At 42.1% G+C, this 55938-nt stretch carries 66 protein-coding genes and 2 tRNA genes (2 of these 68 running past the window's edge); 36 read left to right on the forward strand and 32 right to left on the reverse strand.

Annotation, left to right across the window (positions count from 1 at the left end):
* The 3 genes in view from HM003_04990 to HM003_05000 are tightly spaced (at most 12 nt apart) and all read right to left on the reverse strand, a layout consistent with a single transcriptional unit that may run on beyond the window.
* Positions 1-45 carry the 5' portion of a hypothetical protein gene (locus HM003_04990; protein MBX5328693.1) on the reverse strand. It extends 465 nt beyond the left edge of the window, so only the first 45 of its 510 coding nucleotides appear in the window; it begins with the start codon at positions 43-45; the stop codon falls past the left edge of the window.
* Positions 42-512, reverse strand: a complete 471-nt coding sequence (locus HM003_04995; GenBank protein ID MBX5328694.1) for a hypothetical protein — start codon at positions 510-512, stop codon at positions 42-44. The genes HM003_04990 and HM003_04995 overlap by 4 nt, the downstream gene beginning before the upstream one ends.
* A 12-nt stretch (positions 513-524) precedes the next feature.
* Positions 525-995: a hypothetical protein gene (locus HM003_05000; GenBank protein ID MBX5328695.1), complete on the reverse strand. Its 471-nt coding sequence runs from the start codon at positions 993-995 to the stop codon at positions 525-527.
* A 157-nt stretch (positions 996-1152) separates the two neighbouring features.
* Between HM003_05000 and HM003_05005 the strand changes: the two genes are divergently transcribed.
* Entirely contained in the window at positions 1153-1782 is a 630-nt protein-coding gene (locus HM003_05005; protein MBX5328696.1) for a zinc-ribbon domain-containing protein, read from the forward strand.
* 9 nt (positions 1783-1791) lie between these two features.
* Here HM003_05005 and gatE read toward each other — a convergent pair whose 3' ends face one another.
* The 3 genes from gatE to HM003_05020 all read right to left on the reverse strand — a co-directional run bounded on the left by gatE (position 1792) and on the right by HM003_05020 (position 5344).
* Positions 1792-3693: a Glu-tRNA(Gln) amidotransferase subunit GatE gene (gene gatE / locus HM003_05010; GenBank protein ID MBX5328697.1), complete on the reverse strand. Its 1902-nt coding sequence runs from the start codon at positions 3691-3693 to the stop codon at positions 1792-1794.
* Positions 3694-3707: 14 nt separating this feature from the next.
* The gene (gene gatD, locus HM003_05015; protein ID MBX5328698.1) at positions 3708-5048 is read right to left on the reverse strand and encodes a Glu-tRNA(Gln) amidotransferase subunit GatD; all 1341 of its coding nucleotides are present in this window, start codon (positions 5046-5048) and stop codon (positions 3708-3710) included.
* A 98-nt stretch (positions 5049-5146) separates the two neighbouring features.
* Complete coding sequence (locus HM003_05020; protein ID MBX5328699.1) at positions 5147-5344, reverse strand: hypothetical protein; 198 nt, start codon at positions 5342-5344, stop codon at positions 5147-5149.
* A 481-nt stretch (positions 5345-5825) separates the two neighbouring features.
* Here HM003_05020 and HM003_05025 point away from each other — a divergent pair, with 481 nt between their 5' ends.
* Complete coding sequence (locus HM003_05025; GenBank protein ID MBX5328700.1) at positions 5826-6272, forward strand: EVE domain-containing protein; 447 nt, start codon at positions 5826-5828, stop codon at positions 6270-6272.
* Between the two features lie 38 nt (positions 6273-6310).
* On the opposite strand, the gene HM003_05030 is transcribed toward HM003_05025, so the two are convergent.
* The 4 genes from HM003_05030 to HM003_05045 all read right to left on the reverse strand — a co-directional run bounded on the left by HM003_05030 (position 6311) and on the right by HM003_05045 (position 10344).
* A complete protein-coding gene (locus tag HM003_05030) occupies positions 6311-6655 on the reverse strand; it encodes a hypothetical protein (protein ID MBX5328701.1) in 345 nt (114 codons plus the stop codon).
* A gap of 148 nt (positions 6656-6803) precedes the next feature.
* Positions 6804-8423, reverse strand: a complete 1620-nt coding sequence (locus HM003_05035; protein MBX5328702.1) for a tRNA uridine(34) 5-carboxymethylaminomethyl modification radical SAM/GNAT enzyme Elp3 — start codon at positions 8421-8423, stop codon at positions 6804-6806.
* A gap of 21 nt (positions 8424-8444) precedes the next feature.
* A complete protein-coding gene (locus tag HM003_05040; protein MBX5328703.1) occupies positions 8445-9980 on the reverse strand; it encodes an amidohydrolase in 1536 nt (511 codons plus the stop codon).
* A 202-nt stretch (positions 9981-10182) separates the two neighbouring features.
* Positions 10183-10344 carry a 30S ribosomal protein S30e gene (locus HM003_05045; protein MBX5328704.1) on the reverse strand — a complete coding sequence of 54 codons (162 nt, stop codon included), beginning with the start codon at positions 10342-10344 and terminating at the stop codon, positions 10183-10185.
* A 71-nt stretch (positions 10345-10415) separates the two neighbouring features.
* Between HM003_05045 and HM003_05050 the strand changes: the two genes are divergently transcribed.
* The 10 genes from HM003_05050 to HM003_05095 all read left to right on the forward strand — a co-directional run bounded on the left by HM003_05050 (position 10416) and on the right by HM003_05095 (position 18098).
* A tRNA-Leu gene (locus HM003_05050) sits at positions 10416-10500 on the forward strand.
* Between the two features lie 309 nt (positions 10501-10809).
* Positions 10810-12579 carry a hypothetical protein gene (locus HM003_05055; protein ID MBX5328705.1) on the forward strand — a complete coding sequence of 590 codons (1770 nt, stop codon included), beginning with the start codon at positions 10810-10812 and terminating at the stop codon, positions 12577-12579.
* A 15-nt stretch (positions 12580-12594) separates the two neighbouring features.
* Positions 12595-12984: a hypothetical protein gene (locus tag HM003_05060; protein ID MBX5328706.1), complete on the forward strand. Its 390-nt coding sequence runs from the start codon at positions 12595-12597 to the stop codon at positions 12982-12984.
* Positions 12985-13026: 42 nt separating this feature from the next.
* Positions 13027-13266, forward strand: coding sequence for a hypothetical protein (locus HM003_05065; protein MBX5328707.1), 240 nt, complete (start codon positions 13027-13029; stop codon positions 13264-13266).
* A 233-nt stretch (positions 13267-13499) separates the two neighbouring features.
* The gene (locus HM003_05070; GenBank protein MBX5328708.1) at positions 13500-14027 is read left to right on the forward strand and encodes an HNH endonuclease; all 528 of its coding nucleotides are present in this window, start codon (positions 13500-13502) and stop codon (positions 14025-14027) included.
* 368 nt (positions 14028-14395) lie between these two features.
* On the forward strand, positions 14396-15799 hold the full coding sequence (locus HM003_05075; protein MBX5328709.1) for a rhodanese-like domain-containing protein: 1404 nt from the start codon (positions 14396-14398) through the stop codon (positions 15797-15799).
* 47 nt (positions 15800-15846) lie between these two features.
* Positions 15847-16359 (forward strand): hypothetical protein, encoded by a 513-nt coding sequence (locus tag HM003_05080; protein ID MBX5328710.1) that lies wholly within the window; start codon positions 15847-15849, stop codon positions 16357-16359.
* The gene (locus HM003_05085) at positions 16325-16570 is read left to right on the forward strand and encodes a hypothetical protein (GenBank protein MBX5328711.1); all 246 of its coding nucleotides are present in this window, start codon (positions 16325-16327) and stop codon (positions 16568-16570) included. Before HM003_05080 ends, HM003_05085 begins: the two co-directional genes overlap by 35 nt.
* A 670-nt stretch (positions 16571-17240) precedes the next feature.
* Positions 17241-17708 carry a hypothetical protein gene (locus HM003_05090; protein ID MBX5328712.1) on the forward strand — a complete coding sequence of 156 codons (468 nt, stop codon included), beginning with the start codon at positions 17241-17243 and terminating at the stop codon, positions 17706-17708.
* A 6-nt stretch (positions 17709-17714) separates the two neighbouring features.
* Positions 17715-18098: a hypothetical protein gene (locus tag HM003_05095; protein MBX5328713.1), complete on the forward strand. Its 384-nt coding sequence runs from the start codon at positions 17715-17717 to the stop codon at positions 18096-18098.
* 74 nt (positions 18099-18172) lie between these two features.
* Here HM003_05095 and HM003_05100 read toward each other — a convergent pair whose 3' ends face one another.
* Complete coding sequence (locus tag HM003_05100) at positions 18173-18715, reverse strand: hypothetical protein (GenBank protein MBX5328714.1); 543 nt, start codon at positions 18713-18715, stop codon at positions 18173-18175.
* Between the two features lie 169 nt (positions 18716-18884).
* Here HM003_05100 and HM003_05105 point away from each other — a divergent pair, with 169 nt between their 5' ends.
* Positions 18885-19301, forward strand: coding sequence for a hypothetical protein (locus tag HM003_05105; protein ID MBX5328715.1), 417 nt, complete (start codon positions 18885-18887; stop codon positions 19299-19301).
* A gap of 91 nt (positions 19302-19392) precedes the next feature.
* Here the strand turns inward: HM003_05105 and HM003_05110 are convergent, their stop codons facing one another.
* Positions 19393-19584, reverse strand: a complete 192-nt coding sequence (locus HM003_05110; GenBank protein ID MBX5328716.1) for a hypothetical protein — start codon at positions 19582-19584, stop codon at positions 19393-19395.
* Between the two features lie 130 nt (positions 19585-19714).
* Here HM003_05110 and HM003_05115 point away from each other — a divergent pair, with 130 nt between their 5' ends.
* Together HM003_05115 and HM003_05120 are read left to right on the forward strand one after the other, a co-directional pair.
* Positions 19715-19831 carry a desulfoferrodoxin FeS4 iron-binding domain-containing protein gene (locus HM003_05115; protein MBX5328717.1) on the forward strand — a complete coding sequence of 39 codons (117 nt, stop codon included), beginning with the start codon at positions 19715-19717 and terminating at the stop codon, positions 19829-19831.
* Positions 19832-19865: 34 nt separating this feature from the next.
* Positions 19866-20138 carry a hypothetical protein gene (locus HM003_05120; protein ID MBX5328718.1) on the forward strand — a complete coding sequence of 91 codons (273 nt, stop codon included), beginning with the start codon at positions 19866-19868 and terminating at the stop codon, positions 20136-20138.
* A 103-nt stretch (positions 20139-20241) separates the two neighbouring features.
* Here the strand turns inward: HM003_05120 and HM003_05125 are convergent.
* A tRNA-Ala gene (locus HM003_05125) sits at positions 20242-20333 on the reverse strand.
* 39 nt (positions 20334-20372) lie between these two features.
* The gene (locus HM003_05130) at positions 20373-21794 is read right to left on the reverse strand and encodes a glutamine synthetase (protein ID MBX5328719.1); all 1422 of its coding nucleotides are present in this window, start codon (positions 21792-21794) and stop codon (positions 20373-20375) included.
* Positions 21795-22101: 307 nt separating this feature from the next.
* Here HM003_05130 and HM003_05135 point away from each other — a divergent pair, with 307 nt between their 5' ends.
* The 4 genes from HM003_05135 to HM003_05150 all read left to right on the forward strand — a co-directional run bounded on the left by HM003_05135 (position 22102) and on the right by HM003_05150 (position 26337).
* Complete coding sequence (locus tag HM003_05135; GenBank protein ID MBX5328720.1) at positions 22102-23580, forward strand: hypothetical protein; 1479 nt, start codon at positions 22102-22104, stop codon at positions 23578-23580.
* 333 nt (positions 23581-23913) lie between these two features.
* Positions 23914-24468 (forward strand): hypothetical protein, encoded by a 555-nt coding sequence (locus tag HM003_05140; protein ID MBX5328721.1) that lies wholly within the window; start codon positions 23914-23916, stop codon positions 24466-24468.
* A gap of 239 nt (positions 24469-24707) precedes the next feature.
* On the forward strand, positions 24708-24854 hold the full coding sequence (locus HM003_05145) for a hypothetical protein (protein ID MBX5328722.1): 147 nt from the start codon (positions 24708-24710) through the stop codon (positions 24852-24854).
* 58 nt (positions 24855-24912) lie between these two features.
* Positions 24913-26337 carry a cysteine--tRNA ligase gene (locus tag HM003_05150; protein ID MBX5328723.1) on the forward strand — a complete coding sequence of 475 codons (1425 nt, stop codon included), beginning with the start codon at positions 24913-24915 and terminating at the stop codon, positions 26335-26337.
* Positions 26338-26359: 22 nt separating this feature from the next.
* Here HM003_05150 and HM003_05155 read toward each other — a convergent pair whose 3' ends face one another.
* Entirely contained in the window at positions 26360-27151 is a 792-nt protein-coding gene (locus HM003_05155; protein MBX5328724.1) for a lipoate--protein ligase family protein, read from the reverse strand.
* Positions 27152-27333: 182 nt separating this feature from the next.
* Here HM003_05155 and HM003_05160 point away from each other — a divergent pair, with 182 nt between their 5' ends.
* Together HM003_05160 and HM003_05165 are read left to right on the forward strand one after the other, a co-directional pair.
* Positions 27334-27774, forward strand: a complete 441-nt coding sequence (locus tag HM003_05160; GenBank protein ID MBX5328725.1) for a 30S ribosomal protein S12 — start codon at positions 27334-27336, stop codon at positions 27772-27774.
* Positions 27774-28367, forward strand: a complete 594-nt coding sequence (locus tag HM003_05165; protein MBX5328726.1) for a 30S ribosomal protein S7 — start codon at positions 27774-27776, stop codon at positions 28365-28367. Before HM003_05160 ends, HM003_05165 begins: the two co-directional genes overlap by 1 nt.
* Before the next feature lie 18 nt (positions 28368-28385).
* Here the strand turns inward: HM003_05165 and HM003_05170 are convergent, their stop codons facing one another.
* The gene (locus tag HM003_05170; protein MBX5328727.1) at positions 28386-29561 is read right to left on the reverse strand and encodes a TGS domain-containing protein; all 1176 of its coding nucleotides are present in this window, start codon (positions 29559-29561) and stop codon (positions 28386-28388) included.
* A 173-nt stretch (positions 29562-29734) separates the two neighbouring features.
* On the opposite strand from HM003_05170, the gene tuf reads away from it, so the two are divergent.
* The 3 genes from tuf to HM003_05185 all read left to right on the forward strand — a co-directional run bounded on the left by tuf (position 29735) and on the right by HM003_05185 (position 32226).
* Positions 29735-31039: a translation elongation factor EF-1 subunit alpha gene (gene tuf / locus HM003_05175; GenBank protein ID MBX5328728.1), complete on the forward strand. Its 1305-nt coding sequence runs from the start codon at positions 29735-29737 to the stop codon at positions 31037-31039.
* 125 nt (positions 31040-31164) lie between these two features.
* On the forward strand, positions 31165-31875 hold the full coding sequence (locus HM003_05180; protein ID MBX5328729.1) for a hypothetical protein: 711 nt from the start codon (positions 31165-31167) through the stop codon (positions 31873-31875).
* 9 nt (positions 31876-31884) lie between these two features.
* On the forward strand, positions 31885-32226 hold the full coding sequence (locus HM003_05185) for a hypothetical protein (GenBank protein MBX5328730.1): 342 nt from the start codon (positions 31885-31887) through the stop codon (positions 32224-32226).
* Between the two features lie 15 nt (positions 32227-32241).
* Here HM003_05185 and iorB read toward each other — a convergent pair whose 3' ends face one another.
* Positions 32242-32850 (reverse strand): indolepyruvate ferredoxin oxidoreductase subunit beta, encoded by a 609-nt coding sequence (gene iorB / locus HM003_05190; protein ID MBX5328731.1) that lies wholly within the window; start codon positions 32848-32850, stop codon positions 32242-32244.
* A 13-nt stretch (positions 32851-32863) separates the two neighbouring features.
* Positions 32864-34747, reverse strand: coding sequence for an indolepyruvate ferredoxin oxidoreductase subunit alpha (gene iorA, locus HM003_05195; protein MBX5328732.1), 1884 nt, complete (start codon positions 34745-34747; stop codon positions 32864-32866).
* Between the two features lie 149 nt (positions 34748-34896).
* Here iorA and HM003_05200 point away from each other — a divergent pair, with 149 nt between their 5' ends.
* Positions 34897-36342, forward strand: a complete 1446-nt coding sequence (locus HM003_05200; GenBank protein ID MBX5328733.1) for a tryptophanase — start codon at positions 34897-34899, stop codon at positions 36340-36342.
* Between the two features lie 69 nt (positions 36343-36411).
* Here the strand turns inward: HM003_05200 and HM003_05205 are convergent, their stop codons facing one another.
* The gene (locus HM003_05205) at positions 36412-37194 is read right to left on the reverse strand and encodes a crotonase (protein MBX5328734.1); all 783 of its coding nucleotides are present in this window, start codon (positions 37192-37194) and stop codon (positions 36412-36414) included.
* Positions 37195-37207: 13 nt separating this feature from the next.
* Positions 37208-38068 (reverse strand): 3-hydroxyacyl-CoA dehydrogenase family protein, encoded by an 861-nt coding sequence (locus HM003_05210; GenBank protein ID MBX5328735.1) that lies wholly within the window; start codon positions 38066-38068, stop codon positions 37208-37210.
* 195 nt (positions 38069-38263) lie between these two features.
* On the opposite strand from HM003_05210, the gene HM003_05215 reads away from it, so the two are divergent.
* Entirely contained in the window at positions 38264-39127 is an 864-nt protein-coding gene (locus tag HM003_05215) for a DUF362 domain-containing protein (GenBank protein ID MBX5328736.1), read from the forward strand.
* A gap of 7 nt (positions 39128-39134) precedes the next feature.
* On the opposite strand, the gene HM003_05220 is transcribed toward HM003_05215, so the two are convergent.
* Positions 39135-39689 (reverse strand): HDIG domain-containing protein, encoded by a 555-nt coding sequence (locus HM003_05220; protein ID MBX5328737.1) that lies wholly within the window; start codon positions 39687-39689, stop codon positions 39135-39137.
* Positions 39690-39836: 147 nt separating this feature from the next.
* Here HM003_05220 and HM003_05225 point away from each other — a divergent pair, with 147 nt between their 5' ends.
* Entirely contained in the window at positions 39837-40199 is a 363-nt protein-coding gene (locus HM003_05225) for a hypothetical protein (GenBank protein MBX5328738.1), read from the forward strand.
* Between the two features lie 56 nt (positions 40200-40255).
* Here the strand turns inward: HM003_05225 and HM003_05230 are convergent, their stop codons facing one another.
* Positions 40256-41161, reverse strand: a complete 906-nt coding sequence (locus tag HM003_05230) for a radical SAM protein (GenBank protein MBX5328739.1) — start codon at positions 41159-41161, stop codon at positions 40256-40258.
* A gap of 136 nt (positions 41162-41297) precedes the next feature.
* Between HM003_05230 and HM003_05235 the strand changes: the two genes are divergently transcribed.
* A complete protein-coding gene (locus HM003_05235; protein ID MBX5328740.1) occupies positions 41298-42353 on the forward strand; it encodes a flippase-like domain-containing protein in 1056 nt (351 codons plus the stop codon).
* The gene (gene rimI, locus HM003_05240; GenBank protein MBX5328741.1) at positions 42354-42806 is read left to right on the forward strand and encodes a ribosomal protein S18-alanine N-acetyltransferase; all 453 of its coding nucleotides are present in this window, start codon (positions 42354-42356) and stop codon (positions 42804-42806) included. It abuts the gene before it with no gap.
* Here rimI and HM003_05245 read toward each other — a convergent pair.
* Positions 42798-43223, reverse strand: coding sequence for a DUF296 domain-containing protein (locus HM003_05245; GenBank protein MBX5328742.1), 426 nt, complete (start codon positions 43221-43223; stop codon positions 42798-42800). The two genes, rimI and HM003_05245, sit on opposite strands and share 9 nt — an antisense overlap.
* Before the next feature lie 92 nt (positions 43224-43315).
* Between HM003_05245 and HM003_05250 the strand changes: the two genes are divergently transcribed.
* A complete protein-coding gene (locus tag HM003_05250) occupies positions 43316-43609 on the forward strand; it encodes a hypothetical protein (protein MBX5328743.1) in 294 nt (97 codons plus the stop codon).
* A 38-nt stretch (positions 43610-43647) separates the two neighbouring features.
* Here HM003_05250 and HM003_05255 read toward each other — a convergent pair whose 3' ends face one another.
* Positions 43648-44100: a hypothetical protein gene (locus tag HM003_05255; protein MBX5328744.1), complete on the reverse strand. Its 453-nt coding sequence runs from the start codon at positions 44098-44100 to the stop codon at positions 43648-43650.
* A gap of 116 nt (positions 44101-44216) precedes the next feature.
* Positions 44217-45602: an NADP-dependent malic enzyme gene (locus HM003_05260; protein ID MBX5328745.1), complete on the reverse strand. Its 1386-nt coding sequence runs from the start codon at positions 45600-45602 to the stop codon at positions 44217-44219.
* Positions 45603-45823: 221 nt separating this feature from the next.
* On the opposite strand from HM003_05260, the gene HM003_05265 reads away from it, so the two are divergent.
* Positions 45824-46576, forward strand: coding sequence for a hypothetical protein (locus HM003_05265; protein MBX5328746.1), 753 nt, complete (start codon positions 45824-45826; stop codon positions 46574-46576).
* Between the two features lie 11 nt (positions 46577-46587).
* Entirely contained in the window at positions 46588-46983 is a 396-nt protein-coding gene (locus tag HM003_05270; GenBank protein MBX5328747.1) for a hypothetical protein, read from the forward strand.
* Here the strand turns inward: HM003_05270 and HM003_05275 are convergent.
* Together HM003_05275 and HM003_05280 are read right to left on the reverse strand one after the other, a co-directional pair.
* Entirely contained in the window at positions 46964-47755 is a 792-nt protein-coding gene (locus HM003_05275) for a GNAT family N-acetyltransferase (protein ID MBX5328748.1), read from the reverse strand. The two genes, HM003_05270 and HM003_05275, sit on opposite strands and share 20 nt — an antisense overlap.
* 85 nt (positions 47756-47840) lie before the next feature.
* Positions 47841-48275, reverse strand: a complete 435-nt coding sequence (locus tag HM003_05280; GenBank protein MBX5328749.1) for a hypothetical protein — start codon at positions 48273-48275, stop codon at positions 47841-47843.
* A gap of 216 nt (positions 48276-48491) precedes the next feature.
* Between HM003_05280 and HM003_05285 the strand changes: the two genes are divergently transcribed.
* The gene (locus tag HM003_05285; GenBank protein ID MBX5328750.1) at positions 48492-48731 is read left to right on the forward strand and encodes a hypothetical protein; all 240 of its coding nucleotides are present in this window, start codon (positions 48492-48494) and stop codon (positions 48729-48731) included.
* Positions 48732-48858: 127 nt separating this feature from the next.
* On the forward strand, positions 48859-49551 hold the full coding sequence (locus tag HM003_05290) for a hypothetical protein (GenBank protein MBX5328751.1): 693 nt from the start codon (positions 48859-48861) through the stop codon (positions 49549-49551).
* Between the two features lie 19 nt (positions 49552-49570).
* Here the strand turns inward: HM003_05290 and HM003_05295 are convergent, their stop codons facing one another.
* On the reverse strand, positions 49571-50845 hold the full coding sequence (locus HM003_05295) for a hypothetical protein (GenBank protein ID MBX5328752.1): 1275 nt from the start codon (positions 50843-50845) through the stop codon (positions 49571-49573).
* A gap of 68 nt (positions 50846-50913) precedes the next feature.
* Positions 50914-51807: a hypothetical protein gene (locus HM003_05300; GenBank protein ID MBX5328753.1), complete on the reverse strand. Its 894-nt coding sequence runs from the start codon at positions 51805-51807 to the stop codon at positions 50914-50916.
* A gap of 161 nt (positions 51808-51968) precedes the next feature.
* Here HM003_05300 and dapA point away from each other — a divergent pair, with 161 nt between their 5' ends.
* Both dapA and HM003_05310 read left to right on the forward strand, forming a co-directional pair.
* On the forward strand, positions 51969-53447 hold the full coding sequence (gene dapA, locus HM003_05305; GenBank protein MBX5328754.1) for a 4-hydroxy-tetrahydrodipicolinate synthase: 1479 nt from the start codon (positions 51969-51971) through the stop codon (positions 53445-53447).
* 9 nt (positions 53448-53456) lie between these two features.
* Positions 53457-54257, forward strand: coding sequence for a tRNA (adenine-N1)-methyltransferase (locus tag HM003_05310; GenBank protein ID MBX5328755.1), 801 nt, complete (start codon positions 53457-53459; stop codon positions 54255-54257).
* Positions 54258-54336: 79 nt separating this feature from the next.
* On the opposite strand, the gene HM003_05315 is transcribed toward HM003_05310, so the two are convergent.
* From HM003_05315 to HM003_05325, 3 genes are all read right to left on the reverse strand, one after another.
* Positions 54337-55056 (reverse strand): hypothetical protein, encoded by a 720-nt coding sequence (locus HM003_05315; protein ID MBX5328756.1) that lies wholly within the window; start codon positions 55054-55056, stop codon positions 54337-54339.
* A gap of 71 nt (positions 55057-55127) precedes the next feature.
* Positions 55128-55418 carry a hypothetical protein gene (locus HM003_05320; protein ID MBX5328757.1) on the reverse strand — a complete coding sequence of 97 codons (291 nt, stop codon included), beginning with the start codon at positions 55416-55418 and terminating at the stop codon, positions 55128-55130.
* 73 nt (positions 55419-55491) lie between these two features.
* On the reverse strand, positions 55492-55938 hold the 3' portion of the coding sequence (locus tag HM003_05325) for a hypothetical protein (protein MBX5328758.1). It continues 12 nt past the right edge of the window; the window shows 447 of its 459 coding nt (coding positions 13-459); the start codon falls outside the window, past its right edge; it ends in the stop codon at positions 55492-55494.

The following is a 55938-nucleotide window of genomic DNA, read 5'->3' on the forward strand; positions in this document are numbered from 1 at the left end:
ATCGCCATAACGCACATGAACTGTAATCTGCCTAACTCCACTCACGTCATCTTACCTCGAAGCCTAGCCAAAACCTCATCCTCAACCCAACGCTCGCCCTGCACAGTCAACTTAAACTCAGGCTTACTTGGGTCTGGCTTAAACACTTGCCCACGCTTAGTCATCTCATTCAACCTTGCAGGAACCATACATTTTATTCCACTCGACTCCAAAAGTTTCTGAATCTGCGCTGCAGTGTTCTTCTTCTCTTCAGAAGCATACAAAGTCAACCCAATAGCCTTGTAATGCGTAAGATTCTCACGAGCAATAATCACAGGACCCTCTGTAGTAAACTCCACCACACCCTTCAACTGAACACCCGAAGGAACAAGCCTGTTCGAAACAAAATCCGACACTTTCTCCACAAAATCCTGTGGAAAACTCTCCAACAAACCCAAAACTTCTTGCGCATTTTCGCCTTCAATTACAATCTCGCCGAAAGGCGTCTTAATTCGGGCTTCAACCTTTCTCACGCTGCCCACCTCCTAACCCAAAGTCTCCTTCTCAGCTAAAATATAAACGTGACCAGCATCAGTCTTCCACCGTCTAACCCTACCTTGCTTAACAAGTCCCATGAGAACTCCTGCTAAGACTCGCCCAGAAAAATCTAACTCATTAGCTTTTAACGCCTCTCTTAACTCATCCATAGTTCTTGGTCGCCATTTTCCCCAATCAGTTTCAAGAACTCGTAAAATGGCTTCGCCGCAATTGTCTGTGCGCATAATTTTTGGGTATTTCTGTGCTGGAGCTCCTGCCTCTTCTTTAGGCGTTTCCTTCTTAATCGTAAGCGTCGCCACCGTTTTAGGCTTAACTGCTTCAAAGGCTCGCTGTATGTTTACTATTAAACTCGGCAAATCCTCAACTGTTTTCAAAACTTCTTCGCGTGTTCCGTTAATTTCTACTTCATACTCTCCAATTTTCACGCGAAAACCAAAACATTCACGTTTTTCTTCCATTTTCTCCCTCACCATTCAAATGCAAATGTCATACGGATACTTAAATGGCATACTCCTTTTAGAACTTACGATTGTCGATATATGTCGGTTTCAGAAATAGCGTATTAAATATTAAGATGCACTATACTACATGTTGAACCCAAACCGGGGAATCTACGTGGCAAAAAAAGGAATACTCGTGTGGCTCTTCAGCACCTTAACCTTCCTATCTCTAATCCATCTAACCGAAGCAATTTACGCTTTAGCCTTCAACGGCCAAATTAGACTTCTAACATTGTATCCATTCATAAACGAAAGACTACAAGCCATAACGCCAATGGCATATTTTCTCGTAAGCGCAGTTACAACGTTCATCTTTTGGGGAATCACATGTGCAGTAGCCTTCGAAAACCCTGTTGAAGCCTTCTTGAATAAGATACTTTCAGACGCCAAAACACAAACTGCTGTTGAAGCTCAATTGCTAGAAGAAAAAAGCGAAATACTTGACATGATAAACGAGACAATAGAGTTAAACAGTCAAAACTTGGCGCAGGTCAAGGACATTATTTACAACGTTAGGACTGAGGTGAAAGAGCTTCAGCCGCTCAAAGAAAATGTGGAGAAGATAAGAGCTGAACTGAGCAGTTTGAAGAAGGAGATTAAGAAAATCGAGGAAAAAGTGCAGTTTCCGAACATTTGTCCCGTTTGTGGAAAGCCGTTGCTTCCTGAATTCAAAATATGTCCTTACTGTGGCGAACCAGTGAAGGTGCCATCAACGCCTGTTATTGCGCTTAAGGATTACAAGTAGCTATGTAAACTATTTCGCTGCGGTCTTCAGTTTCTCCTTTAGCAGTTTACTTGCTTGGGCTGCGTCGATTTTGCCACGTAAATTCTTCATGATTATGCCCATGAGAATGCCAAAACTGCCTTCGCCTCGTTCTCTAATCAATTTTTCATTTTCCGCAATTATCTTGTCGATTGTGGCGTTTAGTTCTTTTTCGGAGATTGTTTCCAAGCCAAGAGCGCTGATTGCTTTTTGTAGGCTTTCGTTTTCGTGTTTTGAGAGCCAAACGAACACGTCTTGTACTGCTTCTTTTGTTAATGTGCCTGTGGCTACGTTTTTGAAGATTTCTCTTATTTGTGTGTCTGAAACTTTGTCTGTTTCTATGCCTTCGCGTTTTAGGGCTTTCAGTGTTTCTGTGAGGAATGCTGCGACTGTTGTGGGTGAAATGTTGCTTTCTGTTATGATTGTTTCGAATAATTGGCTGTATTCTGAGTCCATGATTTGTTTGGCTAATTTTTGGTTGAGTTTGTATTCCTTCGTTAGGCGTTGGAGTTTTTGTTCTGGAAGTTCTGGCAATTGTGTATTAATTTTTTTTATGTAGTCTTGGGTTATTTGTGTTGGTGGTATGTCTGTTTCTGGGTACATTCTTGCTGCGCCTGGTCTGGGACGCATGTAGCGTGATGTCCCATCGGGGTTTACATTGCGGGTTTCTTCCGGCACGCCTTTTATGGCTTCTTTTGCTCTTTCTATGACTGCTTTTAGGGCGTCTTTGGCGTTTTCTGGTGTGTCTGCGACGAATACAATTGCGTCGTCGTTTTCTGCTTTGACGGCTTTTTTTAATGCTTCGACTTCTTGGGTTGTTATGCCGTAGGCGGGTAGTTCGTCAGTGTGGAATATTCCGCCGACTCTTCCCCAGAATCTTGCTCTGTCTGCCATTTCTGTTCCTAAGCGTAAGTTGGGCGCTAGTTCTTGTTTGAGTAGGTTTTTGAATTTTGGGAGTTTTACCGCTAGGACTTGGTGTTTTTTGTCTAGGGCTTTGCGGATTACTTTGCATTGGGTTTGTTGGAATATGTTGGTTACGTTGTGGATTTCTTCTTTTAGTTGTGTTTCTTTGATTCCTTTTTTTTGGAGTTGTTGGCTTATTTTTATGAGGTTTAGTTGGCGTTGGATTTCGTATTCTATGACTTGTGGTAGTAGTTCGAGTTCTTGGACTCCTTTGATTTCTATGAGTGCGCCGTTTGTGATTGATATGTTTAGGTCTTGGCGGATTGTTCCTAAGCCTCTTTTGGCTTTTCCTGTGGCTCTTAGTATTTTTCCTATTGTGAGCGCGATTTCTTCTGCTTCTTTTGGTGTGTTTATGACTGGTGCGGTTGCGATTTCGATTAGTGGTATGCCTAGGCGGTCTATGCGGTAGTGTAGTGTGTTGTTTTCTCGTCCCATTATTCTTGCTGCGTCTTCTTCTAGGCTTATGTGTTGGATTGGGACGGTTTTTTCTCCAACTTTGATTTCGCCGTTTAGGGCGGTTACGCATGTTCTTTGGAAGCCTGTTGTGTTTGAGCCGTCTATGACTGTTTTGCGCATTACGTGGATTTCGTCGACTGGTTTGGCTTTCATCATTAACGCGACTGTTAGGGCTGTTTCGACTGCTTCCATGTTTATTGGGTGTGGTGGTTCTTCGTCCATTTCTACGAGGCATGATGTTGCGCGGTTTGCTTCATATTGGATTTTTACGCCTTTTTGGAATTCGAAGTATGCGGCGGGGTCTACTTGTCCTAGTTCGCTTTGGGTTGGGCGTAGTCTGCGTATGAATGTGATTTCTGGTTGTTCTTTGAAGAGTTCTGGTTTGCATTGGCAGAACAGTTTTGCGGATGTGTCGAGTTGCTGGTGGATTTCTAAGCCTACTTTCAAACCGATTTTCTCGTAGTCGATTTCCATATGTTGTTGCCTCCTTACTCTTCGCCTATTTTCTCTGGGATTGTTCGTGGTGAAAATTCGCCTGCTATGTTTGTTTTTAGTAGTTTTTTGGCTTCTTCTAGGTTTTGGGTTTGTCCGAAAATCCACATTAGCTTGACGAGGGCTGTTTCTGGAAGCATGTCTTCTAATGGAATCACGCCTAAAGCGAGTAGGTCGCGTCCTGAGTCGTAGACGTTCATGTTTACGCGTCCCCAGATGCATTGGGAAGTCATGGCAACCATGACATCGTGTTTTACAGCGTCTTTTATGGCGTTGAAGCAGTATTTTCCAACATGTCCTAAGCCTGTTCCTTCAAGAATTATTCCTTTGTATTCGTTATCCACATAATAATTGATTAAGGCGGGGTTCATTCCTGGATAAAATTTGATTAGTGCGACTTTTTCGTTGAATTTTGGTTTTAGAATTAATTTTTTTGTTGGGTCGCGTTTTTGGTAATTTTCTGTTAGCATGGTTATTTTTTGGTCTTGTACGCGTGCTAGTGGCGTGGCGTTGATTGTTTTGAAGGTGTCTCTTCTGCTTGTGTGGCATTTTCTGACTTTTGTTCCTTTGTGGAGTATTATTGTGGTGTCTGATGTTGTTTCGTGCATGGCTATTGCGACTTCGGCGAATGGAGCTTTTGCGGCTGCGGTTACTGCGCCTATTAGGTTTGTTGCTGCGTCTGAGCTTGGGCGGTCTGCTGAGCGTTGTGAGCCTACGAGGATTACGGGTACGGGTAGGTTTTGCAAGGCGAAGCTTAGGGCTGCGGCTGTGTAGCCCATTGTGTCTGTTCCGTGTGCGATTACGACGCCCTCTACGCCAGCGGAGATTTGTTTGGCGGTGGCTTCTGCGGTTTCTGTCCAATGGGCGGGTGTGATGTTTTCGCTGAATAGGCTGAATAGTATGTGTGCGTCTATTCGTGCTATGTTGGCTAGTTCTGGGACTACGCTGTATAGGTCGCTTGCTGTTAGTGCTGGGCGTACGGCGCCTGTTCTGTAGTCCACTCGGCTGGCGATTGTTCCGCCAGTGCTGATTATGACGACTTTGGGCAGTTGGGGATTTTGTTCTGGCGGCTCTGGTGGGGTGAATGTGGGTTTTGCACCTTTGCCTATCCGTTCTATTTTTGTGTCAGGTGTTATACGGACGCCAATGTTGTAGCCGCTTTTCAATTTTATAACTACGTGTTTTTCGTCTCCATATTCAGAACGCGGGATAAGTATGCCTTCGTAGACTTCTCCGTTTTTTGTTATACGTACTAAATCGCCTATCTGGACTTCAGCCCTTTTAATAACCTCTAAAGCCTTACCCCTATACCCTGAAAATTTCTGTTCTCCACCCATTTTTAGTTCTCCAATGGTTCATTTAGAAGAGATGAGGGATTGTGGTCTTTAACTTTATCGTAGGTAATTGGTCTGCTAGCTTTTTGGATTTGGTTTAATTAAATAAACAGTGTTATGTGTTCTCTGGTTGCCTTACGTAGTTTATCCACCACACCAAGTATATGTTGAAATTGCTCTTCTTCCTCTTTACTTTCAAACCCCTTTTCACTCCATGTACGAAGGTCTTCGACAAGATAATTAAGCAAGTATGAGAGCTCCTTTTTTCTAAATTCTACCCTTATTGCTCTCTTATTCATTTTGAATCACATTTCAACATTTATAGAGAGCAGACTTAAATTTTTGCCATTCAATCTTTAAAATATGTAACACGCTCTTAAGTAAGTGCTTCTGGTATTTTGTTTAGGGTTTCCTTTCCCAGCTTGGTTATTTCATAAAGCCTTCCGCGTCTACTCCTTGGGGTTAAACACTTAACTAAATTTTTCTGTTCAAGTTCTCGGATTGCTCGTGTAACATGTTCGATACGAATATTCGTCTGTTTCGAAATAACGCTGGGGGTCTTTGGATCATCTAGTAGACATGTTGCTATTTTTCTGCGATAAGAGCTCGCAATGAGGAAACTAACTTCTTCCCACGCCAAGAATGTGTAACCTTATTTCTCAAATGTCATCTTAAGAAATTAATTCTTAATGGCCAGATGGTTACCATCACGCTGTTAACTGGTAAATTCTTGGTCATAAATTAGTTGAATCTTTCCACATAGATTAAGCAAAGATTGAAATGCGATGTTGGCTTTGTGTAACAAGTCCTGAAAATTGGGAAAAGTCAAAGAACACAGGCTCTGGGGGTCTTGAAGACCGTTATGAGATAACTGTGAAAAAACTCACATTAGGCGATGTTTTCGTATTTTATGTTAAGCAACCTGTTGGAGCAATCACTGGAGTTTACATAGTGTCCTCTAAATGGTATTATAATGAGAAACCCGTAGGATGGTCTAAAATATTCCCCTATAGAGTCAGAATAACCCCTTTATTGGTTCCGCCAACTCCGATTAAGTTGGATGACAAACGGGTCGAAGAACTACTATTTTTCACAGACAAGTCTAGGGATGCTCGAAGAAGCTTTTTTCTGGCATCAATGTTTCCGATTCCTGATGATGACTGTCGAACTATAATAGCGTGGTTGGAAGAGGAAATATCAAAACAGAAGGTTTTAACTGGCTCATAACACTTCTATGCAAGGAAAATACGGACTTTGAACAATTGTTAGAATGAATTGTCTCCAAAGACATTATAGGTGCGCACTATTGTTTTTCGTGCAGAAGGTGATTCAGCTTGTTGGTCAAGAAAGGCTGTTAATAGTAGAAATCTTGTTAATTTTTCTTTGTCTGAGAGTAATTCCTTTGGTAAGTTATTAATTATATGAGAAAGTTCCAAAGGCTGAAGAACCTTTCCAACATGTTCTAAAATCTTAATCATCTGTATTTTCTCAGAAACCGATGCCTCTTTCCCTACATGTGACTTGGTCAAGTCCACCACATCGTTATCTATTAGTTCTGTGAGAACCATAATTATGACTTGCGATTGATGAAGTTTTAATTTGCACATCATTTACTTCTCTCTAAGAAATGCAGCAAATTGTTGATTAACAAACGAAAATTCAAACATGCAACGAATCCGCTAGTCAAATCTCGTTTCAACCTATTTATAAGGGGGGCTATAGCTTCTGTAAGCGCAAAAGATAGTCAAATCTTCTCAGTTAACTTAGCCTTTTTGACATGTATGCTCCGTCATACGTATAACCAAACCGCATGTAATACCGCTTCGTGCCCAAAGCGCTGATAACCAAAATCTTCCCAAAACCATACTCTTCCCTCACTATGCGCTCAGCTTCACCCAACAATATACCTCCATAACCCTTATGCTGCCAAGCTTTTGCTAAGTGTTTGCCAACCGGCACTAATGGTCCATAAACATGCAACTCCCGCACAATAGCGCAAGGTTCTGCCTTTATTTCCGGTCTATGCGCTTTCGCCGAAGGAACACGCAACCGCAAATACCCAACCAAAACATCATTCACCCTATCCTCCGCTGAAATGAAAATTTCCTCGCCCTCAGACGCAGCATACTTCGTAGTAAAAACACCCACATTCTCCGAGTCTGGCTTAACACCATCAACCAGCAATCTATGCCCAACCTCCCTACAACGAATACAATCACACCTTATGCCTCGCTCCTTAAGCTTCTCCAGAACCAACTGACGCAAATTACTACGCTTAACACCAGCAACAATCAAACCAGCAGGAATATCACGCTGAACACGCATAACACGAACCCAACGCGGAACAAACTTCTTAACCTCAACAATAAATTCAGCCGCTTCCTCACTCGAATAAGGCTTATACTCACCCCTCACAAACCACTCATACGCCTTAGTACCCTTCAAAACCAAACACGGATAAATCTTAACCATATCAGGCTTAAAGGCTGGTTCAACAAAAACCCTCCTAAAAACCTCCAAATCCTTCTCCCAATCTGAACCCGGCATTCCAGGCATCAAATGATACGCTACTTTCAAACCAGCATCCTTCATTATCCGCGTAGCATCCACAACATCCCCAACCGTATGCGTTCTACCAACCAAACGATAAACACTATCATCCGGATTTTGCACGCCCAACTCCACACGCGTCACACCCATGCCAAGCATGTTATCCACATGCGCTTCCTTAGCCCAATCAGGACGCGTCTCCACAGTTATGCCAACATTACGAACCCTACTTGTCTCCGCATTTCTTTTCGCTTCTTCAAGATTCGCAGACTCCTTCTCCGTAACCGCATCCAAACACCGCCGCACAAACCACTCCTGATAATCTAAAGGCATAGCAGGAAAAGTCCCACCCATCACAATCAACTCAACCTTATCCACAACATGCCCAATCGCCCGCAACTGCTCAATACGGCTTTTAACCTGCAAAAACGGGTCAAACCCACTCTGCAAACCACGCATCGCAGCAGGCTCAAACCCCGTATAGCTCTGCGGAACACCAAAAACTGGACCACCAGGACAATAAGCACAAGGTTGCGGTTGCGGACACGCATAAGGCTTCGTCATAACAGCCACAACCGTCACGCCAGAAATAGTTCGCGTAGCTTTTCTCCGCAAAACCGGCAACAACTTACCCTTCTCTTCAGGCTTGAGCAAACGAATAATTTCAGAATTCGACGGCACCCTATCAAGCTGATACTTCGCAGCAACCTGCATCTTAACCCTATTAACATCACTGCTCGTAGGCTTTGAAATCCGCATTAAAGCATCAACAAGTTCCCTTAAGGCTTTACCCGCACTCAAACCCGCAACAACCAAACTAAAATGCATAAAAGAAGCAAATAAACCACACTAAACACGCAGTTGCTTTCGCGCATAAACCACTTTTCCAGCAACAATCACCATTTCCACCGCAACATTCCTAATCTTGTCAGGCGAAACTTCAAACAAATCATCCGACAAAACAACCAAATCCGCAAACTTTCCAACCGCAATCAACCCTCGCTTATCCTCGTCAAAAGAAGCAAAAGCCGCATTTACTGTATAAGCCCTCAACGCTTCTTCTACACTAAGCTTTTCCTCTGGAAAACTCTTCCTCGCAACAGCAGCCCAAACCCCCAACAACGGACTAATAGGCTCAACAGGACAATCCGAACCAGCAACAACAACCAACCCTTCCTTCACCAAAGTCTTAAACGGGTAAACCCAACGTGCTCTGGCATTGCCAACACGGTCAACAACCCAAAAGTCTGAAACAACAAAATGCGGCTGCACAGATGCTACTAAACCTAAACGTTTCATGCGCCTAATCAGTTGTGGATTAAGAACCGAACAATGCTCAATCCTATGCCTATGATTCACACGCGGAAAAACACGCAAAGCCTTTCCATAAGCCTTCAAAACCGCTTCCACAGCGCAATCGCCTATAGCGTGAACAGCCAACTGCAAACCAGCCTTATGCCCTTTCAAAACAAGCCTGTTAAGTTTCCTCTGCGAATAAAGCATAATACCACACGTTTCAGGCTTATCAGCATAAGGCTGCTTCAAAGCCGCAGTCCGTGCACCCAAAGAACCATCAGCGAAGAGCTTTACAAATCCTACTTTAATCATGTCATTCCCAAAACCTGAGAGCAAGCCTAAACTGATTAATTCGTCTAAAAGATTCAGTGGAAAGCCTAAATAAACTCTTAAAGGCAGTTTTCCTTCAGCATAAAGCTTTTGTATTATGCGCATTTCTTCGGCAGAATTCAGAAGCCAATGAACACCGGTAAGTCCAGCTTCAACAGCTCTTTCACACGCCATAACGCATGCTTCTTCAAGCTCTTTTCGAGTTGGTTTAGGAATGCATTTCCAGACAAGTTCCATCGCGCTTTCTCGCAAAATTCCATTAGGCTCTCCATTGGCTCTGTCCAAGTCTATTTTTCCACCTTCAACAACAATTTCCTTAGTTATCCCCGCCAACTGCAAAGCTTTAGTGTTAGCAACCGCTATGTGACCGCAAACGCGTGTTAGAAAGACAGGCTTGTCTGCAACTGCAGCGTCTAAATCCCAGCGTGTTGGAAGGCGTTTTTCAGCGAATTTTTCTTGGTCCCATCTGCCACCCAAAATCCAGCTTTTCTCAGAGTTTTCACATGCGTAATCTCGGAGTTTCTGTTGTATCGCTTTTATGGATTGTACATTGCGAAGGTCTAAAGTTTGCGGGAACTGCCCGAAGCTTGTCATGTGCACGTGGCAGTCAACGAGCCCAGGAATGACTGTCTTGTTTTTTGCGTTGATTACTTCTGTTTTGTTGCCTATGTATCTGCGAATTTCCTTGTTTGAACCTACTGCGACAATTTTTTCGTTATGAATGGCTACTGCTTCTGCACGTGGCTGTTTCTGGTTCAACGTTATAACTTTAGCGTTTAAAATTGCAAGTGTAGCTTTCAACATGCGTCAAAGTATGTTTGGAAGAGAAAATAAAAGTTTATTTTTTCGCTAACGAGAATTATTTGCCTATTTTTGTGCTGTGCTGAGGCTATAGCCCCCCTTATAAATAGGTTGAAACTTGTGTTCTAAAGGCTCATTGGAATAGGGGTTTAATTGTTGTCTAAACCCAGTTTTGTCCAGGCTTTCTCTGTAAAACCAGTCTTTTCTCATAATTACGCTTATTTCTAAAGCGTGGGCTGGGGCTTTTCTTCGGTGTAGGCTGAATCTTTGGAGTTTGAGACCTAACTTTTCCAGCTTTTGAAAGCGAACCGTGCGTAGGCATTCGAACTTCACCGTTCCTAGCAAAAGCTTACAGTAACTCTTAAACCTTTTCGTATAACATTTCATTTGAAGGCGGGGGTCGCCGAGCATGGCCAAAGGCGTAGGCTTCAGGAGCCTATCCCGTAGGGGTTCGTGGGTTCAAATCCCATCCCCCGCACTTTTCGACGAATTCTCCTAACTTTTCAATAACGCTTTTGAAAGTTGGTCACATTTAGGAAAATTATTGTTCTTCAAATCATCGCTAACAGAATATAAGACTTGTTTATTTTGGAGTCTCATGGTTATTCTTATCCATAAATATGGCATTGGAAATTAACAAGTTTAGAAGAAGGTATTTTAGATTGTCTTCTTGCTTACGCAGGAAATTGCGAGGAATAATCAGAATCGCGAATAAATAATTATGTTTCATAAATCTTTTAGGTTTTATTCGCCAAAGTAGACGAAAAAACACGTGTGATGATCGGATATGACAAAAACGAGTCTTTCAAGTATTGTTGCTATAAACCTTCTGATTGTGCTAGGTCTATTCAGCGTTTCCAGTTTAAATCTTGGCTATGGAGCTTCGGAAAATGTTAATGCTAATCCGCAGCTGGTTTATTGGCCACCTACTGAAGTATGGACTTGGCTTGATCAGCTTTTTATTTACTGCCCACGTGTTGATGCACACAGCATTGCATGGGGTCCGTCTGGAGAATCTCTCTTAATTTACGGTGGTGGAAGTCTTCTTTCTGTTAATACAAGCAGTGGGCAACTAATCAACAAGCTATCAAATTTCCATATTGACGGCGCGACATACTTTAACCGTTTTGCCATCTCCACGGACGAATCAAAAATATTCTTTGTAAATTTCAGCGTGCCGCACAGTGGCGTATTCTCGGTTAATTTAGATGGTTCCGGCTTAACTCAAATTGCAGAAGTTAACAGCAGCTCTTCATGTTCACCTGCAGCCATTGACTTGTCGCGGGACGGGGCATTCTTAGTTTACTCAGAATACTTTATCAACTACACTCAACCAGCCCCATATCATAGCAACATTTGGAAAGTTGATTTAGGTAGTATGGAAAAATCCTTAGTTGTTCGGTTATCTGAAAACGATAGCGGCAGTGCTATGATTACTAGTGTAAGGGTTTCGCCTGCCAACGATAAGCTTGCTTTTACAACATGTAGAGACGTTTACATTGTTAATTTAGATGGCGCGGATTTGACCAAAGTTACCAGCGTTGCAGATAACACCATTGCTGCGTGGATCGACTGGTCTCACAACGGGACTATGCTTATGTTTTCTGAGCTTAATGGGCAAAGTGGCGAATTTGCACCAGAAACGCGGTGGTTGTACGAGTGGGGCAGTAACATCGCAGTTGTGGATGTGGATGGTGGCAACAAGCATGTAATTTACAATGTTGGCTATGCAGGCATGTGGTCACCAATAGATGATTCTTTAATCGCATTTATAAATCTGAAAGCTCACGCTCCATACCTTTTGAGACTGGGTAAGCCAATAGATGCTGCACCGGACAGTGATGGAGATGGATTAGACGATTATACAGAGATTAGTTCCACCTTCCTTAATCCAGGTGATCCGACAGACCTCTACGAAGACTATGATAATGACGGTTTAACAAATTTAGAAGAGATTAATTTATTAACAGCGATGAATCTGCCCGACACTGATCATGATGGACTCAGCGATGGCGTTGAAGTTAAGGTTTTCAGAACGGACCCGTTGAAGGCGGATACGGATGGTGACGGTGTCAGCGACGGTCTTGAGGCTGCGGCAACTGGTTTAAGCGCCTTCGTCTCTGTTCTTCCTGAAGGTTGGATTCGCATGCAGCTTGAATGGTCAAATAAAACCATGTATGTAACGACAAACTCTTCTGTTCTCGGAGTGGTCTTCAACTCTACCAGCATGGCTTTAAGCATTTCCGTAGGCGGCCCAGATGGGACAACGGGCATAGCCAACATAACCATACCAATAGAAATGGTGAGTTCACTTTCAGCCGTTAAGGTAACATTGGACAACCACCCCATAGACTTCCAGATAAACAAGATAGGCAACAACGCCCAAATCTACGTGGAATATCACCATAGCTTCCACGAGTTGACGGCACATCTGCAAGGCGGCGGCATGGGAGGCGTAGACTTAACAGACCTTATGAGCTACTGGTGGCTAATACTGTCCGTTGCCATTGTGGCCATAGCAGCTGTAATAGCAGTAATCATCGTTAAACACAGATGATAAGGAGAGGGGCAAATGCGGAGAGTCGCTGTATTTGTAGCAACCACTATACTGACCTTACTTTGCACAGCTTTTGTTTATGCAGAAGCGCAAGTTGGCATTAAAATAGGCGAATGGGTAAGGTGTGACTATACTGGCAACGGTGCCCCTCCCGGAGATGTACCACAATGGGTCCAAGTAGAATGCCTATCTGTTACAGTAACGACTGCGACTCTTAGAGTGATCAGTCACATGAGCAGCGGAACAGAACAAAACGAAATTGTGACGCTTGATGTCGTTAGTGGCACGGGAAACTCAACTTTCCAGATGCTTATACCAGCAAACTCAAAGACTGGAGACACAATCAAAATAGTTGGATATGGCGACTTAACTATTGCCGGAGAAACTACAGGAACATACGCCTGAGTAAGCAGAACGGTAGTTTATGCAAGTTTCTCGCAGAACGATATGCAATTTAGTTATCGCTGGGATAAGCAAACCGGAGTCCTCCTTGAAATCACCCTAACACAAGGCTCAACATCGGCAACTTTCAAAGCTACCAGCACAAATATTTGGCAAGCATCATCGTCAAGCCCGCTAACGCTTCCAAGCCTACCAATAGAAATGCTCTCCATCAGCGTCTCAGTGGTAGCAGCAATAGTCATAGTAGCAACAGCAGTAATCTTCACTAAACATAAAAGAAGCTAAAACTCGATAAACTTGGAAAAACTTAAAATTCTCAATTCCCTTCGGCAGAATTTCTTAGACGACATAACCTGCCATTTAGAACTTGGAGTGTGTCTTCCTAAATCCTTTGTTTGGTCTGCAAAAATTCCGAGAATTTAAACCGATGTTTAAACCTAACCTATGACCTCCATTAGTCGCTGTTAACCGAATACTTTAGGGGCAATTTTTTTAAGCTTTAGTTTGGAGTTTTAATTGTGAGAGAATTGTGGGATGAAGAAGAAAGAAGACCCACGCCGACGAAAACCTTGAAAAAAATAGTTTATGAGAGAGATAAGGGCAGATGTCGCATCTGTGGGGCGAAGGTTGACCCTTTCAATTTTGAAATTGGTCATGATAGGGCTCATTCAAAGGGTGGAAAATTGACTTTAAAGAACGCCATCCTGCTCTGCCCTACCTGTAACAGGTCAATGCAAACACTTTCATTGAAGCAAGTTAGAAAAAAGCTTGGCTTGCCTGAAACGCCGGAAGATAGAAGCAAGAAACTTTTGCAAAAGCTGAGTTTACGTGAACTTAAGTATCTCGCACAAAAACACAGAATTAAAGTTAAAGGTAGAGTTTCTGAAGATTGGTTTAGCAAGACCAAATTGCCCCCATCCAAGCGCCAATATGTTAACGTTCTGGCTAAGGAACTCAATGAAGCACAAATTAAACGTGAAATCAGGAACCTTCCAAAAACAGAACGCAAAAAGAAAAGAAAGAAAAGCGACACTTGGTTTTTCTAGGCGATTATCCGCTCGCTCTAAAAACAGCGAAGATTAATTATATTGGAATAAAAAAGAGTTTTACATTAGTTGGCCACCAATGTTCTCTTAGTTGTTGTTAACGGAAAACAGTAATTATTAAAAAGGATAAAAACAGAAAAAAGAGGGATTTGCGGGTGATTTCTCCAAGCTGTGGGGAGTGCAAATCCCACCCCCCGCACCAAGTCTTACTTGAGGATTTAAGACTGTCAACGTCAGAAATGAGAATCGTTACTAAGGGTTAAAGTATCATTTAAGAGGAGTGTTCATACATTAGAACAAATTATGGCATTTTTCGTTTATTGAAAAGTTTATCTGTAAAAAAACTAAAATAGACTTTGAGGGAATAAATGAAAGCAAACTGTCATTTAGCTTTCATCACTCGCAAAGTAGTTTCTTGCGTCCTTCTCATTGCTATGTTCTTGACTGCTTTCAATGTAGCACCCGCCTTCGCTCAGTCCGAGGGTTCAACCGTTCAAAGTTATGAAAACATAAGTGTAAACACAGCTCACAGCATGATAATGAACAGTGCATTCCTAAACCTCGTTATCTTGGATGTTCGATGTCAATGCGAATATGACATAGGGCACTTATACGGCGCAATTCTGGTACCCTATGATCAGCTTGAGGCGAGGATTGGTGAGCTTGAGGAATACCGAAACCACGAAATAATAATTTATTGCAGGTCAGGGTACAGAAGTCAAATAGCCTGCGAAATTCTCGCCGAGTATAACTTCACAGAAGTATACAACATGGTTGGCGGCATCATTGCCTGGATAGAGGCTGGCTACCCAATCTGGACAACATCGCATTATGTCACGGTAAACTTTGTGGACGACGAAATTCTGTTGAAGATAGAACCTTTGCTTGTCCGTCTTTCATCTTGCGCTTCATGTGCACAGAATCAGACGTATCCAAGCTGTAGCAATCCTTTGAACATAACGTCTACTGTGTTAGAGCAGAGAGAAAATTTCACAAAAATCTTAGTGACGTATGAAGTTAACGGTACCGAACGTAATATCACTATTGCTGAAACCATGCTATGGAGTTATAAGGAATCTTCAGATGAAGCTAACAGAACAGTCACCTTTATTTTCACCGAGTTCACTGTAGATGATTCATCCATGCAATTCTATAGTCTGGACTATCTGGTCAATAGTGTTAATTACAATTTGACAACCCACACCACACTCTTAATCGTCAACACAGAAAGCTATAACGGCTCATTCACGTTCATTAACTATGCCCCAATAGAAAATTCCGAAGTCAAAACGCTGGAATTCGTCGAGATAAATTCTTCATTGACACTGTCTCAATTATATGCAGTGTTGGGCAAAGCAGCCAAAGAAATAGGAAAAGTCTACGAGAAAAGCGAAGATGCCAGCGTAATGCCTCTCGCTCAAGCCTACTCCAGAATGAATGAAGAAGCCAAACATCTCTCTAAACTGGTGGAGAAGCAACTCCTACAATACAACCATAAAATTCTCCATAGCTCAGCAATAATAATGGACATGCTGACTCCTGGGGAAGATGGAGGCGGAGCCGGTCCACCTCCACCGCCAGCTGGGGGATGTGGTATAGCATGCTGCTTGGTTTGTGAAATTCTTTGTAATGCTTTCCTTGGTGAAGTTTGCATTCTTGTATGCATCTTTACTGCAGGCTTTGCCTGTTGGATTTGTGATTTTCTGGCGACGTATCCGGAACTTGGAGGCATAGGTTGCGACCTCTTTTGTCAATACATTGGATGGTGCTGACAACGCTTTTAACAGTCTTCAAGCAAGCATAAACATGAGGGACTAATATGAGCGAAGATGAGCATGGAAGGCTTGGAAAGCCTAAGTGGTGGAGACGCTTCTGGATTGAAGCAGCTATGGGGTCTGTGGTGTGTGTTATACTTTTTACTTTATACTTCTCAAATTACATCAACTCGTATGTATTCCAACGTGGTATAACTTTAATTTTCTCCATCTTCTGTTCTTATGCATTTGCATACATTGCAATAAAAGTACTCTCGGAAAAAGACCCATTAAAGCGATATAAAATAGTGTTCGTTTGGGGCGGAGTAACGACATCCATCGGTATCATTTTCTTGGTAAGCATTATACTGCGGATTTTGAATTTACCTCCGCTACCTCAACTTCTTGACATGTGGACAGTAATCACCCTCACTGCCGTCATAGCCCCTACCATCGGTGGGCTTCTTGGATACTGTCTTGGAAAGAGAAGAAATTTCCGACTGCCATTTAAGAAAAACCTGAAACCTCATGAGGGCGAAAAGGTTGCAGAAACTCCGGTGGTGGAAGAGAACCGCTAAGAGTTTCTGGGTTCTTTTCTTTGTGCTACCCTATTTCGTAATATTGATAATTTTGGGCGTGTTAGCCGCTACGGGATTTGCGGAAACACACTTTTTCTTTGAATACATGATAGTTACAGCCTCACTGATAGCCTTCGCTTATTACATTCGGACCACTTCCTCGCTTGGGCTTTGGAGAGCAATCTGGATAATGGTAGGCGTAAGTGTTTAGTTAGGTTTCCTATCTTCCTGATTCTAAACTTCCTTTTGATAAGGACTCTAAGCCCAGTTACTGGCTTTCTGATACCTTTCTCCATCACCATGGCAACAGCGGTTCTATTAGGAGTTTTTGTTGGAGACCGAATAGGCAAGAGACGCAATTATAGATCAATCATATGGAAAACTACCGAATGGTGGGCGGGGATGTTAAAGACTTGGTTTTCCGTCTTGACATACTACTCTGATGCAACACAACAGGGAACAAGTTTGATGCGATGGTTTAACCACGTACATCATTTTCTCAGCATCGCTTGACAGTTTTAAATGACAGTGTAAACCTAATCCCCCGCACTTACCAATGCGCGCATAAATTTTGCTGTTAGAAAAGTGAACTATCGTTTAGAATTTAGCTGATGCTTTGCTAAGTCAGAAATTATGGCTAACGTAGAGCATCATTTTCATTTCTTTGACTGTCAAGTAATTAACTCTCTTGAAAGAGGTTCAACCCAAAATGTTTTCTTGTCAACTATAAAATAAAATCTTGCGGCTAGTTTCTATATGCGCCAAAAACGTGGAATATAAAAACACGCATGTAAACCCAAGCATTACGTTTATTTTAGTTTTTGCGTGGTGTATCCATAAATCTTAAAGCTCATGTGAACGATGTAATAGTAGGTATTGTAATGGTAAAAGTGCTTGTCGTTTATGAGTCGAAGTATGGCAATACTAAACGTGTCGCAGAAGCAATTGTTGAGGGAATGAACGAAGCTGAAGAAGTAGAAGTTACAATTAGGGAACTCAAAGAGGTTGACCTTAACGCAATCTCAGCGTATGATGCTATTTTGATTGGTTCTCCAAACCATTTTGGTGGACCAACAAGAGGTATCAAGGGCTTTATTGACAAGTTTGGCGAGTTACAGTTGCAAGGGAAAAAATTCGCTGTTTTTGACACGTATATGGGAGGAGATTTTGAGAAAGCCGCGAAGAAAATGGAGAAGCAAATAAACGAAAAAGTTCTGGGATTAAAACAGATAATTTCCGGGTTGTCAATAAAAGTTCAGGGGATGAAGGGACCTATTTTGGAAGGCGAGTTGCCTAGATGCAGAGAGTTTGGACGGAAGATAGCGGCTCAGCTTAAGCTAGGTGGATGATGGAGCATGGTTGAGGGGAAAGTTGAAGGCTCAAGGTTGCAAACCCAAGGAATCATTCTTGTGGGTGTGCTGTGGCTGCTTCAATCGGTTGGTAGGCTTTCTTTTGCTTTCGTTGGTACGCCCGAAGGAATGGGTAAGTTTTTAGATGTGCCCATTTCTCCTACAACATCTCAAATATTGTTTGTTATGTTTCTTTTCTTAGGTGTTTGCGGGATTATTGCCGCTTTTGGTGTCTTGGCAAAGCAAAAATGGGGCTTTTGGGCTATAATCATGGTTAGCATTGCAACTGTAGCCTTTGACATTTGGGGAATAACACTCCAATACACAGCAGCTCTCGGCTTAATCGTTCCAGTCATATCAATCTTCTACCTCTACCTTAAAAAATCATAAATGCTAACAAACACAAACTAAAAACTTCTAATATTTACAGTATTTTTTAAATAAGAAAAAGGGGAATTTGGTTTTTAACTGGGTGGCGCTGCAGTTTCTGTTGGATGTTTCATGAAGGCGACAAAGGCTATTATTGCTGCGACTAATGCAATCCAGAAGCCGAAGGATAGATAGGTCGAATAGTCAATACCCAAGTAATTTCCGCTGGAAAACAGACCCACTGTTGGTCCTGTTCCTAGAAGAGGATTCGAAAGCTCATTTTGCAAGCCTACGGCAAAGACTATTATTGCAATCAATGCGAGAACCCCACCACCTAAAAGCAGTTTCTTTCCGAGTGCTGTTACACTGCCGACAATCAGAAGCACACCACCTATAATGACTAGTGCAAGAGCTGTCCAACTGTACCAAATATTCAATGCGGTTGCTGGAGCTGGAGGATTAGTAAGATCAATTGTCATTGTCGTTCCCCCTGATGTATAGGTTGCTTTTGCTTGGTACAAGTATATTGAAGCGTCTCCTGACATTCCTGTCGCCGACTGCGCCATTGTCCACCATGGTAGTGCGATGCTGACGAAAGCCAATATGCCTGCTATTATTCCTATGTAGTTTATTTTCAAACAATTCTCTCCTTTTTCATTAAGCATTTTATATCTATGCATATAAAATTTGCTGAACAATTTTAAACACAAAGTGAAACCGTCTCCCCTTCCGAATTCTCAACTAAATTTTAAGCGATAAAATTTAAGTGAACTAAGCCTTTATTAATATAACAGTCGGTGAAAAAAAATGGTGCAAGTCAAAAAAGTTAACCTTCTAAAAACCGTCAATATTGACAGCATCACTATTAGAAAAGACCATTATTTTCCCAAAGCGTATGTTATTGACTTTCCTTTAGACTCAGAGCCAGACCACGTTTGGCAAGACATTTTTGAAAGAGAATGGAGAACAAGCAGACATTTGTGGGATAGAAAACTCTTCCTGATCGGTGACACGTTAAGGCTTGTTGCGACTCCTGAAGGTATGGAGGAGAAGATAAATTGGGTGAAAGAGGTTATTGCAGCAACGAATAAGGGCGTTGAAGATTACAATAGACGTATGAGTGTTACTGTGGATGCGAAGCCGGAAACGCAGCGAATAATAATTGAACATGATGAAGTTGTTGAAAGAATAAGAGCAGCATTGAAAAGAGTGCTTCAAGCTTAAGATTCCTGCAAATTTATGCGTGGATTCTATCTTTAGAAAATTCAGTGATAAGCTTGCGCCTTTTTGAATAAGAATTGCTTTTTGGCGTGTGTTATTTGAATATCCATTTTATCCACATGAGCGCTACTGCACCGCATGCGATGGCTCCTGAAGAGATTAATATTGCTAGTTTTTGCCAGAAGTCAAGACCACCAGCGAAGAACGCGAGATAGAGCACTATAAAAGCTAGCCAACCTACGCCGATGATGACTGTTGCTGCTACTTTTGAACCTAATGAGTTCATGATAATCACGTTGTTTAGAGAGCTAATATGTGTTGTGTTTGTTTTTCTTACGATTATTCGCGTTTGTTGGTTGTGTTAGAAAATAAATACTTAAAAGGGCAATAGGTGTTGTGTGCGAGGTGAAACATGTATGACTAAGGTTGGAGATGTTTATCTCTGCGAAATATGTGGTAATAAAGTTAAAGTTTTGGAAGCTGGTAAGGGCACGTTGGTTTGTTGTGGTAAACCAATGAAGCTTGTCAAGTAGATAGTTGGTGTTAAGAAAAAGGGCGGTGAATCGTGTGAGTGAAGTTCGGTATTATAAAGGAAAGTATAGGGTTAAGGTTTTGACGGAAAGTCGTGGAAACTGGATTGTGGAAGCTTTGGAATCTTTTGAGGACAAGTTTTATGGTGAAAAAGTGGAGGTTAAGATTGGAGAAAGGCGTATTGTTGCTCCTAACTTGCTTTTTAAAAGAAAAAGTTTGCCGGCACCGCCAAAAGAGCATGTTTACGAGTTGAAGATGGAGAAGAAGCTAAAGCATTTAATCGCAAAGGAAGAGAAAAATAGGCAATAAACGATTGTGATATGCCTTTTACTGTCTTTTCTTTTGCGCTCTGCGGAAGCTATAGCCCCTTATAAATAGGTTGAACTTTAACTTCTCACTCTGTTTATGCGTTTGGTGGACGGGGCGGGATTCGAACCCGCGGCCTCCACGACTTTGGCGTATTGTTGCCAACGTGGCGATCATACCAGGCTGATCTACCCGCCCATGTTAGAGTAACATTTTTGGATATGCTATAAGCGTTTCTCAGCCGTAATGCAGATACTGTTTTAGTATGTTCTCGATTTTGTTTGGTTTGTCTGCTAAGCTTTTCCATAAATCTTTGTCCTTGTACGCCTTCAACTTTTCTATTATTTTGTCAATTAGTTGTTTTGGGAAAATGCCGTTTGCTTCGTAGAAGCGTCTGTCTTTTCGTAGGTGTTGGGCGGATTCATTGCATGAGCGTGGCAAGGCTTTAAGTCTTTTTCTTTTGCCGCTTACCGTTTCAACATGCAAGTTCTCAGCAATTTTCAACGTTTCTTCGGATTTTTCCAGTCCATAGTTAATGGCAACTGCTACTCCAGCAAAAAGCAGGTAAGCGTTTGCAAATGGGTCAGGCGCTCGGTACTCAAATGTTTCTCGGCAATTGTTTTTTTCTACAATTCCTTTCTTGAAGCTCCACCATAGTGGAATGCGAATCAAAGCTAGGCGGTTGCGGGCGCTCCAGCAAATGTTCATAGGCGACTCTTTGTGCGCAACAAAACGTAAGTATGATGCTGGTGTTGGGTTTCCAAATGCCGAAAGACTTGGTGCAAACTTTAGTATTCCACCAATCATTTTCAATGCGTCAGCGCTTAAAGTTCCGTTTGGATTAGCAACTATGTTTTCTCCATTTTTTAATCCGCACAAGTGAATGTGCAATCCGTTTCCTGCATGTTCCAAGGCTATTTTCGGCGAGAATGAAGCAGAGGCGCTGTATTTCGCGCATGTGTTACGAATTACCCATTTCGCAATGGCGATTGTTTCAGCCATGTCCGTTAGATTCTGTGGCAAAAATTCTATTTCCTGCTGTTCCATGAGCGTGTTATCCTTACTCAGTATCCAGCCGACTTCGCTGTGACCATACTTTGTGCTAATTCCAATGTTAGCCAGCGTTACTAAAATCTCGTTTCTTAGGCTTTCAAATTTCGCGAAAGGCGCAGACTCATGATAATTTTTGTCAGGCGTTCCGGGAAAAAGCATGTCGCTTTCCACCTTGGAAATTACGTAAAACTCTAGCTCAGCCAGAGCCTTTAGAGCAACACCCCTTGAAGAATGCAGTTTTTCTTCCGCTCTAGCCAAAACGTTTTTGGGGGCAACATCCAAAGGTTTACCATGCTCATCCAAATAGTCACACAGAATATTTAATGCAGGCACGGGCAAAAAAGGATTCAAAAATGCTTTGTCAAGTCTTGGCACAATGTAAATATCACTCTTGCCAGGCTCAATGAAAGAGAAAAGGTTTGAACCATCAACTCTCTCGCCAAATTCCAAAATTTCGTAAATTCTACTCGTGTCACTTGCTGAAAAACTTAAAGTTTTTAATCGTCCATCTTCGGGGATGTGACACAAATTTACTATTCTAATGTTATTTTCTGTGACAAACTTGACTACATCATTCTTTTCCGAGAAGTGTAATGCTCTTTGCATGGAACTCTCTCCGTAGGTACCTTACTCTTTTGAAAACCGCTATTTTAATCCTCTCATAGAACTTCATGAAAATCATGAAACGCCGCTTTTAAACTTAAATCTGTCCGCGCGTTTTCGCCAAAAATAGAGCAAATTTTGAAACTTATGCTGGATCAGTTTGACACCTTGCTTTTGAGAAAAAATGGCAGAACATGCTTAAAAAACAAAAGAACAATTTTGGATACATGCGCTTTCGCATCTATGAACTGCAAAAAATTATAAGGATTTCATCAGATATCATACGCTTTGAAAAAAGGAGTTAGATAACTTGAAATTGAAAAACACAATTGTTTGTATTGGAATACTTATTGGTCTTCTAATGCTTGGATTATTTCCATTTAATCAAGGACTTGCAGAAACAATGCCCTCTCCGTCATGGAGAGTAAAGACCAACATGCCAACTGCAAGGTCACAAGCCGCGGTGATAGCTGGAGACGATGGAAAAATCTACGTTATTGGCGGCTGGGACGGTAGCAATGTACTAAATACTGTTCAAGCATATGACCCGATGACAGAAACATGGGCTAACCGAGCACCGATACCTCACGGAGTCAGAGGAGCAGCTGTTACCAAAGGATCTGATGGAATAATCTATGTAATCAGCGGAGTCGATTCAGCATGGGATCCTTTGAGCAACGTTCAAGCCTACAACACCACCTCGAATTCATGGACGAGTAAAGCGGATATACCAGTTAAAACTTGGATGGGCGCTGCAGCTACTGGAAACGACGGAAAAATCTATGTCATTGGCGGTGAATCATATGAGGTTGGACTCTATTACAGCAACCTAACACAGATATATGACCCTGCCACTGACACGTGGACCAACGGCACTCAGATGCCCACAGGAAGATGCGAATTGGGCGTGGTTAAAGGGCCAGACGGATTAATTTATGCTTTTGGCGGATACAATGACACTGCATTGTCCGTTGTAGAAGCATACAATCCTTCTGCAGGGACATGGATTAAAAAAGCATCAATGCCTAAACCCAAACTAGAATTTGGAGTAGTCTTGGGACTAGACAACAGAATTTATATCATAGGTGGAGGAGCTAACTATGGTAACAATGAGGCACCCTTCTATGACAGCGTTGAAGTTTATGACCCAAAAACTGACACATGGAGCACGCCAACATGGCAAGAGTCCTACCTGCCAACACGGAGAAAAGAACTAGGCGCCGCTGTCGGCAAAAACGGAAAAATCTACGCAATAGGCGGATGCAACGGCGCTTATCTTCAAGCAAATGAAGAAGCAACGATTATAACACCAGAAAACATACGCCCCACAGCCTACATTGACTCGATAACGCCAAATCCAATAGTGGAAGGAGAAAACATTACATTCACTGGGCACGGCACAGATTCCGACGGTTCAATTGTTGCCTACGAGTGGAGATCCTCCATTGACGGCGTGATTGGCAATACTGCAACATTTAAAACTTCAACCTTGTCAAAGGGAACTCACACGATATACTTCAGCGTGAAAGACAATTCAGGAGCATGGTCAAATGAGGCAGTAGCCACTGTTACGGTTAATGTTCCAACGACTGAAGACCCACTTTATCAAGAATTGCAGCAGCAAAACTCAGACCTAACTGATAAAATAAATGGTTTAACACAGAAACTTGACATGATGACATACGCGCTTCTTGGGGCAATAATAGTAGCCATCGTCCTCGGCATAGCCACAATAGCGTTGATGCTTCGAAAGAAAGCACCGCCTCCACCAAAGCCTCCCACCCAATAGTTTCCATAAGTATATTCCATTTTTTCTTTCTCGTTTTTAACCCAAACAACACACTAATTAACCAGCGAAAGATAGCGAACCTCAAAAATTGTTTGAAAAATGTTCTTTTGCACATGCTATTGATATGAACGGAAAAGAGCTATTCAAAAAACGAAAATGGAAACAGTATCCACTTGAATAAAACCATGGAAAAAGACCATGCCTAACTCCAAGCATCATGCACTTTATTCTTAATAAGTATGGATACGTCTTCCTATGGATATGTTTTGAGGATTCGCTACGTTTATTTATAAAGAATGGGCATTATAGGTTGAAGAAAAGGGAGAAAGAGCGATGTCTAGAAAAGCTCCATCGAAGGACGAAGCCTTAGAAGCATTGGACTTTATAGTCAATGTCCTGAAGGAGCACGAGAAAGACTTGGATCGCTTGATAAGCGAGTTGGGAAACATAGCTGAAAAACTGGGTACTGCGGGCGAGTTTAGTGGAAAAATAGAGAAAGTAGAAGAAAGATTAACCACGCTGCAGAATGAAATTGCAAACTTAATCACTTACCTATCAACCACGCATGAGACATCCCAACTGCCAATCCAAACGCTTCAGGAACAGAAAACTGAAACGCGTCAAGCAAGAGAAACCCGTGGTCCGCCAGTGATTCTGCGTTGCAAGCAGTGGGAAGATTTCTTGACACTCGCTTATCAAGCTGAAACATTGTCTTTCTTGTATCGCGAAGCTGAGAAGAGTTTTCAGGCGGATGCTTTGAAGAACGGGCAGATAATAACCTATAGTGGTGAGCTTCCGAAGTATACTTCGCTTTTGAAGACGTGGCTTGCGAAGCAGTTGGATGTGCCGGAAAAGAAGATTTTGGAAGGTATTTTGGCTATCGGCTGAGTTATGCGTTAATGTTTGTATGTTCTTTTTATTCAGTAATCTTTTTATAGCTGGCTTGTGTCTTAAGTCTTACGATGCAATTGGAGGGCTAAGGTTGAAGGCTAAGCCACAATCAGCCGAAAATCGGTTTTTCCGTTTTTCGAAGCCTTCTCCTTTCTCCTCGATGACGGAAAGTGGCTGGTTGGACTTGCCGACAAACAATGAAAGCCCTCCACAAAAACGTTAAGGCGAATAAGCTAATGAGCGAAAACGAACGCGTAATACGAAAAATTCGCGAAGAATTCCTAAAATTCGAAAAAACAATGGAAGAACTACACTTCCTCAGAAACGTAGCGCAAGACCTCAAGAGTTTCAGAAAAATGATGAAACTCAAGCGATACGACTAAAAAAAGTTAAGGTAAAATGCTTAAATAGGCTTCCATGTTATTTCTTTGGGAAAACCCAATGAATACTTCAGCTGAAAACATGCACTTTTTCAACACTTTAACACGGAAAAAAGAAAAATTCGTTTCCTTAGAAAAAGGCAAAGTGAAAATGTACACGTGCGGACCCACAGTTTACGATTACGCACACATAGGTAATTTCCGCGCTTTCGTTTTTGAAGACCTACTACGGCGGTGGCTTGAATACCGCGGTTTCCAAGTAACCCAAATCATGAATATTACAGACGTTGACGACAAAACAATCAAAGGCTCACGAAAAAAACAAATGCCAATAAAAGAATACACAGAATACTACACAAAAGCCTTCTTCGAAGACATAGAAGCCCTAAACATACAAAAAGCAACACTTTACCCAAAAGCTACAGAGCATATCCCCGAAATGATAGCTCTAATCAAAAAGCTTTTGGAGAAAGGCTACGCCTACAAAGGCGAAGACGGCTCAATCTACTACAGCATCACAAAATTCAAAGACTACGGAAAACTCTCAAAAATCAAAATTGAAGAACTCAAACCAGGCGCCAGAGTGAAAGTTGACGAGTACGAGAAAGAAGAAGCCCGCGATTTCGCACTATGGAAAGCATGGGACGAAGAAGACGGCGACGTTTTCTGGGAAACAGAACTTGGCAAAGGAAGACCCGGATGGCACATTGAATGTTCGGCAATGTCAATGAAATACCTTGGCGAAACATTTGACATCCATTGCGGCGGCGTGGACAACATGTTTCCACATCACGAAAACGAAATCGCCCAGAGCGAAGCAGCAACAGGAAAAAAATTCGTTAACTATTGGCTTCACAACGAGCATTTGCTGGTTGAAGGCAAAAGAATGGCTAAGCGCTACGGCAACTATTACACTCTACGAGACTTACTAGCAAAGGGCTACAATCCCACAGCTATACGTTACCTGCTAATGTCAACCCATTATCGACAACAGTTAAACTTCACATTCGAAGGATTAGAAGCAGCAAAAAACGCAGTAGACCGCCTAAAAAGTTTCACACATAGGCTCTTAGATGCGGATGGAAAAGAAAGCGGAGAAAAAATAACGCAGCTAATGGCTCAAGTGCAAAAGAATTTCGAGGAAGCCATGGATGACGACTTAAACATAAACGTCGCACTAGCCGCACTATTCGATTTTGTCAGAGAAGTCAACAAGCTAATGGACAATAACCTACTCAGCAAGAAAGAAGCAGAAGAAGTCTACAACCTAATGCTACGTTTCGACAAAGTCTTAGGAGTAATAGGTGAAGCAAAAAAAGAAGAAAAACTCCCAAAAGAAGCCGAAGAACTCATCCACAAAAGAGAAGAAGCCAGAAAAGCAAAAGACTGGAAAACAGCAGACAAAATCCGAGAACAACTCAAAGCCATGGGCGTGATTATTGAAGACACACCTCAAGGCGTGAAATGGAGAATCGAAAAACGCTAAACTTACATTTCTCAATTACACTTTAAACTTTAGTTTGGGCGTGAATATTCCAATCGTCAGTGGAATATTTTTCTTTACAGAGCCTCTCTGCGAGTTCACGCTCATAAGATGTCAATTCACCTTCCAAAAGCGGAACTTTCAAAGCCTTCTCGAAACCCTCAACCAACGCTTGATACGCTTCACTTACTGAAACACTCTTTCCAAGCTCCATCCTCAACGATGTTATCTTATTCTTCGCCACACCCACAACTTGCATGCACGTTCTTGCCCAAGGAACACGCAAAAAGGTGAACATTTTCTCCAAATCAACATCCAAAAGCAAAGTGCCATGCTGCAAAACAACTCCACTTTTGTGAGACTGCGCGCTTCCAGAAATTTTCCTACCTTTTACAGTAAGGTTTGGGCAAGTTTTCTCGTTGCCCATGTTAAAGTCAGCGGTTACTCCAAGAATCTTTAAGGCTTCTACTATGCCCTCGTAGACTTTCGCATAAACAGCAGTTATGTCTTTGGCGTTTAAAGTGTCTTTTTTGGCGATTACGCTGTAGGTAATTTCGCCTTCAGCATCGTGATAGACTGTGCCGCCTCCGGTTATTCGCCTAACCAAGCCGACACCATGTTTTCTACAACTGTCCAAGTAAACCTCATTGTTAACATCTTGAAATTTGCCTATCGAAACAGCAGAGGGATTCCAACAGTAAAACCTTAAAGTATTCGGAGACACGTTGTTTATTCTTGCAGTTAATATAGCCTCGTCAACAGCCATATTCATGAACGCGTCATGAGTTTCGAGTTTTAGTAGCCGCCATTTGTCCATTTGCAAGTCTCCGCTGCTTTATTTCCCTAATGCTTCGGTGACTAATTTTTATGTTTGTCTATTTGGGCTTCTCAATTAATTATGAATTTTTTCCGCAAAATTTTTCGATGCCATGGCAATTTTGCATGTTACAGTTTAAATATTAGTGTTGTGATTACTCGTAGCGAAGGGAAAAACTAAGTATGGGTTCAAAATCGCCTAAAGGCGAATTCGCCGCAAGAAAACTCACTGAAAAACGGAACAAGTTCCGTTGGAGTAGCATGTACTATAAACGTCGAATGCTAATGCTGGATGTGAAGGCAGACCCGCTTGAAGGCGCACCTATGGCACGCGGCATAGTTCTCGAAAAAGTAGGCGTGGAAAGCAAGCAGCCTAACAGCGCCATACGCAAGTGCGTAAGAACCCAACTCATAAAAAATGGACGGTCAATAACCGCTTTTCTGCCTGGAGACGGCGCATTAAATGTTGTCGACGAACATGACGAAGTAATTGTTGAAGGCATCGGCGGTTCACGTGGAAGAAGCATGGGAGACATTCCCGGCGTGCGTTGGAAAGTAATAATGGTTAACGGCGTCTCGTTGAACGAGCTTGTTTACGGAAGAAAACAGAAACCTGCACGGTGATGATGTTGAGCCAGAAGCAGCAAGAAGAGAAAGAAATTAAATTTTTTGAGAAATGGAGCTACAAAGACGTTCAAGTTAAAGATTTAGGTTTACAAGGGTATATTTCTTTAAAACCGCTTGTTGTTCCGCATAGTATGGGAAGACATGAACACGCGCGTTTTCGCAAAGCAAACGTCAACATAGTCGAACGTTTAGTGAACAATCTGATGCGCCCCGGAAAAAACGCGGGTAAAAAAGCAAAAGCCATGAACATTGTAAAGCACGCGTTTGAAATTATCCATTTGCGAACTGGCAAAAACCCCATAGAAGTGCTTGTCAGAGCAGTGGAGAATTCTGCGCCTTGCGAAGACACAACACGCATCAGCTACGGCGGTATAGTTTACCACTTATCCGTAGACATTGCTCCACAAAGACGCGTAGACTTAGCCTTAAGAAACATTTGCGAAGGAGCAAGACAAGCATCAATAAACAATCCACGTTCAATAGAAGAATGCCTTGCAGAGGAACTTATTTTAGCTGCAAATCATGACATGAAAAGCTACGCAGTTTCAAAACGCCACGAAACAGAAAGAGTAGCCCAAGCATCAAGATAGCGGCATAGAAACTCTTAATTATTTTAGATGAATCTCAACTACGTCTCCATCTTCCAAAACAAACGATGCTCCCACTTTCTGTGGACTAAAAGTAAAGCGTTTAGCCCAAATTTTCGCAAAGTAAAAGTTTTCTTTGAAGTCGCTATGAATGTTTTTGGCTAAATCGTAAACCGTTGCGCCTTTCTTTAAGACGAAGGGTTTCTTGGAATAATCTTTCATGTTCGGCTCTTTAGTGTAAACCCGTATAATATCAAGTGTCTTGAATAAAGTTTCACCTAACTTGTCTAAGCCATATCCACTGGTGCATGAAACTGCAAGAATTGGCAGTTTTTCGCCCACATAAGCCCTCAACAACTTAAAATTCCCCTCTGCACCAGCCAAGTCAATTTTGTTCGCAACAACAACCGCCGGCTTATACACAGTATTCTCAAAAATGGCATCTTCAACCTCGTCAAGTGTAGCTTCGCCTGAAATCTTAACCACAGCATCTCCAATCCGATAGCTTTTCAGAAGGTCCTCAACATCACGGAAACTACAGTCAACAAGTCTACCAAACACGATTATCCGCAAGCCGGCACCCATAAACTTACGCTCAACCTCCACCTTCGCCTTAGGTTTGCTAACGAGAATTCGCGCTTTCTCTAACTCGTCTAAAATAAGAGACAACTGTTCCACGGAATTCTGCGACAAATCCACCATCAAAACTAATCCATCAGCATTTCGTGCCAAAGCCAAAGTCTGAAGCCCCCACGCTCTACCTTCAGCAGAACCTTCAATCAACGCTGGAGCTTCTAAAAGCTGAAATTGAATATCTTCAAAATTCATTATGCCTGGAACTGGCTCTCGCGTGGTGTAAGGCGCCCATGAAACTTCAACTTTCGAGTTTGTAACCGCTCCAAGCAAACTGCTTCTCCCAACATTCGTCACGCCCAAAAGCACAATTTGAGCCGCGCCTTCCTTCTCTATGAAATATTTCGGTCCTCCCTTTCCAGCGCGCTTTCGCTTTTTCTCTTCCATTTCCTTGCGCATCACTGCAATCTGCTTTTTTATTTGACCGCGAAGCTTCAAAGTGCCCTTGTGTTTCGGAACCAAACTTAGGAACTCTTGCATTCTCAGAAGTCTTTCCCGTGGATTTTTTGTAGCTTCAACTTCTGCCCATTTCTTTTTTGCATCAGGAGGCAAATTTGTCGGCATAAACTAAACGCTTCCAATACTGATTTCGAAATTTTACTCTAATATTTGTTTCCGCGACACCATACTCGTCAAGCTGCAGTATCATAAAAAGATTAAAATAATTGAATGAACAGTTGTGTAAACGAATTCACTAAAATTTAGAGGAGAAAAATCAAAAATAAGGAGGAAAAAGAATGAGCAGACCAGAAAAGCCGCACTTAAACCTAGTAATCATGGGACATGTTGACCACGGAAAATCAACAACCACAGGACACTTGCTATACTTGGCAGGAGCCGTAGACGACAGAACAATAAAAGCGTTCGAAGAAGAAGCCAAAAAAATGGGCAAAGAAACCTTCAAGTTCGCATGGGTTCTCGACAACTTGAAAGAGGAAAGAGAAAGAGGCTTAACAATTGACCTTCGATTCTTAAAGTTCGAAACCAAAAAATACTATTTCACAGTAATCGACGCACCAGGACACAGAGACTTCGTTAAAAACATGATAACCGGCGCAAGCCAAGCCGACGGTGCAATACTCTTTGTGTCAGCCAAAAGAGGCGAATTCGAAGCTGGCATCGGACCTGGCGGACAAACCCGAGAACACGCGTTCTTGGCTTTTACTTTGGGCGTTAACCAATTGACTGTAGCTATTAACAAGATGGATGATGTTTCTGTTAACTGGAGCCAAGACAGATACAACGAAGTCAAAAATGAAGTTGCAAGAATGCTTAAGATGGTTGGTTATAAGGTTGAGAAAATACCGTTCGTGCCAACATCCGGCTGGACTGGCGACAACCTTGTCAAGAAAAGCGACAAAATGCCCTGGTATACTGGACCAACATTAATTGATGCTTTAGACACTTTTGAGGTTCCTCCAAAACCAACAGGCAAACCATTACGCATTCCAATTCAAGATGTTTACAGCATTACTGGTGTAGGCACAGTTCCAGTGGGTCGAGTGGAAACTGGAATATTGAAGGAAAACGATGTTGTCATATTCATGCCAGCAAACAAGCAAGGCGAAGTGAAATCTTTAGAAATGCACCACACAAGAATACCGAAAGCTGAGCCAGGCGACAACATTGGATTCAACGTTAGAGGCATTGCAAAAACAGACATTCGCCGCGGAGACGTCTGTGGACACGTTACAAATCCGCCAACAGTAGCCAAAGAATTCATCGGGCAAATAATTGTCATCTATCACCCCACGGCTGTTGCAGCAGGATACACACCAGTTCTGCACTACCACACAGGACAAGTTGCATGCCGGTTCACTGAGCTAATAAAGAAAATTGATCCACGTTCTGGGCAAGTTGTAGAAGAAAAACCAACATTCTTGAAAACCGGCGACGCAGCCTGGGTAAGAATGGAGCCTTTGCATCCAATCGCCATCGAGACTTACACTGAATTTCCTGAACTTGGAAGATTCGCAGTAAGAGACATGGGAACAACGATTGCCGCGGGTGTGGTTAAAGAGATCACGAAGAAAGGACCATAAAATTTCTTTTCTTCCATTTTTATATTTGTATTCCACGTTTTTTGAGTTCTGCGTGTTATGCTTAAGTTTTATCAATAAATAGCCTTAAGTTCTCATATAAAACCATTAGAAATAGAGTTGGTGTCATGTCTGGAACTGAAACGTTGCTTCCATACTTGAAGGAAAAGAAAACCGAAGAGCAAGAGCAGCCGACAATAATTGTTGACAGTCGCGAGGCGAATACGGCTACAAAAATTGTTAAAGGTCTCAGAGAACGCGGCGTCAATGTTAAAATTGAAACTTTAGAGAAAGGCGACTACATCTTATCTGACATGTGTGCTGTGGAAAGAAAAACCGTTCAAGACTTTGTCTACACGCTTACTAGACGTTACCTTTTCGAGCAACTTTTCAAACTGAAAGAGGTTTATCCCAAATCGTTAATCGTTCTGGAAGGCTATCTGCCAATAATTTACAAATTTAGCCGAATCCAACCAGTCTCGGTTTGGGGCGCCATGTTTAACCTCGCAAAAAACGGCATAGCAATGGTCAACACAACCTCATACAAGGAAACAGTGGATTTTCTTTACGTGGCTGCTCGCCAAGAACAAATAGTTGAAAAACGGCATCCAACGATTCACCCAATCAAAAAGTGCGAAACAATAGAAGATGCCCAGATATACTTGATTGCAAGTTTGCCATTGGTTGGTAGAGAAAAAGCCATATCCATCCTCAAAACCTACCAGACACCACTGAACGCGCTGATAAACGTGGACGACTGGCCCAAAACAGTTTATGGACTTGGACCGGTAATAAGCGGCAAAGTTAAAGAAGTGCTGAACACCCCTTTCAAGGAGTGAAAAAGCTATATGGACGTGGAAGTTTCTCCGACGCGAAAAGTCAGCATACTAGGGTTAGACAAGCGTCCAGTCAACGATATCGTATGGTGTGCTACGACATTCGGCGCGAACAGGCTTTACTGGATAGATGGGTATGTTTTATGCTTGGAAGTTTACGAGAAATCCTTCGAGCATGAGCTGAAAAAGAAAGAGTTTCCAATAAGCCAAATCTGCTATGCGAAATTTCCGAAATACGAGAAAATTTATGAAGTGGAAAAGAGCCTTCAACTTCCAATAGTTAACGTTTCGGACATGAAAATCTTCAAAAGCATTCTGGAGGTGATTTTGAAAGACGAAAACGAGCAAAAATAAAATGGTTGAAGGCACTTAATGTTTCAGTTTATATTTTTGTGCGTATTCATAGCCAAGTTTGAATGCTTTAATGTTCGTGCCTAAATGTTTGGTGGGCACAAGTTCCTTCAAAGCTTCTAGGATGCTTTCATCTTTTACTGGTATCTTTTTCGTAGCAGCTAAAGCACCGATTAACACAACATTTTCTGTTAGGATGTTTCCAGCTTCTTTGGCAAGTTTTGCAGCTTCCACGATAATGATGTTCTTTGTGAAACTGCAAATCTTGTTGGTTATTTCTTTCAAGCTTGGGTATTCCATCTTTTTAGCAGTGAGCTCGGTTGGCGTAATCCTTTCATCACTCATTATAATGATTGTCTTTTCTGAGGCGAAGTTCAAACTGCGCAGAGTCTCTAATGGCTCAAATCCCAAGAGTATATCTGCTTTACCGTCGAGAAACGTGGGCGCCAAAACATTTTCTCCAATTCTCACGTTAGAAACTACTGCTCCGCCTCTCTGCGCCATTCCGTGAATCTCGCTTACTCGAACGTTCAACCCTTCCTTAAGAGCCGCTGTTCCAAGAATTTCCGCTGCTAAAAGTATGCCTTGCCCGCCAACTCCAGTCAAAACAATGTTGAATCCCTTCATTCATAGCACTTCCTTAACCTATCTCCTCACATTTTATAGCTTGGTATGGACAAACTGAAGCGCACAATCCACATCCGATGCAAAGTGTTTCATTGATGCTTGCCTTTCCATCCACCAAAACCAAAGCTGGACAACCCAGCAATTTAATGCATGCCATACAATTCGTGCATTCCTCAGTTATTTTGCAAACCATTATTTTTGCGCCCTTTCGTCGTCTATCTCTAACAACCATTAAGGCACAAGGAGAACGGAAAACAACTACAGAAGGACCAGAATGCTGTAAGGCTTCCTTCAAAACTGCTGTTGCCTCTTTAACTTTGAACGGGTCAACAACTCTTACGAATTTTACACCGCATCCCTCAGCAACTTTTTCAATTAGCACCTTCTCGGTCGGAACACCCATGCCTGTCACGCCTGTTCCTGGGTGTGGTTGATGTCCAGTCATGGCGGTTGCTTGGTTGTCTAGAACGGCTAAGGTTATTTTGTGGTTGTTATAGACGGCGTTAATTAGTCCTGGGATAGCTGCATGGAAAAATGTAGAGTCGCCAATAATTCCAATAGTGTCTCTTCCCGTCACTTTGCTTATGCCTTGGGCCATGCTCACGCTTGAACCCATACACAAGAAGCCATCACCAATGCTTAATGGCGGCGCAAATCCCAAAGCGTAACAGCCTATGTCGTTTGGGTAAACTGCTTTGCCATCCGTGGCTTTCCTTATCACGTAGAATGTGGCTCTGTGAGGGCATCCAGCGCATAATATTGGCGGTCTGCGCGGCAAATCTTTCAAAACTTCAGCGTATTTTCTGTCAATCTCTTTGAGGTCTATTGGCAATTTTCTTCTTGTTATCTTTGCTAAGCCAATCACTACCGCGCGTGTAGAAAGTTCGCCGTCTCTCGGAAAATACAGTGTACCCATTTTTCCATAAATCTTCACGTTTGGAGCGTAATCCTTGGCTATGGCTTTAATTTGCATTTCCAGATAAGGCTCAAGCTCTTCAACAACAACGATTTTCTTGTGCTTTCTCAAAAAAGTTCCTATCAGTTTTTCTGGCAATGGATGAGTCATGCCCAGTTTGAGGATGCTGGCGTCTAAATCTAACGCATCTATAGCTTCCATGGCGTAGTTGAAGGCTGCGCTTGCGGAGATTACGCCAAGCTTGCCACTTTTGCTTCTGCGCACTATGGTGTTGTATGGTGATGTTTCGCTGATTTCTTTAGCTTTCTCCGCTTTTGTCAATAGAACAGTGTGCATTGGTCTGGAATTCGCTGGAACCAGATTCATGCGTTTTATGTCTCTGACAAATTCGCCTTTGAGACTAGGTTTTGTAAGTTTGCCGTAAGTTACTGGTCCGCGTGTGTGACTCACTCGAGTTGTAGTCCTAAGCAAGACTGGAAGCTCTAATTTTTCGGAAATTTCAACAGCAGAAACTGTCATGTCTTTGGCTTCTTGGGCGTTTGAAGGCTCTAAGCATGGAAGATTTGCGAGTAAAGCGTAAAAACGGTTATCTTGCTCGTTCTGGGAACTGTAACATTCTGGGTCATCAGCCGTAACGATTACGCATCCGCCTTTTACACCCATGTACGCTAATGTCATAAGTGCGTCTGCAGCAACATTCAATCCTACATGCTTCATTGCAGAAAGCGACCGCACACCACAGTTTGCAGTTGCCGCAGCAACTTCCACAGCAACCATCTCGTTAATTGAATACTCCATATAAACGCCCGCTTCAGCCGCAATTTCAGAGATGGAATCCGCTATTTCAGACGCCGGCGTGCCCGGATAAGTGGTTACCACGCTTATGCCCGCTTCTAAGATTCCTCTGGCTATTGCTTCGTTGCCAAGCAAAAGCGCCCGTTTATTTGGCGCATCTTGTAATAGTAAACGTGAATCAGGCAAACATTTTCTCCTCAGCGCGTGTAGAAGTCGTTCATTCTTTCGGCTTCAAATATAACTTTTGGTGATTCAACGCGAAAAGCAATCTTGAACCGAAAGAATTATTAAAACGCGGTTAGGATACACAGCTTTCATTCGTGAGGTTTGTAATAATGTCCATAAAACTGTCTAATGGAAAAGAAATCCCAATTGAAATGCACAAGGCGCGGATGGTGCAGAAAATTTCTTTGCCACCAGTTGACCAACGTCTCAAAGCCATAGAAGAAGCGGGCTACAACACCTTCCAGCTTAAAACTAAAGACGTGTTTCTCGACATGCTCACAGACAGCGGCGTAAACGCAATGAGCGACAACCAATACGCTGCCATGATGCGGGTTGACGACGCTTACGCAGGCAGCATGACCTTTTACGAGTTCGCAGACGCAGTAAAAGACGTTCTAGGATACAAATATGTAATGAATGTTCACCAAGGAAGAGCTGCAGAACATTTAATCTCCAAAGTGTTCGCGAAACCCGGTGATGTGGTTCCGACAAACTATCATTTTACTACAACTAAGGTTCACATTGAATTGACTGGTGGAGCTGCATGCTTAGAAATTTATTATGATGAAGCGTTGAAAACGGAAAGCATTAACCCGTTTAAGGGCAACATGGACCCACAAAAACTGAAAAACGTGATTAAAAAGTATGGAAAAGAAAAAGTAGCTTACGTGCGCATGGAAGCAACAACTAACCTTCTTGGCGGTCAACCATTCTCAATGCAGAATCTCAAGGAAATCAAACAAATCTGTAAGGAGCACGGCTTAATTCTCGTTTTAGATGGAAGCCTAATCAGCGAAAACGCCTATTTAATAAAGCAGCGCGAAAAAGGCTACGAAAACAAAACAGTCGCGGAAATAGTCAAAGAAATGTGCAGTTACGCTGATATTTTCTACATGAGCGGAAGGAAAAACACGTGCGTCAGAGGCGGCTGCATAGCAACAAACAACAAGGAACTGTTTGAAAAGTTGCAGCCTTGGCTTCCAGTTTACGAAGGCTTCTTCACTTACGGCGGAATGTCTCAAAGGGAAGTCGCAGCTATGGCTGTTGGAATGCGCGAGATGGTAGACTTTGATATGGCTGGTTGCGCAATAGAACAAATAAAATACTTTGTGAATAGACTGAAGGAAACTGGAATTCCAGTGGTTACGCCGCCAGGCGGATTGGCTTGCCATTTGGACGCAAAGAAGTTTTTGCCACACATTCCCCAATCAGAATATCCAGCTGGCGCGTTGACAGCAGCACTCTACATTGTTTCGGGTATCCGAAGCATGGAAAGAGGCACAATTTCAATGGAAAGAGACAAAGATGGAAAGGAAGTCTTCGCGGATTTGGAATTGACTAGGCTTGCGCTTCCAAGAAGAGTCTACACTATATCACACATTGAATATGCAGTGGATAGGATAAACTGGCTTTACAAGCACAGAAATTTGGTGAAAGGCTTAAAATTCGTTTTTGAACCGCCAGTGTTGCGTTTCTTCCTTGGAAAACTAGAAGCCTTAGACAACTGGGGAAGAAACCTAGCTGAAGTATGCAAAAAAGAAATAGGCGACCACTAAACTCTTTCCAACTTTATTCTTTTTAATGTAACTCTAGAAAATAAAGGAAAGAAGTTCAGAGTTTTTTGTTTATTTGCCTTTGAATGTTGGTTTTCTTTTCTCTGTAAACGCCGCGACGCCTTCTTGCAGGTCTTCTGTTGACGCAACCACGCCGAAGCCTTCACGTTCCAAAGCCAACGCAGCATCCAAGCTTATCTCTGAGCCCTTATTGATTAATGCTTTAGCAACTTTAAGCGCTACAGGAGCTTTTGACGCTAACTCCAAAGCAAATTGCCTCACAGTTTCTCGAAACTTGTCAACGGGGACAACCATGTTCACAATACCAAGCTGCTCAGCCGTTTTCGCGTCAATCATCTTCCCCGTATAGACCAACTCTTTAGCTTTTCCAACACCCACCAAACGCGTAAGCCTCTGCGTCCCACCCCAACCAGGAATCAAGCCAATATTGATTTCTGTTTGTCCCATCCTAGCGTTTTCCGAAGCAACACGAAGGTCGCATGACATGGCAACTTCTAAGCCGCCGCCCAAAGCGTAACCGTTTATCGCCGCTATGGCAGGTTTCTCCAAATTTTCAAATGCGAGACAAAGTTTTTCACCCATCAACGAGAGCTCTCTTGCTTTCAACGCGTTCATTCCTTTCATGGCTTTGATGTCCGCGCCCGCTGAGAACGCTTTTTCCCCAGCGCCAGTTAATACAACAACGCGCACATTCTCATCATTTCGAGCGTCTTCTACAGCTTGCAAAACCTCTTTTACAACTTCTTTGCTGAACGCGTTTAGTGCTTCTGGACGGTTCAAAGTGATTGTGGCTACGCCTTCGCTTTTCTCGTAAATTATAAGTTTAAACTCCATTTTACGTGCGCTCCTATTTTTGTGTCCAGTCATAGAAGCCCTTGCCAGTTTTTCTTCCAAGCAACTGTGCCTTAACCATCTGCTTCAATCCGGTGTGCGGATGAAACTTCGGGTCTATTTCTTTCTCCAAAATTTCCGCAATGGCTAATGTTGTGTCCGCGCCTATGTAGTCCAAAAGCATAAGCGGTCCCATAGGCCAGTTTAAGCCCAGCTTTATGGCTTTGTCTATGTCGTCTCTGTCTGCCACGCCTTCCCAGTACAAGGCAACTGCTTCGTTTAAGGCTGGAATTAATATGCGATTCACGATGAAGCCAGGACAGTCTTTCTTGACTAGAACGGTTTCTTTTCCCATTTTCTGCGCAACTGCAAGCACGGTTTGTATGGTTTCCTCGGAAGTTTTTGCGCCTTTGATGACTTCGATGAGTTTCATTAGTTGTGGCGGATTAAAGAAGTGCATTCCGCAGACTTTTTCTGGACGTTTGGTTGTTGAGCCCAATTCGGTTATGCTTATTGATGAAGTGTTTGAAGCGATTATTGCGTGGGCTGATGCGTATTGGTCTACTTCGCGGTATGTGGCTTTTTTGAGTTCAACGTTTTCTGTTACTGCTTCGATAATGAGGTCTACGTTGGAGACTGCTTCTTTCAAGTCTATTGTGGGGTGTATTCTGCCAAGGGTTTCGTTGACTTGCGTTTCTGTCAGTTGCCCTTTTGCTTGAAACTTTTGTAAGCTAGTTTTTATCATTTGCATGCCGTTGTCTACGAAGCGTTGCTCGATGTCACGCAAGTTTACTTCGTATCCGGATTGTGCGGCTACTTGGCATATGCCGTGTCCCATTAAGCCGGCACCTAAAACTGCAATTTTCTTAACTTCCATAATGTTTTCACCTTTTGAATTTTGAAAAGTATTAGGTTGATGTTTTGTTAAAAAGGTTTTTCAAACAAAAACAGAATATTTAAGCGTCAATTCGCAAGGTTCGAGCAAGCCAGAGCAGCCGCATACCAAATTTTCTGTAAAAAAACTAAAATTCTCGAGCAGCGCTTGTTTTGTTAGTGTTATCTGGCGAGCCATATGGCGATTGGCAAGTTTAAAATGAATCCGTATGTGAAAGACAACAAAGTGTTGGTTAGCAAAGTGAGCTGTACTGCAAATGTTAAGGAAAGCATTTTAAAAGCAGTAAACTTGATTGGTGGCTTTAACAAAGTCGTTGAAAAAGGTGATGAGTTTCTTTTGAAGCCTAATTTTAACACTGCTGACCCTCCGCCTGCTTCGAGCGACCCAGAATTTGTTAAAGCAGTTATCGAATTGTTGCTTGAGCATGGTGCTGGAAAGGTTGTTATTGGTGAGTCTTCCATGTTTTCACTTCACACAAGAAATGTGCTTAAGGAAACTGGAATGATTAGCAAAGCTGAAGAAGCAGGCGCGGAACTTGTGTTTTTCGACGAAGGAAAATGGATTAAAATCTCCACAGGCGGCAATTACCTCAAAAAGGTCAGTTTACCCGAGACCGCGTTGAATGCGGCGAAACTTGTTTACGTCTGTTGTATGAAAACGCACAAGTTTGCAAAATTCACTTTAAGCTTGAAATTGGCTGTCGGTTTTATGAAGCCGAGCGAGCGGATGCTTTTGCACATGAGGTATTTGGAAGAAAAAATCGCTGATTTAAACCTCGTTGTGCATCCGAACTTAATAATAATGGATGGAAGAAAGTGTTTCATAAATGGCGGACCTGCATGCGGCGAACTCCAAGAACCAAACGTTATACTTGCTTCTGGCGACAGAGTAGCCATTGATGTAGAAACATTAAAAATTATTGAAGGTTACGAAGGCGCTAGTCTTAAAGAAGACCCATGGAATTATACACAAATACGCAGAGCCGTGGAACTTGAGTTAGGCGTTAAAAACGAGCAGGAATACATGCTCATAAGCGGATAGATAGAAATTATAAGCCTATCTCTGCTGCCACATTTTTAAGTCCGTTAAGCGCAATTTCAAAAAACTTCTCCCTTGGAATCCCAATTTCTTCGCAGACAAGTATGCGTTCTCTCTCGGCTCCTCTTGCAAAATCCTTGTCTTTAAACTTCTTCGCAACAGTTTCCACTTTCACGTCCGCCAACTTCTTTGACGGCATCACTAAGGCACATGCAACCAGCAACCCAGAAATTGCATCACTGGCAATTAACGCCTTCTCCATCCTTGTTTCAGGCATAACACCAGTATAACGAAAGTTGTGCGCCTTAATAGCCCTAACCAACTCTTCTGGGATAAGTCCTTTGAGGATTTGTTCTGTTAGCAGACTATGCTTTTCCGGTATCGCCTCAGTCTTTTCATAGTCAATGTCATGTAACAATCCTATAAGCGCCCATTGCTCTTCGTTTTCGCCCAAATATTTCGCTGTACTCCGCATTATAGCCTCAACTGCAAGCATGTGAAAGAAAACATTCCTTTTTGAAACATTATTTTTAACTAGATTAATAGCTTCGTTGCGAGTTAACATAACATCACCTGAACCCTTAACTTAATCGTTTCAAAAGAAGCATAAAGTACTATATAACGAGATTGCAGATTTTCTGGGCTACAGCAAGCAAAAGGCGTCATGCAATAAAGATATATTCTTTGTGAACATACACATAAATTAGTGAACATGGACCTAAATTTTGAACCATGGAAGAAAATAGGCATAGTTGTTCCATTCATATTCATTTTTGACGTTCTCATAGTTCTTTTTACAAGCGGAAGCCCTTTCTGGGGAAACAAACCCGCAAAAGTTGTTTTCAGCGACTTGCTTTTCTTTGAGGGAATAATAATCTTCGGAATAGGCGCCTTGATTGCATCTGGCTATTCAGCGCTACGCATAGAACGTTGGCAATCTCTGTACGCAAGTCCTGGTGGATACACGGAATATTTAAGGGAACAACGTAAAAAACAAGTTGCCTTCGGAATAGTCTGCATGCTTATTGGGGCTTTATTAATGCTTTTGGCTGTTGCGGTTTCATATCTAGGTTAATATCCGGGCATTGCTTGGCACTTTTCAGTGTAGCTTAAGAATGTTAGGGTGTTATGTTATTCAAACTCACCATACATTTGGTCAGGCGCAAGAACGTCTGGATATTTATTTCTTAATAGAAGACGTGCAGCATAACACATGTGACACGCATCAGCATAGGCTTCCTCATGTGACAAACAGAACTTTTCAACCAAAGCCACAGGACCACTACGAACCAGAGGCTCAAGGATTGGATTTTCGTAGGGATTGTATTCTTCAATTATTTTTGCAAAGGGCTTTTGCCAAGCGTTGCCGATTGAGATGCCTTGACAAACGTGCACATATCCGAGCGGGTCTATGTGAACTCTTTCTTGGTTAGCGAAGTTTTCGTAGGGGCATTTAGTGAATTCACGCCAAGGCTTTTTGGCTACACTTTGTGGCAATTTCGAAAAGGCTCTGCCTTTATACATTAACTCGCATAAATCAACCTTTGCTCCTTCAATTTCTTTTGGGCACGGTTTTGCAGCGTGTGGGTCTTTGATGGCAAGTATGTCTGCTTTCATTTGCAGTACATGAGCCGCCTTCACAGCGTTCCTTACTGTTTCAGTTTCCCAGTTTTCTCCATGGTAAAAATCGCTACTTAAAGTCAATTCAACATTTTTGATTTCTGCTATGGGACGTAGCCATTCCACAGCGTCGTCTGGACACGTAGCCCAGTAACAGTTTGAAAGAATTTCCACACGAAAACCAAATTCTGCCGCTTCTGAAGCGGCTTTGACCATTATGGGATAGTATAGGAAAGGTTCGCCACCTTCTATGGCAATGTAATCTACAGTTGGCAGCTTTCTTGCCTCTTCCAAAATGTTTCTGATTTGTTCAAGTGTGAAGGTGCCTTTTGCTTTAGGGCTTCCCCAGACAAAACAGTGGTCACATTCCAAGTCGCACCGGTAAGTGAGGAGAAAATGAACCCCTTTTAAACTCAACAAGAGCACCAAGTAGATTTTAGTATGCTAGAATAGTTAAATCTTGCCGAAAAGTGCACATTGCGTGGGTGAATTAGGTAAAATATATAATTGTGGTCGGATTCCTTTTGCTTTCAATGTCAGGTGCAAGGCATTAATGACTGTGACGAAGCCTAAAATTACTTGGAAAAGCGTTGTTTTGCCAGTCGTGGGCTTGGTGGCTTTTTTCTTGTATCTTTACTTTTTTAATGTAGATATTCCAGAAATAATTGCAATCGCTCAACACATTGACGTTTCTGTTTATTTTTTGGCAATCATAACCGTTTTATTTGAGACGTTTTTCTTTTCTTTATCGTGGTATTTTTTGGTCACGTTTCTTTCAGTGAAGCTTTCCATTGTGAGGGCTTTCATGTATGTTTGGTATGGAATTTACATTGACATAATCATTCCGGCGGAGTCGATAAGTGGAGAAGTTTCAAGAGTCTACTTAATCGAGAGAGAGCAAATTGGGACGACTGGAAAAGTTGTTGCTTCCGTTGTTGTTCAACGATTAATGGGGATGGCTATCAATGTCATGTGTCTACTTCTAGGTGTAAGCGTCCTAATATTACAAGAACGTGCCAGTGGAACCCTAATCAACCTAACACTGCTGTTAACTGCTGTAATTACTGTTTTTCTGGTACTGCTAATTCTCTTATGCTTCAAGGAGGCATGGACGCTGAAGATTGTTGAAGGCGGAATAAGGCTAATTGAGTTTTTGACTCGTGGACACTGGAAACTTACAAGGATAAAGGATGAAGTAATAAAAATGACTAGAATGTTTCACGGGTCAATCAAAGAATACGGTCACGCGCCTAAAAGTCTTTCTTTATCATTAGTTTTTAATGTCTTATCGTGGCTTCTCAGTTTCGGAGTAGCCTATCTAGTGTTTTTGTCCATGCGCTTCCCAATTAGTTGGAGCGTGATAGTTGTTACGTGTTCAATAATTGTCGCTATTCAATCAATTCCTTTAGGCATTCCGTTTGAGGCTGGACTTCCAGAAATAACGATGGCGTCACTTTTTCAATGGCTAACCCCGAATATGACGATGGACATTGCGGCAACCGCAACAATTCTAATACGTATTCTTACTGTTTGGCTTAGATTTTTCATAGGGTTCGCCGTGCAACAGTGGCTTGAAATTAAAGCAATAACAACGAAAAAGATGACTTAAATGGAAGTAACAATCGAAGACGCGTCAATCCAACAGCTAGATAGGCTATATGAAATCGAAATGGAATGCTTCGACAAAGAAGCCTTCACGAAACAACAAATTGCCAATTTACTAACAAATTATAATTCCGTAGGTTTAGTTGCAAAAATAAGCGGCAAAATAGTCGGCTTCGTCATAGGCATGTTATACGTAGAAAGAACAGCATTGGCAGGCCATATTCTAACAATAGACGTTTCAACCGCCTACCGAAAAAAAGGAATAGCACAAAAACTTCTACAAGGAATTGAAAAAATCTTTAAGGAAAAAGGCGCTAAAACATGCCATCTTGAAGTACGCGAAGACAACATTGTCGCGTTGAGGCTTTACCAGAAACTTGGATACAAGAAAGTTGCGCGTCTCAAAGGCTATTACAGAGACGCAAATGGAATATACTTAAGAAAGGACTTAGCTTAACTTCAGCAGATTCAGCTTTGTTTTTTCGTCAAAGACTCTCTGTAAGTTCACTCCAGCCCCCTCAATTATCACAAGCTCCGCTGTCGCGCCAACATGAGAATCCTTCATCAAATGTCCGCCATAAGCTCTGCCTTCCTCATCTGAAACAACCAGATGCGCATGAACTATTATCTCGCCTTTTTCATTAACAGCGATGTTTCCCATACCCGAGGCGATTTCTAATGGGCCATCCAATCGAATAGACTTGTATTGTCCTTCTTTGTAATATCCCAACACTGCATTTTTTAAGCTTCCAATAAAAATGAGAACCCCAGCTGTTACGCCGCTTTCTTCCACTCGCTTCTTTATGGCTTCAGCTAAATCCTCATTTTCCAGTATGCGCGAAAAATAAATTTTTCCAACTTGTCCCTTCAACATGTTCTCCACCATTTCTAATCATGTTTATTTCTGTGTCTTCATTTGCGTTTTGGTGTTTCTAAAGGTTTTGAGCGTAAACTCTAAAAGAGCCAATGCCTAAGATTATTGGTTGTGAAGGCAATTTGACTGGGAGAAAGAGTAGCGACACGCAAGGCTTAGTTAGGGCTATTGTAGTTTTACTTCGCAACACAACATGGCGTTGCGGAAGACTAGAACGCTCAATAGTCAACCACTTACACAAAAGAACCGCGGGATTTGGAAAACCTGAAATGCCCGTGAAAGACATGCTTCAAACTTTCCAAGTGACTGGCAAAAAGAAGAACGAATTTTTGGATGCAATCAAGCGACTGGAAAGAAGGAATATAATAAGAATCTTGAAGTTCTGAACATCCGTAAACTTAAATACTATTAGAAAAGCCCTTTTCTAGGATTTTTCCAAGAGTTCCTTTGCACTTGCAATCCATTTTTCAGTGATTTTTGGCGAAATCTTCAGTTTTGCGCCTAAATCGTTTGCTGAAGCCTTAGCTAAGTCTTCAACAGTGTGTATCCCTAGAGCCTTCAATTGTGCAGCTCTCTTTTCTTTTATGCCTTTTACCGTTGTAAGCTCAATTTTTGGCGGCGCCACCTCGACAACTGTTTCAGGTTTTGCTTCTTGCACAATCTCCGTAGCAGTCGATACTGGCGGTGGTGGTGGAGATTCAATGGTCGCGGCTCTTGCCTTTGGTCTTTGAGCGTAGCCTAGACCTAGGAATAAGAGACCAAAAACTGTAGTGGTAACTGCTGAAAGTTCATAGTATTCAAAGCGGTAGGTAACAAAGATTGCAGTTATAACGAACAATATTATTGCTACTCCGTAAAGGGCGTAATCTGAACGCATACTAGTCTTCTCCCTAACCCTCTATGTTCTATGGATTGGTTTAAATAATTTTCTGAATTTTAAAAGGTGAAAAATGGAAATTTTGTTGTTTTTGTGTCTTTCTGCCCGTTTCAGTCTCATTGTTTAAGCAGTTTTTCTTCTGGCGGCGGTTTTCTTATTAATCCTTCCTTCATCAGCAACTTCACGGATTCTCTGGCATTTTGAATTATCGCAACTGCTCTTTCGTAGAGTTCCTGCTTGCTAGGTTTAACTCGTGCTACACCTTGTTCAATGGATTTTAACGCGCATGCCACTGCCTCTCTTGGGAAAACTTCCCATTCTTCCATTCGTGGCAAAATGTCTTCTTCATGCATTCCCCGTTCTTCAGCAAACTTTGCCAGTTCTTGAGCTGCTGCAATGCACATGTCATCTGTGACTGTTTTCGCTTTCACGTCTAAGACGCCTCGGAAGATGGCTGGAAAACCGAGGCTATTGTTAACTTGGTTTGGAAAGTCGCTTCTGCCTGTGGCTATTATTCGTGCTCCTGCTTCTTTTGCTTCCCACGGCCATATTTCAGGTATTGGGTTTGCGCACGCAAAAATTATTGCGTCGTCAGCCATGGTCTTAACCCATTCGGGTTTTATTGTGCTTGGTCCTGGTTTTGATGCGGCTACCACTGCGTCTGCGTCTTTGAAGGCTTCGGCTATGTCACCTTTTCTGCCTTCAGCGTTTGTTTTTTGGGATAGCTCGTATTTCCATGGGTCTTCTTCTTTTGTTATGTCCTTTCTGCCGGGGTAGATTATGCCTTTGGTGTCGACGAGTAAAATGTTGCCTGGTTTGATTCCCCATCTTATGAGGACGTAGGCTGTTCTGAGGTTGGCTGCGCCAGCGCCCACGAGGGTTATGAGGCTTTCTTTTGGTTTTTTGCCTACTATTTTGAAGGCGTTCATTAAGCCAGCCAATATTACTGTGGCTGTGCCTTGCTGGTCGTCATGCCAGACGGGAATTTGAAGACGTTCTCTAGCTTTTTCTAGAACGTAGAAACATTTCGGTTTCTCTATGTCTTCCAGGTTTATGCCGCCGAAAGTTGGCTCGATGAGTTCGCATGCGCGGACTATCTCGTCTGGGTCTTTGGTTTTTAGACATACTGGGAAAGCATCCACGCCGCCTAGGTATTTGAATAGTAGAGCTTTGCCTTCCATTACTGGCATGGCTGCTTCTGGACCGATGTCGCCTAAGCCTAAAACGCGGGTGCCATCGGACACTACAGCCACGTAGTTCCAGCGGTTTGTAAGCTCGAATGACTTGTCTTTGTCAGCTTGGATTTCTCTGCATGCTGCTGCTACGCCGGGCGTGTACCATATTGCGAAGTCGTCTGGGCTTGCTACAGCGCATTTTGGCATGATTTGGACTTTTCCGCTGTAGAATTTGTGTAAGGGTGGAGCTAATTGTGAGGGTTTTTTGGCTTTAGCCAGCAGTTCTTCCACGGTTGGTTTTCTTTTTTCTTCTTTTGGTTTAGACATTTTATCATCCTCTTTGAATGAGATGTTGTTGTGTTTTTAAAATTGGTTTTAAAGGTTGCGGTTGATTTTATAATGAAGTATTACACAAATTACGCATTTACCTATGCGTCTTTACTGTGCACTGGTTATTTTGAATAAGGATTTATAGGTCATAAAACTTAATTTTGAACTCATCATGCTTTTTAACATTCTCTAACTGAATAAATCATTGGGTGTACCTCGTGTCATCAGTTTACAAGATTATCCTAGTACTGCTTGCTAGTTTAATAGTGCTGTATGCGTTTCAAGCGTACTATCCAACGTTTATGCATGTTTTTTCGAACAGTTTCCTCGCTATAATAGCAAGCGCAGCAGTTATATGCTCAGGGTTTTCTCTGCAAAAATATTGGCACAGAGCCAAGGAGCAGTTTTCAATCGTTTGGCTTTTCTTCACATTAGGATTATTTCTTTGGTTTGTTGGCGAAGCTATACGAGTTGGCTACACACTTGTGTGGAATGTGGAAATGCCTTTTCCGTCTTTGGCGGATGTTTTTTGGCTGGGTGGTTGCATACCGTTATTTATTGCGTTATACTTGTATGTTGAAATCTTCAAGTCGGTACTTTCCCGCGAAATATTTGCTGCTTCTGTGACAGTTACTCTAGGCTTAGCTCTTTTCGTCTCCATAAGCGTGATAACTCCAGTGGTTAGGACAGAAGACGTAGTTACACGAACTATGGGTTTTCTTTATCCCATATTGGACATGGCGTTGTTATCTATGGCTTTTTTGGGTCTCTTAATTTTTCTTAAAGGAAGCCTTGGCAAATCGTGGGCGTTTATCTGTTCTGGTGTGCTTTTGAACGCGTGGGCTGACGTGCTTTTTAGCTACACAGAATTGCGAAGAACCTATTATGCGGGGCATCCGATAGAACTGCTCTATGCAGTTTCATACATGTTCTTTTTACTGGCATTCTACGTACACGTAAAGGAGCTTTAGGAGAAATAACCTTGACTGAAAACCGCACAAATTTCAAACGTCTTCTGTTCGAAGCTGTCGATGAGGGCTTATTAGTGCTTGGAAAAAGCGGGAGAAACGCAGTTTATTTTCATTTGCAAAGTTTGTATTCGCTGAAGAAAGAAGATGCTCTGGAAAAGCCTGATGTTTTTGTGAAAAGTTTAAGAAAGATTTTTGGGATAGGTGCTGGAGTAATCGAGAAGGCAATTTTGAAAAGTCTTTATGACAAGCTTGGCTTGGATTACAAAGAAAATAAAAATTGGGATTTTGCAACATACTTGAACGAGGCAAAAAACGCGGTTAAAAAAAAGCCCCACGGAGATTGTGGAAGTTTCCGATACAAGCGTAATTCTCTCTTGAATAGCCTATTCATAGTTTTCTTGCCATAAATCCTAGAAGAACATGTTGCGTTCGTTGGAAGCCTATTTTCTCGTATACGCGCCTTGCTGGAACGTTGTCCTTTGCAACCCAAAGCACGGCGTCTTTGTCTAAATTGATTATCTCTTTCACGATGGCAGAGACCACTGAAGTTGCGAGTCCTTTTCCTCTTAAAGAATCAACCGTGTATACTCCTCTGATAAGCGCAATTGTGTCTAATATTTCTAAAGTGGTCGCTGTAGATGCTAACGTGTAGTTGTCGTATGCACCATAAGCTATTCCCTTTCCAATGGCATCTTTGATTCTGTTTGCCCATTCTTCTCCAAAATTCTTTGCAACTTCTTTAATGTCTTCTATATCCAATTTTTTGATTCTATGCTGAATTAACGGTTTGAAAGTTTTTGCCGTTGTCTTCATGATCAGATACGTGGTGATTTTGCTTTTGCTTGCTTTGTCAGTTGGCTCTATTGGTTCGAAGAACTTTCTTACGATTGTGAGATGGTGAGGTTCTATAACGAATGTTGGCTCGCTCAAGTCAACATGGCGTATGAGTTGGGTTATGCTTTCTGCCGTTCCATACGTGTGAACAATTCTCTTGTCAAATTCAAAGAGATAACCGTATATTTCATGATTTTCGGTGGCGGTCCATATTTGAGTTTTGTTTCTATCATATCTTAAGTCGCAGATTGTGAAGACATGTCGAATTTCGTCTTTTTGAAGAAACCTTAAGAACTCTTCTTCATTCGACTTTTCAAGTTGAACCGTCTTCAATTTGGTTGACATCTTGTTTCACTGAAAACCTAAACTTACACGTAATTGTTGAGAGAAGAAAACGTTTGGGAAATTTTTTACACTCGAAACAACGCGTCTAGTATCGTCTTTGTCTGTAGCCGCCTCTTCTTTCTCGTCCGCCGAAGTCTCTTCTGCCGCGTCCTCTGAATGGGCGTCTTGGCTGCTCATAGACTTTTGTTGATAGATTGTTTTCTGTGTTGACTTCGCTTGCTAATGCTTCTTTTGCAACTTCCAACGTGCCATATCTGCCAACGTTTAGTCGCATGTTACCTTTGAAAAGTGTGATGTAGCCATTTCCAACAGTTATGGTGTCGCCTTCGTTGACTTTTTCAATGTTGTCATCCCATAATGTCAAGTATACGCATCCTGTTTCGTCGCCGACTAACGCATCGCATACGCGGTGTGGTGCGCCGTCTCTGCCTGCGGCGATGTTTCTGATTTCGCTTTTGGAGACAACTTTTGCCGTTACGTTTACCGCTCTTGAGGCGGGGGTTAATTCGCTTACTTTCACGTCTACAGGTTGTTTGGGTCCTGAAAAACCTTCAACTGCCAAATTTTTTCAACACCTTATATTTTGACAAAACACATAACATTAAATTGACTCTTAAGGCTTGCGGTTATGCTTTTCTGATGTTAGAGTATTGAGGTTTAATTATTAGGTTTTGTCGTGTGTTGTGATTCATAAGTTATAAGTTAAAGTATAGTCTCTTGATATTCACGATAGAAAATGAAAGCCGTCGCAATCATCAACCGCCGAATTCGCATGCTCTTCCACACGTTAGGCTTAAGCTGCTTAGGCGGCGCAATATTCCTACAAGTGCTCGTTTTCGCAGACATTGCAAACCGCGGATACTTCATGGCGGTTGAAAACAACCCTGCAATACTAACGTTCGAGATTATCCTAACAGCGTTTGCGCTTATCTACTTCATATACATATACCAACGTTTTATACGCTCAATAAGATGAACCGGTTTTAACTTAATTTTTGGAGCTTTTCTCTAGTTTCTGCAAAAGGTTGCAAGAGAATGATGATAAACCTTAAATTGTCATCCATAAAACTCAATCATTAGTTTCTTTGTTAGGTTGTGAAAAAATGAAAAAACTCAAACAGTTGTTTGTATTCCTTATCATACCTAGCCTCGCTTTAACACTCATGAAAAGTGCTGAGGCACAATCACCTAGCGAAATGGCAACTTTCTTTGACTCGGAAGTTCCTGGAATAAAGGTACAGGTCAATGGAACGGCAGAAGCTATACCAGCAGACTACGTTAACATTACATTGAAACTGATAGGACAGGCAGACGTTTATTTAAAGCATTTCAACTTGAGCATATTTGGATTTATAAATGGCACAGAAAAAACTTTGATGACCAACATAACCGACAATAACATCCCATTAGACAATGATTCACGAGAATACAATCACTCGTTCACGATACCAGAGGATGTTTGGGGAGTGACATATGGTGAACTCATATTAACTTACTCTGCAAAATATGACATCGTGACCGTGGATTTTGAAGCGTTGACATGTGGTTTCACATTAACAAACATCGAAAACGTTCGCTTTAAAGACATGAAAGAGCAACTTGAAAGTTTGAATGATGCTTATCAGCAGCTAAATACTACCTATTGGGAGCTTCAGCAGAATTATACTTCACTTCAAGAAAATCTGGGTCAGCTTGAGAGCACACGACAAGCGGTAATCGCCTTGGCGGTAGTTACCATTTTCTTTGTAGCCACAACTGTCTACTTGATTGTGCGAAAGCCAAAGCAGACGTGGTAGTGCCTTAATCTTTCTAATTTTATTTTTTGTGCAGTTTCTGCGCAGCGATGAATGTCAAGCCCTTTTTTGTTAAAGCCTCAGCTGTTCGGTTCACAGCGTCGTGCTTGTCCAAATAATTACGAAGTAGTTTTGGCATTAACCCTTTTTCAAGGATATCCTTTTTAGGAATGAAATAATCCAAAATGTCTGATGGGTGCTCTCTGTTTTTGTCAATTTCAGGGATGCCTCCTTCATGTTTGGCGCTTATATTCTTGATGTGGTCTGCTATTTCTAGGAGTTCATTAAGGCGATCGTATGGTTGTCTTACAATGCTTTTTTGGGTTTCTACTATGTGGTGTTCGATGCGAACAATGTCCTCGAAGTCGAAGGCTTTTCGAATATAAGCTGAAAGCTCAATTGTCTCGTTATTGGCAGAGTTTGAAAGATTAAAGCCAATAAGCGGCGTCGTGCCATCATCTCGGCTAAAAAGTTTTGCAGTCGCCAGCGTCCAAAAGATGAAATAGGGGTTGTCATTACCTACATAAACCGAGATCTTGAATTCAATATCAACTCCAAGCTTATGCAACAAGTATCCAAGCATAATAGTTCCCGCATTTACATTCAAAACTTGCTGAACGCCATACTCTGTATAGTAATAAAGTAATTCGTCAACCCACTTCAAAGCGTGCTCGTTCGGAACGCCAACACCACCAAAATAACCCGTAATAGTTTCCGGTCCGCTCAAGTGAACATTTATTGGCTTGCCATCTGGTCCTGGCATAGTTCCTTTAGTATCAAGCGTTTCCACGAAAGAAGCGCCTATAATTTGCATTGCCGCCATACTTGCAAGCAAATCATCATCTTCCACTTGCTCTTTCATGTTACGAACACGAATATATCTGCCTGGCATGAGGTTTTGCTGCTTTATCGCATATTTTGCTTCTTCAATCAGCCATGGGAAAAAGTTGAAGGCACTAATTTCCAATGTCACCGCGAAAGAATCGTCAAACCGCATGGAATCGGCTTTCTTCCCCAAAATTTTTCTTCTATAGTCAGATATGCTTATGAAGGAGTTTTCGTCGCGCTGCTTAACTAACCATTCAAGGTCCTTAACAAAAGGCGACTTCTTTTTCTCAAGACGCTTCATCAAGTTTTCAAGCTTGCGGGACTCCCTAGCCTTACGGTTAATCTCTTCCACACCGCCGTATTTTTCAACAAGCGCAAACAGACCGTTCGTGAGAGGATTATCTTTTCTAAGTAAGAACTCGTTAATTTCTTTCACGCTTTCCTCGTTTATTCGCAATCTTTCCTGAATCTTATCCAAAATAGACACTTCCGCATAATCGTTAGTCTTCAGAGACTCTCGCAATTTAAGTATTTTCACTAAAACTGGAAAAATTGCGTATCTGTTGGCGGCGCAGGTGGTGGAGGTGCCGAGGGTTCCTCGCCTATGGTTGGCGGTTTTTCAAGTGCTAGTCTTTCTGCTTTCTTCTTTCGGTAAACGTGGACTGCAAGGTATACGAGTGCAGCTACTACGAGGATGATTGCTGAGTATACGCCTACTGTTAAAGCGTAAGTGAAGTAAGTAAAACGCACATTTGACGTGCTATATATGAATATTACATTGTAAGAAAGCGTTTTTGGAGAACCCGACTCCACATAATTAACAGTCCAACATTGCCTATCTTCCAACATGAGCCCAGTTTCACGGTCATATATTATCTCAAGCCTTCCATAATAATCAGCAGGTATTACACTTCCGTAGAGTGTAACGTTTTGGGAACAATTAAATTCAACATCATGCGCCGCCAACGTGTTGAAGAACATCCATCCATAACACCTCAAGCCAGAACCAGCCAAAGTAACCGTCCCATTCAAAATTTTTAGCGACTCGCCAACTGCATGGCCCTCGCCAATCCACAAATCAAGGTATTCACCGTGAGGCGGAATTTCCGGCGTAGGCAAAAGTTCTTCAGCAAAAATTGCTGAGCGGTTGATTAAGCTTACATAGAAGGTCATTGAAGTTGAAGCTATTCCTCCGGTCCTAATCGTTTCTGTAACTTTAATGTATGTTGCATTGATAATGTCAGCAGTACTCAGCACAAGTTGCCCTTGTACAGAGCCATATCCTAGAATGTTTACCGTGTAAGAATACTCAGCACGCAAAAACGGAAATGGCACTGTTTGCCTTCCTATGACGAGTGCGTAGGGAAAAAACACTACTATGAGAATTTCTGAAAGAATAATGAGGAATATGAAGATTTTACTGCGAGACATTTGATGTTTATCTCAACTTGATTAAAACGTTACTTCTTCCGTGTAGAAAAAGTTTACCCAAAAATTAGTTTGCAGAGAAAGTGGCAAATTGTAATGTTATACTCTTCTTTTCAAAGCTTAAATGATATAAATGTATGGTTAACTAGTAGGTGACGATAACCATGTATAGACCCGAAGGAATCTTGCCCGCTTTAGTCACACCATTCACGGACGATGGAACAGTAGTTGACGAAGAAAGACTACGCGTTTTAGTTAACCACTGCATTGAGTTAGGCGTTCACGGAGTTGTGCCATGCGGCACCACAGGCGAATTTGTAAACATGACAACAGAAGAGAAAAAACAAGTCATAAAAACTGTAGTCGACGAAGTCAACGGAAGAGTAAAAGTTGTCGCTGGAACTGGCGCAAGCGGAACAGACCAAGCTTTAGAAATGACAAAATATGCAAAAGATGTGGGTGCTGACGCCGTTTTAATCGTGACACCATTCTATTTGAAACCCGCAGACCGTGGAATATACGAACATTACGATACAATCGCCAGTAAGGCTGACATGCCAATAATTCTTTATAATATTCCTCAATGCACAGGTTTGCCGTTGCCTTGGCAAATGGTTGAAGACTTGGCTCAAATTCCAAACATAGTAGGCGTAAAAGACAGCAGCGGACAATTAAACTTCATATTGGCAGTGTTGGAAAAAGTAAGAGACAAAATAAACGTCTTATGCGGACACGACGAAGTGGTTGTGGCAGCATTAGCTGCAGGATGCACTGGCGCGATTCTTGCAAGCGCAAACGTGATACCCGACATTTGGGTGCAAGTCTACAATCACATTAAAAACGGGGAGTTGCAAAAAGCCCGCGAACTCCAATATAAGGTGCAGAAAATAGCCAGAATAATTGCTGGAAGTGGAGCAGTGGGCACAAAAGAAGCGTTAAACATGATGAAAATCAAAGTAGGACCAGTCCGAAAGCCATTAAGCGTAGGTGGCGAGTTAACCTACGAGGCAAGAGAAGAATTACGCTTAGACTTGGAAAAAATAGGAAAAATAAAGCCTAAAGCAGTAACGTTCGAAATCGCCGAAAAAACAATAGAACAGCGCTTCATGGCAGTAAACATAACGCCAGACATCATAAAAGACTTCAAACTACGCGTTGGCGAAGCCTTAGCTGGAGGAGGCGCAGAAGTAGCCCACATAGACCTTATCATCGGAAAAAGCGACGGTCCAGTCGGCGAAGCTTTCGCAAAGGCTAAAGCAGCACCAACACCGGGACACGAGCCACTATTAGCCATTTTGGAACCCAACCTCTCCGTTAAACCAGTAACACTTATCGTTCCAACAGTTACTATTACGAGTATGCGTCAAGCGAGCATGGTTTACGGTCCAGCTCAAACAGCAGTTGCGAAGGCAGTGGTTGACAGCGTTGCAGATGGAACTATTCCGAAAGAAGCAGTTGAAGACTTGATTATCATTGCAAACGTGTTTGTGCATCCCACAGCAGTTGACAGACAAAGAGTGTACATAAACAATTACAAAGCCATGCGTCACGCAATCCGCAAGGCAATAGAAGGCAGACCTAACATTGACGAGTTAATAGAGAACAAAGACCGCTCGAAGCACCCATTCAAATACACGCCATAGTGAATTAAGTTGAAAAAACAAAAAATACGCGAAGGCGACTACATACTCCTCTACTTGAACCAACGAAAAACTTACATGGTAAAAGTTGAAGCTGGCAAAATTTTCCACACACACAAGGGCTTCATAAAATTTGACGACTTAATCGGCAAAGAATACGGCGCGGCAATTATCAGCAGTCTGGGCATTGAATTCGTGGTGTTGAAGCCTCTTCTCCGCGATTTCATAATGAAGTCAACTAGGCAAACGCAGATAACCTATCCAAAAGACATCGCCCTAATAGTAATGTTCAGTGGAATAGGACCGGGGAGTCGTGTCATCGAAGCTGGAACCGGCACTGGTGCATTAACAACAGCCCTAGCGCATTATGTCAAGCCAGAAGGCAAAGTTTACAGCTACGAAATCCGAGAGGAATTCATAAAAACTGCAGAGAAAAACCTAAAACGTGCTGGTTTAATCGACTTTGTGGAATTAAAAAACAAAGATGTAACAGCTGGAATAGACGAAAATGATGTAGACGCTGTGATTCTCGATTTAGCCACTCCATGGCTTGTCATTCCCCACACGTACAACGCATTGAAGCCTTGCGGAACACTAGTCTCATTCAGCCCAACAATTGACCAAGTAGTCAAAACCGTTGAAGCTTTAAGGGAAAATTGCTTCGTAGACACAGAAACCATAGAATGTCTAATGCGGGGAATGCAGATAGAAAGGGGCAAAACAAGACCGCAAACTCTGATGACAGCTCACACGGGATACATAACATTCGCCAGAAAAGCAATTCGCAGTTTCGACGCTTCAGCAAAAGAATAAAAATTCCTACCGCTAAATTTCTATTTGCTTGTTATTGACCTAACGCTTCATTAAAAAAGAAAAAGAGGTTCTTTTGATTTTATGCAGTTTCTTTTTTAGGCGTTTGCTTTGAACCTTTCAACACGTTTCTCCACACTGGTATAATTCCTCTGTTAAACAGCAGCACTATTCCAAGCGAAACAAAGCATAACGGCAAGACAACTATTAGCCCTTGAGCAATCCACAAAATGCTTGCAGAAAGAATCTTGACAACAGGCTCTAACGAAGCGTCTACACTAGCATCTGAAGGTTTCTTCTCCTTCAAGTTTATAGTAATTGATGAAAACTCTTCTTCTGGCGTAATGTCTGATGCATTTACTGTTTCAACACTGATGTTTATGTAAGTTACTGTTCCATTCAAGTCAATTATTGCCCTCGCGTTGAACGTGAAGGATGTCACATTTGCGGGAGGAATTTTGCAAAGCATCTGTCCACTCCACGCATCGTTCTGGTAAGTCATATGTAAGGATTTTACGTAACCATCCTTTTCATCGGCAAGAACAGTAAGCCTATCAACAGCGTCTTCAAATGCGCCTTTTTCTAATTCGCCTTCAATGGTTTCCGTAATCACTTGATACTGCACCTGTGATGTTGGGGAAATGCTCTGAATACTTCTGAAATCCTTTCCACTATTTTCACTGCATATGTACAATGACGCAGAATGCTGCTGTTCATGTCTCGTACTAAGGTAGATAGTCAAAAGCAAAACAGTCGTGCACAAGGCTACTGCGGCAACAATTTCCTTCTTTCTTATCAACATTTTTAACACCAAAATTGTATTAGACGGTAAATTGCTATAATGCTACGTTTCAGAACATTATTGTACTAAATCTAGTACGGTGGCCTAAGCGATGGGAGTTCGCGGTAAGGCGTTCTTCGCTTAAGCAGTATGTACGCAATCAGTGCAACTACAAAACTTATGGCTAAGACTTCAATGTCTGCATGAGAATATGTAGGTGTATCTGCACGTAAGCCTTCAAGGTCTCTCAACGATTTGGAAAGTACATGCGCTTCTGCATCCGTGTGTGCTGGTGTTATCTTCGCAAACGTAACTAGCGGAACCAACGTTATTAGTAATCCAAGAATGACTGCAGTTACTGCGTAAAGCAGCACTTTTCTCACTTATGAGGCCTCCACAAACAGTAATACATTCTAAGTCTTTTAATTCTACATTTTAGAACAGCATGGTAAACGCTCATAGTGGTCTAGCCCTCCACAATCGAACTGTTTCGATCCACAGAATCACTGTGGCAACTAAACCAAACGTTATGGTGTAAAAACTGGGAGTTACTTGGCTTATTATGCAGATGACTAAATAAGCAGTAAGCATGGTGGAGAAAAAGACAGAATAGAAAAGGTATCTGGGCACGAGAAATCTGCCCATGCGTGTAAAGAAACGCAAAATCCCCACTTTCACTTCTTCTTCTAATACGTATTCGCCGGTTCCTTTTTTATTAACAAGCCCTAAGTCTTGCAGTTTCTCAAGGTGATGAACTGCTATGCTGGGACTGGAAAAGCCTAAAGCACGTTGAACCTCTCGAACGCCAACCATGTGTGTTGGTTGTTGCAACAGATACCAGTAGACGAGAAGAGTTTTACCCTTTAATTCGGATTCTAAAAAAGCTAGATCAAATTCGTGCGA

Source organism: Candidatus Bathyarchaeota archaeon A05DMB-5 (assembly GCA_019685655.1).
Classification (GTDB): Archaea; Thermoproteota; Bathyarchaeia; order Bathyarchaeales; family Bathycorpusculaceae; genus DSLH01.

What these genes read in the sequence shown, in the direction of transcription:
- tuf (MBX5328728.1), top strand. Translation starts at nt 29,735, where the DNA reads ATGAGCAGACCAGAAAAGCCGCACTTAAACCTAGTAATCATGGGACAT.
- HM003_05045 (MBX5328704.1), bottom strand. Translation starts at nt 10,344, where the DNA reads ATGCCTACGCACGGTTCGCTTTCAAAAGCTGGAAAAGTTAGGTCTCAA.
- HM003_05160 (MBX5328725.1), top strand. Translation starts at nt 27,334, where the DNA reads ATGGGTTCAAAATCGCCTAAAGGCGAATTCGCCGCAAGAAAACTCACT.
- HM003_05250 (MBX5328743.1), top strand. Translation starts at nt 43,316, where the DNA reads ATGCCTAAGATTATTGGTTGTGAAGGCAATTTGACTGGGAGAAAGAGT.
- HM003_05020 (MBX5328699.1), bottom strand. Translation starts at nt 5,344, where the DNA reads ATGAATAAGAGAGCAATAAGGGTAGAATTTAGAAAAAAGGAGCTCTCA.
- HM003_05245 (MBX5328742.1), bottom strand. Translation starts at nt 43,223, where the DNA reads ATGTTGAAGGGACAAGTTGGAAAAATTTATTTTTCGCGCATACTGGAA.
- HM003_05180 (MBX5328729.1), top strand. Translation starts at nt 31,165, where the DNA reads ATGTCTGGAACTGAAACGTTGCTTCCATACTTGAAGGAAAAGAAAACC.
- HM003_05215 (MBX5328736.1), top strand. Translation starts at nt 38,264, where the DNA reads ATGGCGATTGGCAAGTTTAAAATGAATCCGTATGTGAAAGACAACAAA.
- HM003_05290 (MBX5328751.1), top strand. Translation starts at nt 48,859, where the DNA reads ATGAAAAAACTCAAACAGTTGTTTGTATTCCTTATCATACCTAGCCTC.
- HM003_05185 (MBX5328730.1), top strand. Translation starts at nt 31,885, where the DNA reads ATGGACGTGGAAGTTTCTCCGACGCGAAAAGTCAGCATACTAGGGTTA.
- HM003_05260 (MBX5328745.1), bottom strand. Translation starts at nt 45,602, where the DNA reads ATGTCTAAACCAAAAGAAGAAAAAAGAAAACCAACCGTGGAAGAACTG.
- HM003_05065 (MBX5328707.1), top strand. Translation starts at nt 13,027, where the DNA reads ATGCAATTTAGTTATCGCTGGGATAAGCAAACCGGAGTCCTCCTTGAA.
- HM003_05300 (MBX5328753.1), bottom strand. Translation starts at nt 51,807, where the DNA reads ATGTCTCGCAGTAAAATCTTCATATTCCTCATTATTCTTTCAGAAATT.
- HM003_05165 (MBX5328726.1), top strand. Translation starts at nt 27,774, where the DNA reads ATGATGTTGAGCCAGAAGCAGCAAGAAGAGAAAGAAATTAAATTTTTT.
- HM003_05090 (MBX5328712.1), top strand. Translation starts at nt 17,241, where the DNA reads ATGGTAAAAGTGCTTGTCGTTTATGAGTCGAAGTATGGCAATACTAAA.
- HM003_05130 (MBX5328719.1), bottom strand. Translation starts at nt 21,794, where the DNA reads ATGCAAAGAGCATTACACTTCTCGGAAAAGAATGATGTAGTCAAGTTT.
- HM003_05145 (MBX5328722.1), top strand. Translation starts at nt 24,708, where the DNA reads ATGAGCGAAAACGAACGCGTAATACGAAAAATTCGCGAAGAATTCCTA.
- HM003_05075 (MBX5328709.1), top strand. Translation starts at nt 14,396, where the DNA reads ATGAAAGCAAACTGTCATTTAGCTTTCATCACTCGCAAAGTAGTTTCT.
- HM003_05080 (MBX5328710.1), top strand. Translation starts at nt 15,847, where the DNA reads ATGAGCGAAGATGAGCATGGAAGGCTTGGAAAGCCTAAGTGGTGGAGA.
- HM003_05220 (MBX5328737.1), bottom strand. Translation starts at nt 39,689, where the DNA reads ATGTTAACTCGCAACGAAGCTATTAATCTAGTTAAAAATAATGTTTCA.
- iorB (MBX5328731.1), bottom strand. Translation starts at nt 32,850, where the DNA reads ATGAAGGGATTCAACATTGTTTTGACTGGAGTTGGCGGGCAAGGCATA.
- HM003_05205 (MBX5328734.1), bottom strand. Translation starts at nt 37,194, where the DNA reads ATGGAGTTTAAACTTATAATTTACGAGAAAAGCGAAGGCGTAGCCACA.
- HM003_05255 (MBX5328744.1), bottom strand. Translation starts at nt 44,100, where the DNA reads ATGCGTTCAGATTACGCCCTTTACGGAGTAGCAATAATATTGTTCGTT.
- HM003_05275 (MBX5328748.1), bottom strand. Translation starts at nt 47,755, where the DNA reads ATGTCAACCAAATTGAAGACGGTTCAACTTGAAAAGTCGAATGAAGAA.
- HM003_05210 (MBX5328735.1), bottom strand. Translation starts at nt 38,068, where the DNA reads ATGGAAGTTAAGAAAATTGCAGTTTTAGGTGCCGGCTTAATGGGACAC.
- HM003_05030 (MBX5328701.1), bottom strand. Translation starts at nt 6,655, where the DNA reads ATGATGTGCAAATTAAAACTTCATCAATCGCAAGTCATAATTATGGTT.
- HM003_05155 (MBX5328724.1), bottom strand. Translation starts at nt 27,151, where the DNA reads ATGGACAAATGGCGGCTACTAAAACTCGAAACTCATGACGCGTTCATG.
- HM003_05000 (MBX5328695.1), bottom strand. Translation starts at nt 995, where the DNA reads ATGGAAGAAAAACGTGAATGTTTTGGTTTTCGCGTGAAAATTGGAGAG.
- dapA (MBX5328754.1), top strand. Translation starts at nt 51,969, where the DNA reads ATGTATAGACCCGAAGGAATCTTGCCCGCTTTAGTCACACCATTCACG.
- HM003_05315 (MBX5328756.1), bottom strand. Translation starts at nt 55,056, where the DNA reads ATGTTGATAAGAAAGAAGGAAATTGTTGCCGCAGTAGCCTTGTGCACG.
- HM003_05200 (MBX5328733.1), top strand. Translation starts at nt 34,897, where the DNA reads ATGTCCATAAAACTGTCTAATGGAAAAGAAATCCCAATTGAAATGCAC.
- HM003_05170 (MBX5328727.1), bottom strand. Translation starts at nt 29,561, where the DNA reads ATGCCGACAAATTTGCCTCCTGATGCAAAAAAGAAATGGGCAGAAGTT.
- HM003_05095 (MBX5328713.1), top strand. Translation starts at nt 17,715, where the DNA reads ATGGTTGAGGGGAAAGTTGAAGGCTCAAGGTTGCAAACCCAAGGAATC.
- HM003_05105 (MBX5328715.1), top strand. Translation starts at nt 18,885, where the DNA reads ATGGTGCAAGTCAAAAAAGTTAACCTTCTAAAAACCGTCAATATTGAC.
- HM003_05225 (MBX5328738.1), top strand. Translation starts at nt 39,837, where the DNA reads ATGGACCTAAATTTTGAACCATGGAAGAAAATAGGCATAGTTGTTCCA.
- HM003_05115 (MBX5328717.1), top strand. Translation starts at nt 19,715, where the DNA reads ATGACTAAGGTTGGAGATGTTTATCTCTGCGAAATATGTGGTAATAAA.
- HM003_05025 (MBX5328700.1), top strand. Translation starts at nt 5,826, where the DNA reads ATGCGATGTTGGCTTTGTGTAACAAGTCCTGAAAATTGGGAAAAGTCA.
- HM003_05140 (MBX5328721.1), top strand. Translation starts at nt 23,914, where the DNA reads ATGTCTAGAAAAGCTCCATCGAAGGACGAAGCCTTAGAAGCATTGGAC.
- HM003_05055 (MBX5328705.1), top strand. Translation starts at nt 10,810, where the DNA reads ATGACAAAAACGAGTCTTTCAAGTATTGTTGCTATAAACCTTCTGATT.
- HM003_05060 (MBX5328706.1), top strand. Translation starts at nt 12,595, where the DNA reads ATGCGGAGAGTCGCTGTATTTGTAGCAACCACTATACTGACCTTACTT.
- gatD (MBX5328698.1), bottom strand. Translation starts at nt 5,048, where the DNA reads ATGGGTGGAGAACAGAAATTTTCAGGGTATAGGGGTAAGGCTTTAGAG.
- HM003_05150 (MBX5328723.1), top strand. Translation starts at nt 24,913, where the DNA reads ATGAATACTTCAGCTGAAAACATGCACTTTTTCAACACTTTAACACGG.
- HM003_05110 (MBX5328716.1), bottom strand. Translation starts at nt 19,584, where the DNA reads ATGAACTCATTAGGTTCAAAAGTAGCAGCAACAGTCATCATCGGCGTA.
- HM003_05235 (MBX5328740.1), top strand. Translation starts at nt 41,298, where the DNA reads ATGACTGTGACGAAGCCTAAAATTACTTGGAAAAGCGTTGTTTTGCCA.
- HM003_05035 (MBX5328702.1), bottom strand. Translation starts at nt 8,423, where the DNA reads ATGCATTTTAGTTTGGTTGTTGCGGGTTTGAGTGCGGGTAAAGCCTTA.
- HM003_05285 (MBX5328750.1), top strand. Translation starts at nt 48,492, where the DNA reads ATGAAAGCCGTCGCAATCATCAACCGCCGAATTCGCATGCTCTTCCAC.
- gatE (MBX5328697.1), bottom strand. Translation starts at nt 3,693, where the DNA reads ATGGAAATCGACTACGAGAAAATCGGTTTGAAAGTAGGCTTAGAAATC.
- rimI (MBX5328741.1), top strand. Translation starts at nt 42,354, where the DNA reads ATGGAAGTAACAATCGAAGACGCGTCAATCCAACAGCTAGATAGGCTA.